Annotated in this window: 59 protein-coding genes, 1 tRNA gene and 1 pseudogene (1 of these 61 cut by a window edge); 18 read left to right on the forward strand and 43 right to left on the reverse strand. The window is 37.9% G+C overall.

All coding sequences use genetic code 11. The annotated features are described in order from the left end of the window. Window positions 1-249: 249 nt before the first annotated feature. From ABDZ97_RS11580 to ABDZ97_RS11610, 7 genes are all read right to left on the reverse strand, one after another. Complete coding sequence (locus tag ABDZ97_RS11580; protein WP_343787768.1) at window positions 250-1158, reverse strand: hypothetical protein; 909 nt, start codon at window positions 1156-1158, stop codon at window positions 250-252. 405 nt (window positions 1159-1563) lie between these two features. Beyond that, window positions 1564-1755, reverse strand: a complete 192-nt coding sequence (locus ABDZ97_RS11585; RefSeq protein WP_343787770.1) for a hypothetical protein — start codon at window positions 1753-1755, stop codon at window positions 1564-1566. Between the two features lie 388 nt (window positions 1756-2143). Beyond that, window positions 2144-3052: a hypothetical protein gene (locus ABDZ97_RS11590; RefSeq protein ID WP_343787772.1), complete on the reverse strand. Its 909-nt coding sequence runs from the start codon at window positions 3050-3052 to the stop codon at window positions 2144-2146. 563 nt (window positions 3053-3615) lie between these two features. Next, the gene (locus ABDZ97_RS11595; protein ID WP_343787774.1) at window positions 3616-3804 is read right to left on the reverse strand and encodes a hypothetical protein; all 189 of its coding nucleotides are present in this window, start codon (window positions 3802-3804) and stop codon (window positions 3616-3618) included. A gap of 137 nt (window positions 3805-3941) precedes the next feature. Next, complete coding sequence (locus ABDZ97_RS11600; RefSeq protein WP_343787776.1) at window positions 3942-5366, reverse strand: hypothetical protein; 1425 nt, start codon at window positions 5364-5366, stop codon at window positions 3942-3944. Window positions 5367-5487: 121 nt separating this feature from the next. After that, window positions 5488-5718, reverse strand: coding sequence for a hypothetical protein (locus ABDZ97_RS11605; RefSeq protein ID WP_343787778.1), 231 nt, complete (start codon window positions 5716-5718; stop codon window positions 5488-5490). Continuing rightward, window positions 5708-6142: a hypothetical protein gene (locus ABDZ97_RS11610; RefSeq protein WP_343787780.1), complete on the reverse strand. Its 435-nt coding sequence runs from the start codon at window positions 6140-6142 to the stop codon at window positions 5708-5710. Before ABDZ97_RS11610 ends, ABDZ97_RS11605 begins: the two co-directional genes overlap by 11 nt. A gap of 428 nt (window positions 6143-6570) precedes the next feature. Between ABDZ97_RS11610 and ABDZ97_RS11615 the strand changes: the two genes are divergently transcribed. Genes ABDZ97_RS11615 through ABDZ97_RS11645 form a run of 7 tightly spaced genes read left to right on the forward strand, consistent with a single transcriptional unit; the run spans window position 6571 to window position 12864 of the window. Further along, window positions 6571-7815 carry a hypothetical protein gene (locus ABDZ97_RS11615; RefSeq protein WP_343787783.1) on the forward strand — a complete coding sequence of 415 codons (1245 nt, stop codon included), beginning with the start codon at window positions 6571-6573 and terminating at the stop codon, window positions 7813-7815. Window positions 7816-7826: 11 nt separating this feature from the next. After that, window positions 7827-10286 carry a T9SS type B sorting domain-containing protein gene (locus ABDZ97_RS11620; RefSeq protein WP_343787785.1) on the forward strand — a complete coding sequence of 820 codons (2460 nt, stop codon included), beginning with the start codon at window positions 7827-7829 and terminating at the stop codon, window positions 10284-10286. Window positions 10287-10291: 5 nt separating this feature from the next. Next, complete coding sequence (locus tag ABDZ97_RS11625) at window positions 10292-10786, forward strand: hypothetical protein (protein WP_343787788.1); 495 nt, start codon at window positions 10292-10294, stop codon at window positions 10784-10786. Between the two features lie 29 nt (window positions 10787-10815). Next, window positions 10816-11298: a hypothetical protein gene (locus ABDZ97_RS11630; RefSeq protein WP_343787790.1), complete on the forward strand. Its 483-nt coding sequence runs from the start codon at window positions 10816-10818 to the stop codon at window positions 11296-11298. A 5-nt stretch (window positions 11299-11303) separates the two neighbouring features. Beyond that, window positions 11304-11822: a hypothetical protein gene (locus ABDZ97_RS11635; RefSeq protein ID WP_343787793.1), complete on the forward strand. Its 519-nt coding sequence runs from the start codon at window positions 11304-11306 to the stop codon at window positions 11820-11822. A gap of 5 nt (window positions 11823-11827) precedes the next feature. Further along, complete coding sequence (locus ABDZ97_RS11640) at window positions 11828-12346, forward strand: hypothetical protein (protein ID WP_343787795.1); 519 nt, start codon at window positions 11828-11830, stop codon at window positions 12344-12346. A gap of 5 nt (window positions 12347-12351) precedes the next feature. Then, entirely contained in the window at window positions 12352-12864 is a 513-nt protein-coding gene (locus ABDZ97_RS11645) for a hypothetical protein (RefSeq protein ID WP_343787797.1), read from the forward strand. Between the two features lie 155 nt (window positions 12865-13019). On the opposite strand, the gene ABDZ97_RS11650 is transcribed toward ABDZ97_RS11645, so the two are convergent. The 12 genes from ABDZ97_RS11650 to ABDZ97_RS11705 form a co-directional block, all read right to left on the reverse strand. Next, window positions 13020-13709 carry a LytR/AlgR family response regulator transcription factor gene (locus ABDZ97_RS11650; protein WP_343787799.1) on the reverse strand — a complete coding sequence of 230 codons (690 nt, stop codon included), beginning with the start codon at window positions 13707-13709 and terminating at the stop codon, window positions 13020-13022. Then, window positions 13702-14739: a sensor histidine kinase gene (locus tag ABDZ97_RS11655; RefSeq protein WP_343787801.1), complete on the reverse strand. Its 1038-nt coding sequence runs from the start codon at window positions 14737-14739 to the stop codon at window positions 13702-13704. Before ABDZ97_RS11655 ends, ABDZ97_RS11650 begins: the two co-directional genes overlap by 8 nt. 211 nt (window positions 14740-14950) lie before the next feature. After that, a complete protein-coding gene (locus ABDZ97_RS11660) occupies window positions 14951-15319 on the reverse strand; it encodes a VOC family protein (RefSeq protein WP_343787803.1) in 369 nt (122 codons plus the stop codon). A gap of 208 nt (window positions 15320-15527) precedes the next feature. Beyond that, window positions 15528-16343 carry an AraC family transcriptional regulator gene (locus tag ABDZ97_RS11665; RefSeq protein WP_343787805.1) on the reverse strand — a complete coding sequence of 272 codons (816 nt, stop codon included), beginning with the start codon at window positions 16341-16343 and terminating at the stop codon, window positions 15528-15530. Between the two features lie 163 nt (window positions 16344-16506). Next, window positions 16507-17655: a ligand-binding sensor domain-containing protein gene (locus tag ABDZ97_RS11670; RefSeq protein WP_343787807.1), complete on the reverse strand. Its 1149-nt coding sequence runs from the start codon at window positions 17653-17655 to the stop codon at window positions 16507-16509. Then, a complete protein-coding gene (locus ABDZ97_RS11675; RefSeq protein WP_343787809.1) occupies window positions 17639-18151 on the reverse strand; it encodes a hypothetical protein in 513 nt (170 codons plus the stop codon). Before ABDZ97_RS11675 ends, ABDZ97_RS11670 begins: the two co-directional genes overlap by 17 nt. A 16-nt stretch (window positions 18152-18167) precedes the next feature. Beyond that, on the reverse strand, window positions 18168-18554 hold the full coding sequence (locus ABDZ97_RS11680; RefSeq protein WP_343787811.1) for a hypothetical protein: 387 nt from the start codon (window positions 18552-18554) through the stop codon (window positions 18168-18170). A 300-nt stretch (window positions 18555-18854) separates the two neighbouring features. Continuing rightward, entirely contained in the window at window positions 18855-19352 is a 498-nt protein-coding gene (locus tag ABDZ97_RS11685; RefSeq protein WP_343787815.1) for a hypothetical protein, read from the reverse strand. A gap of 228 nt (window positions 19353-19580) precedes the next feature. After that, on the reverse strand, window positions 19581-20756 hold the full coding sequence (locus ABDZ97_RS11690; protein WP_343787817.1) for an FAD-dependent oxidoreductase: 1176 nt from the start codon (window positions 20754-20756) through the stop codon (window positions 19581-19583). 28 nt (window positions 20757-20784) lie between these two features. Then, the gene (locus tag ABDZ97_RS11695; RefSeq protein ID WP_343787819.1) at window positions 20785-21543 is read right to left on the reverse strand and encodes a DUF6597 domain-containing transcriptional factor; all 759 of its coding nucleotides are present in this window, start codon (window positions 21541-21543) and stop codon (window positions 20785-20787) included. Window positions 21544-21639: 96 nt separating this feature from the next. Then, on the reverse strand, window positions 21640-22134 hold the full coding sequence (locus ABDZ97_RS11700) for a hypothetical protein (RefSeq protein WP_343787821.1): 495 nt from the start codon (window positions 22132-22134) through the stop codon (window positions 21640-21642). Between the two features lie 315 nt (window positions 22135-22449). Further along, window positions 22450-23013 (reverse strand): hypothetical protein, encoded by a 564-nt coding sequence (locus ABDZ97_RS11705; protein ID WP_343787822.1) that lies wholly within the window; start codon window positions 23011-23013, stop codon window positions 22450-22452. 404 nt (window positions 23014-23417) lie between these two features. Between ABDZ97_RS11705 and ABDZ97_RS11710 the strand changes: the two genes are divergently transcribed. Further along, window positions 23418-23567 carry a hypothetical protein gene (locus ABDZ97_RS11710; protein ID WP_343787823.1) on the forward strand — a complete coding sequence of 50 codons (150 nt, stop codon included), beginning with the start codon at window positions 23418-23420 and terminating at the stop codon, window positions 23565-23567. Window positions 23568-23675: 108 nt separating this feature from the next. Here the strand turns inward: ABDZ97_RS11710 and ABDZ97_RS11715 are convergent, their stop codons facing one another. The 9 genes from ABDZ97_RS11715 to ABDZ97_RS11755 all read right to left on the reverse strand — a co-directional run bounded on the left by ABDZ97_RS11715 (window position 23676) and on the right by ABDZ97_RS11755 (window position 31770). Next, entirely contained in the window at window positions 23676-25049 is a 1374-nt protein-coding gene (locus ABDZ97_RS11715; protein WP_343787825.1) for a carboxylesterase family protein, read from the reverse strand. A 360-nt stretch (window positions 25050-25409) separates the two neighbouring features. Then, on the reverse strand, window positions 25410-25841 hold the full coding sequence (locus ABDZ97_RS11720; protein WP_343787827.1) for a hypothetical protein: 432 nt from the start codon (window positions 25839-25841) through the stop codon (window positions 25410-25412). Window positions 25842-25851: 10 nt separating this feature from the next. After that, window positions 25852-26370, reverse strand: a complete 519-nt coding sequence (locus ABDZ97_RS11725) for a plastocyanin/azurin family copper-binding protein (RefSeq protein WP_343787829.1) — start codon at window positions 26368-26370, stop codon at window positions 25852-25854. A gap of 77 nt (window positions 26371-26447) precedes the next feature. Next, the gene (locus ABDZ97_RS11730; protein WP_343787831.1) at window positions 26448-27353 is read right to left on the reverse strand and encodes a helix-turn-helix domain-containing protein; all 906 of its coding nucleotides are present in this window, start codon (window positions 27351-27353) and stop codon (window positions 26448-26450) included. 231 nt (window positions 27354-27584) lie between these two features. Next, a tRNA-Arg gene (locus ABDZ97_RS11735) sits at window positions 27585-27658 on the reverse strand. Window positions 27659-27738: 80 nt separating this feature from the next. Next, the gene (locus ABDZ97_RS11740) at window positions 27739-28011 is read right to left on the reverse strand and encodes an ATP-dependent Clp protease adaptor ClpS (protein WP_343787833.1); all 273 of its coding nucleotides are present in this window, start codon (window positions 28009-28011) and stop codon (window positions 27739-27741) included. A gap of 47 nt (window positions 28012-28058) precedes the next feature. Continuing rightward, window positions 28059-28526 carry a DUF2452 domain-containing protein gene (locus tag ABDZ97_RS11745; protein ID WP_343787835.1) on the reverse strand — a complete coding sequence of 156 codons (468 nt, stop codon included), beginning with the start codon at window positions 28524-28526 and terminating at the stop codon, window positions 28059-28061. Window positions 28527-28674: 148 nt separating this feature from the next. Continuing rightward, window positions 28675-30288: a phosphoenolpyruvate carboxykinase (ATP) gene (gene pckA / locus ABDZ97_RS11750; protein WP_343787837.1), complete on the reverse strand. Its 1614-nt coding sequence runs from the start codon at window positions 30286-30288 to the stop codon at window positions 28675-28677. 138 nt (window positions 30289-30426) lie between these two features. After that, window positions 30427-31770 carry a methyltransferase RsmF C-terminal domain-like protein gene (locus ABDZ97_RS11755; protein WP_343787839.1) on the reverse strand — a complete coding sequence of 448 codons (1344 nt, stop codon included), beginning with the start codon at window positions 31768-31770 and terminating at the stop codon, window positions 30427-30429. 105 nt (window positions 31771-31875) lie between these two features. Between ABDZ97_RS11755 and ABDZ97_RS11760 the strand changes: the two genes are divergently transcribed. Continuing rightward, window positions 31876-32475, forward strand: a complete 600-nt coding sequence (locus tag ABDZ97_RS11760) for a murein L,D-transpeptidase catalytic domain-containing protein (protein ID WP_343787841.1) — start codon at window positions 31876-31878, stop codon at window positions 32473-32475. A 5-nt stretch (window positions 32476-32480) separates the two neighbouring features. Here the strand turns inward: ABDZ97_RS11760 and ABDZ97_RS11765 are convergent, their stop codons facing one another. Together ABDZ97_RS11765 and ABDZ97_RS11770 are read right to left on the reverse strand one after the other, a co-directional pair. Further along, window positions 32481-32933 (reverse strand): DUF6272 family protein, encoded by a 453-nt coding sequence (locus tag ABDZ97_RS11765; protein ID WP_343787843.1) that lies wholly within the window; start codon window positions 32931-32933, stop codon window positions 32481-32483. A gap of 138 nt (window positions 32934-33071) precedes the next feature. Next, window positions 33072-33557: a YkgJ family cysteine cluster protein gene (locus ABDZ97_RS11770; RefSeq protein WP_343787845.1), complete on the reverse strand. Its 486-nt coding sequence runs from the start codon at window positions 33555-33557 to the stop codon at window positions 33072-33074. 93 nt (window positions 33558-33650) lie between these two features. On the opposite strand from ABDZ97_RS11770, the gene ABDZ97_RS11775 reads away from it, so the two are divergent. From ABDZ97_RS11775 to ABDZ97_RS11785, 3 genes are all read left to right on the forward strand, one after another. Beyond that, the gene (locus tag ABDZ97_RS11775; RefSeq protein WP_343787847.1) at window positions 33651-35150 is read left to right on the forward strand and encodes a dihydrolipoyl dehydrogenase family protein; all 1500 of its coding nucleotides are present in this window, start codon (window positions 33651-33653) and stop codon (window positions 35148-35150) included. Between the two features lie 94 nt (window positions 35151-35244). Then, window positions 35245-36729, forward strand: coding sequence for a M16 family metallopeptidase (locus ABDZ97_RS11780; protein WP_343787849.1), 1485 nt, complete (start codon window positions 35245-35247; stop codon window positions 36727-36729). 32 nt (window positions 36730-36761) lie between these two features. Further along, entirely contained in the window at window positions 36762-38858 is a 2097-nt protein-coding gene (locus tag ABDZ97_RS11785; protein ID WP_343787851.1) for a M16 family metallopeptidase, read from the forward strand. Window positions 38859-38908: 50 nt separating this feature from the next. Here the strand turns inward: ABDZ97_RS11785 and ABDZ97_RS11790 are convergent, their stop codons facing one another. Together ABDZ97_RS11790 and ABDZ97_RS11795 are read right to left on the reverse strand one after the other, a co-directional pair. After that, window positions 38909-39868, reverse strand: coding sequence for a cytochrome-c peroxidase (locus ABDZ97_RS11790; RefSeq protein ID WP_343787853.1), 960 nt, complete (start codon window positions 39866-39868; stop codon window positions 38909-38911). A gap of 2 nt (window positions 39869-39870) precedes the next feature. Then, window positions 39871-40647, reverse strand: coding sequence for a class I SAM-dependent methyltransferase (locus ABDZ97_RS11795; RefSeq protein WP_343787855.1), 777 nt, complete (start codon window positions 40645-40647; stop codon window positions 39871-39873). 124 nt (window positions 40648-40771) lie between these two features. On the opposite strand from ABDZ97_RS11795, the gene ABDZ97_RS11800 reads away from it, so the two are divergent. Then, the gene (locus ABDZ97_RS11800; protein WP_343787857.1) at window positions 40772-41797 is read left to right on the forward strand and encodes a hypothetical protein; all 1026 of its coding nucleotides are present in this window, start codon (window positions 40772-40774) and stop codon (window positions 41795-41797) included. Window positions 41798-41800: 3 nt separating this feature from the next. On the opposite strand, the gene ABDZ97_RS11805 is transcribed toward ABDZ97_RS11800, so the two are convergent. From ABDZ97_RS11805 to ABDZ97_RS11845, 9 genes and pseudogenes are all read right to left on the reverse strand, one after another. Continuing rightward, window positions 41801-42991 carry an ABC transporter permease gene (locus ABDZ97_RS11805; protein WP_343787859.1) on the reverse strand — a complete coding sequence of 397 codons (1191 nt, stop codon included), beginning with the start codon at window positions 42989-42991 and terminating at the stop codon, window positions 41801-41803. A 4-nt stretch (window positions 42992-42995) separates the two neighbouring features. Further along, the gene (locus ABDZ97_RS11810; RefSeq protein ID WP_343787861.1) at window positions 42996-43955 is read right to left on the reverse strand and encodes an HlyD family secretion protein; all 960 of its coding nucleotides are present in this window, start codon (window positions 43953-43955) and stop codon (window positions 42996-42998) included. Window positions 43956-43965: 10 nt separating this feature from the next. Next, on the reverse strand, window positions 43966-45354 hold the full coding sequence (locus ABDZ97_RS11815) for a TolC family protein (RefSeq protein ID WP_343787863.1): 1389 nt from the start codon (window positions 45352-45354) through the stop codon (window positions 43966-43968). 75 nt (window positions 45355-45429) lie between these two features. Further along, window positions 45430-45999 (reverse strand): Crp/Fnr family transcriptional regulator, encoded by a 570-nt coding sequence (locus ABDZ97_RS11820; RefSeq protein WP_343787865.1) that lies wholly within the window; start codon window positions 45997-45999, stop codon window positions 45430-45432. Window positions 46000-46048: 49 nt separating this feature from the next. Further along, window positions 46049-47116 (reverse strand): methyltransferase, encoded by a 1068-nt coding sequence (locus ABDZ97_RS11825; RefSeq protein ID WP_343787867.1) that lies wholly within the window; start codon window positions 47114-47116, stop codon window positions 46049-46051. A gap of 2 nt (window positions 47117-47118) precedes the next feature. Further along, window positions 47119-48186 carry a methyltransferase gene (locus ABDZ97_RS11830; protein WP_343787869.1) on the reverse strand — a complete coding sequence of 356 codons (1068 nt, stop codon included), beginning with the start codon at window positions 48184-48186 and terminating at the stop codon, window positions 47119-47121. 104 nt (window positions 48187-48290) lie between these two features. Further along, entirely contained in the window at window positions 48291-49832 is a 1542-nt protein-coding gene (locus tag ABDZ97_RS11835; protein ID WP_343787871.1) for a hypothetical protein, read from the reverse strand. Window position 49833: 1 nt separating this feature from the next. Further along, a complete protein-coding gene (locus tag ABDZ97_RS11840; RefSeq protein WP_343787873.1) occupies window positions 49834-50301 on the reverse strand; it encodes an MFS transporter in 468 nt (155 codons plus the stop codon). A 76-nt stretch (window positions 50302-50377) separates the two neighbouring features. Next, window positions 50378-51211 (reverse strand): annotated as a pseudogene (locus tag ABDZ97_RS11845) (MFS transporter); the annotation flags it as partial. Window positions 51212-51305: 94 nt separating this feature from the next. On the opposite strand from ABDZ97_RS11845, the gene ABDZ97_RS11850 reads away from it, so the two are divergent. The 4 genes from ABDZ97_RS11850 (at window position 51306) to ABDZ97_RS11865 (ending at window position 55226) form a co-directional block, all read left to right on the forward strand. Beyond that, window positions 51306-51563: a hypothetical protein gene (locus tag ABDZ97_RS11850; RefSeq protein ID WP_343787876.1), complete on the forward strand. Its 258-nt coding sequence runs from the start codon at window positions 51306-51308 to the stop codon at window positions 51561-51563. Between the two features lie 12 nt (window positions 51564-51575). Next, a complete protein-coding gene (locus ABDZ97_RS11855; RefSeq protein ID WP_343787878.1) occupies window positions 51576-52148 on the forward strand; it encodes a serine protease in 573 nt (190 codons plus the stop codon). Window positions 52149-52152: 4 nt separating this feature from the next. Next, the gene (locus ABDZ97_RS11860; RefSeq protein WP_343787880.1) at window positions 52153-53721 is read left to right on the forward strand and encodes a flotillin family protein; all 1569 of its coding nucleotides are present in this window, start codon (window positions 52153-52155) and stop codon (window positions 53719-53721) included. Between the two features lie 125 nt (window positions 53722-53846). After that, a complete protein-coding gene (locus ABDZ97_RS11865) occupies window positions 53847-55226 on the forward strand; it encodes an exonuclease domain-containing protein (protein WP_343787882.1) in 1380 nt (459 codons plus the stop codon). Here the strand turns inward: ABDZ97_RS11865 and ABDZ97_RS11870 are convergent. Continuing rightward, window positions 55223-56098 carry an OmpA family protein gene (locus ABDZ97_RS11870; protein ID WP_343787884.1) on the reverse strand — a complete coding sequence of 292 codons (876 nt, stop codon included), beginning with the start codon at window positions 56096-56098 and terminating at the stop codon, window positions 55223-55225. The genes ABDZ97_RS11865 and ABDZ97_RS11870 overlap by 4 nt on opposite strands. 43 nt (window positions 56099-56141) lie before the next feature. Further along, complete coding sequence (locus ABDZ97_RS11875; RefSeq protein ID WP_343787886.1) at window positions 56142-56846, reverse strand: hypothetical protein; 705 nt, start codon at window positions 56844-56846, stop codon at window positions 56142-56144. 208 nt (window positions 56847-57054) lie between these two features. On the opposite strand from ABDZ97_RS11875, the gene ABDZ97_RS11880 reads away from it, so the two are divergent. Next, window positions 57055-57671 carry the beginning of a cytochrome c biogenesis protein CcsA gene (locus ABDZ97_RS11880; protein ID WP_343787888.1) on the forward strand. The gene runs 2647 nt beyond the window's last position, so 617 of the gene's 3264 nt are visible here — the first part of the coding sequence; the start codon lies at window positions 57055-57057; its stop codon lies beyond the right edge, outside the window.

Genomic DNA, 57671 nt, shown 5'->3' on the forward strand with positions numbered 1-57671 from the left:
CCCTGTTTTTATGTCATCATACCCTGCATAATCCGTTCCACTATCTGTAACTCAACCGATTTGATCGCTCGCCTCCTATTAAGTAATAGTTGTACACAAATCTATCCATGTCCAACTCCGTCCCGATTCCGTTTCTATTTAAAGATAGTAAATTTCCGTTTCAGTCGTTTTTCAGTTTTTATTTCAATGAACATTATAACGAAGTCATTTATTCGCTTTTATTTCGGGATTTGCCTCACTACTTGTCAACTAATAATTTACACTAAAAGTCTGTTTTACAAAAAAATAACTATCCAACTCATCATTATCTGTATCTAACCAGCCAAAAACATTCAAACTTTCGTCTTGTATTGAAAACTGGTGAAAAAATTGCGGGGCTACATTGAATGTTTTCAGAACTTTCCCATCGTTGGTACTTAATGTATACTTTCCTGAAGTGTATGATAAATATTTGTTATTCTCAAAAAAATAAACAGGAACACTACCATCTTTTTTCAAATTAATGGAAAACTTTTTGAGTTCTTTTCCGTTTTTTGAATACTTAATTACTTCAAGCTTGTTATCTCTTCCAACCAGAAATTCATTAAAATTAAATTCGTGATAATAAGGACCGCTATTTACTACTAAAAAATTATCCTTAAAACGTTTTAATGTATCATTGTTATTGAAATCATACAAAAAGTGATAATTTATTATTTGTTCTGCTAAAGATAAAAATTTATCACTTGAGTAGTCCCCCAAACATAATGCATGATTTGAAAACTTATTTATAGATAAAACATTTAGTGATTTAATAGATTTAATTATATTAATGCTTGAGTCTAAAATAAAAACTTCTTCTAATAAATATTCTGTTCCTATTCCAGCTAAGATTAAATTTTCTGACGTATGAAAAAGACGCTCTACATAGTATTCACTATCTATTTCTCCCATTAATTTAAATCCTGTATCTGTATAACTTAATAGTGAGTTATTCTCACCTATGACACTGATTTTATTATTATTAACACTAAATGTTGTGTAAAAAGGAAATTGAAATAATGTATCAATAGACTCAACTATATCACTAGATGAATCAATATCCATTTCACTTTTTTCAAAATTTAAGGAGCATGAAATAAACAACATTCCTATTCCTAAACAATGTTTTACTTTCATTATATTATTGTTTTTCAATAAATTAAAAACAAATCTTGTCGTCAGGTGCAAGTTTGATACATTATCTATGGGGATCAATAACCAAAGTATCTACTATTCTGTTATAAGAATAAAAAAAAGCTGAATACTCGATTTCAATACAATCCATTTTTCTTAAATGGTCTAATTCAATAGAATTTTTAAGCTGTTTTTTGGGTAAAGATCCTATATACTGTTTTCCATTCACAATGTATGAAAAGTCAAGATATTCAATGTATCGACTGGTACTTATTTTCAATAATTTACCACAGGTTTTATTAGTTTTAATAAAAACCAATTTATTAAAGATCGAAGATAGTATTAGAATCAAAAAAAAACCACTAATTATATATGCCATTTGCTTCTTAAATTGTGTTTGTTTCATATTCATTCTCCAATTTGATCATTTACTATTTTATTTCCGATTATAGTTAGAACAACAGATATACCAGCTCCAACTGCTTCAAATATAACAGGATTTTTGCCAGATGACAATCCTTCGGAATGTACGTCAACCAGTTTCATTGCTCCTTGAATAAAGGGAGTATATAAAAAGGATATCTCGAAATTCTGTGGCATAGTTACTAGGTACTAATTCTACTTCAATGTCATCAAGATCAATTTGCTTGATTTATTTAAGTTCTTTTTTCAATCCTAATGACCAAATAACTCCTTTTAGCAGTAATTCATATCCCTTAATAGTAGCTTTATCTTGGGCAAAGTAATTGTTTGAATATATTACAGCACAACTAAATAATAATTTAGTTTTAACTATCATAGCCATCCTTGGATGTTGGCTTTTAGTATATGAATTATCTCCCTTTTTTGTTATACTCCCTTTAGAAGATTTTGAGAACCTTATTAAAACAAACAACTACTAATCAATACATAATAAAATAAAAAGGTCATAGTTACCATCCGTAGCGTTCCATATTTTGCAGTCGTTTTATCACCTCAAGAATCTTTCCTACCACATACAGTTATCTAGTTCTTTGAAATAAATAAATTTCACACCCAAATTCAACAATACCTCCCTTTCAAAAATCACACTTTTAGAGAATTTAAGTTTTCTAGGCAAATCTTCTGAATCAATGATATCATAATTCTCATAACTTTTATGATTCTTGATTCTATTTTTTACTTTAAGGGAACTATATTTATTATCAAATGAGCCTTTTCTTGGTAAAAAGAAATATGAATTAGGTGTGTTTGGCAAAAAATTTAAAAGGTACCTAATTCCTTCCATATAATGAAAATCATTAAAAACAACAATTATCTTTTTCGTTGGGTATATGGATTTAGTAACTTCCAAAACCCTATCAAGACTTAACTTAAAAAAATTATGCACCAACATCAAGGAATCCATTTCCGGCAAATTATACTGGTCAACAAACTCTTGGATTAAAAAAAGCCGATCAATAGAATCTGCCTTGTTAATAGATTGCGTAGTACTTAAATCTACCTTATCCACAAATTTCGACCTAATTTGTTTGAACTTTTTCTCATCAACTCTTTTAAAATAATCAAGGTAAATCAAATCTTTCTCCTTAAAAAAGAACACTTGATTTTCTGAAAGAGTTTCTTGTAACATCTTTTTTATTACCCCACATGCTGTATCATAGTGTTTATCAATATCTAGTACTCCATTACTATACCCTTTTTTAGAAAAATGTTCTGGTCCGGAAACAATTACAACATTTCCCTTTTCTACACTTTCCGCAATGAATTCTACTTCTCTCAACTCCTCTAAACCATACCCATATACATAAGATACTTCCCCCTGTATGTTATTTCTTTCAAAAAAACTTCTTTCTTGTGACATAGCTTGAACCGGCAAGCTAAGTACAATAACAAGACATACCATCCATTTATTCATCTTAATTCTTTATTCTAAGTCAATAATTGTTTTCCATTGTCAAGAAAAGGTGGTAGGCAGACAGTCAATACACCAGGTCTCATCTCTTATTTTATAGTATTAATAAATAGACGATTGTGATGACAGGCAAATACATACTTGCAAGATAAAAGGTTATTTTATGATATTTCGAGTCATTCCGTTTACCTATGTAATAAATCGCCAATCCAAGCATAATAAATGGAGCAATAAAAAATATAAAAATAGCTCCGAGACTTGCTATTGCGGACCATTTCCAAAATAGAGAGGTCAAAACAATTAACAAAAATCCTCCGCAGATAAAAAATTCCAGAAACAATGCAACAATAGGTGGGTTCTGGATATTACTATTTTTCATTTTATGTAAAAGAATAAAGTAAAAAACAATTCCTAGTATGGGAATTACAAAATGTATCAATACAGCAGTAATTAATTCGGATGTATTCAGTTCTTCCATATTACCAACAACGGTTAAAAATCAGCAATGGCACCTTTTCAGATATAGCTTTTTTCGGTACTTTCATGTATTTGATATTCTCTGTTTTCTATCCCACGTGAATAGTATCACCAGGCTTACTTTCTTTTATTTTTTTGATTATCTCCTCGCCATGTTCAATTGATCTGCATGGAACAATAATTTTATTTGGTGGATTTTTAATATCGTTTATTACAGCCCAATTTCCAGCCATCATTTTTTCAATTTTCAATGTTCCGATTATTTTAGGTCTTCTCATTTAAAATCTGGTGTTTTATTCTAATTCAAATCACTACTCACGATATTATAATAAACTAAAGGATCATTAATTTATAGGCCTACATAAAAATGACTCTAAAAGTCGTAATAGTATATGTACTTTTCTCTATCTACCCATTATGGTTTACCAAATTTACGCGTTGCTTTAACAAAATGATAAATAAAATAAGAATTAAAAATTCTCATCAGAAACTCAATAAATAATTCTGAACCAGTATTAATATAGTCTGGCGTTTTATGTAAGGGGTTTAATAATATCCAAAACTGACCAAATTCAAAGTTTCCAGAAAAAGAATTACTCCAAAGGCAATTCATAATGAACAAAAAGAATATTGAGTGAAAAAGAAATAGCCAAATTAAAGGAAGTATCCAATTCTGCCCAAAGTCTGAAGACCATCGATTCAAAAACACCAAAACTCTATCATTCCACGGTATATCTTCCTCAATACGGACTAGTTTCCAATATAACTTCATTTCATTCCGATAAAAAGACAAACGATCAATCTGATTATTAGCTTTTATTGAAGCAGTTTTCAATTGTCGATAAGTCTCTATATGGTATTTTAAAGTAGAAATATTTACTTTATCGTACTTTTTTTCCGTAGGTAAAAAAGATTTTCGCAGCTTATAAAGGAAAGGTATTGTCTCATTCAAAAAAGAATTCTCCAAACTCTTTGACTTATCTGCCCATCTAATATTTATCATCTTCAAATTACTTAGATCGGAATTTTGAATATCCGGATATCTCGTAAATTGAACCTGATTTAGAATAAAATTATCAATATAGCAGCTATCAATAGTTATTGACTCTATCTCTGTTTCTATAAATTTAAGTATTCCACTATTTGAGTATACATTACTTAGGTTTAAGTTATCAATTTTTGTATTCTGTACTACAATATTTCCCGAGAATTTTAATTCTGAGACATCAAAATTTTTGACCTTATAGACATGGTCTAGAGAACTAGACCACTCAATTCCCTTAAATGTTTCAGCATTAAAATATAAGTTATTAATATCTGCTTCAATCCAGATTGAATTGAAACTATAAAGCGATATGCTTTCAAAATATGTATCATTATTCGATCTAAAGTATAAATCATCTATCTCTCTCGAATTTATACTAATAGAGCCCTGGAGGTTATTAGTACTAGTCTCGATTATAGCTTGGGCAACTTTAACATCTTGAACCTCTAAAGACTTGGTTATTTCACATCCTATAATTATTAATCGATAAGAGCTACATTCATTAATATATATTGATTTAAACTTACAATCTTGAAATTCAATCGTTGTTATATCCTTTAAATCTTCAACATTAAAAACTTCATTAAACTGACAATTAATGAACGCAAATGAAATTAGTTTATTAACATTAGTAAATAGAACCTTATCATTAAAAATACAGTTCTCAAAAACTATACTCTTATACCTCTTATTCTCGAAATCAATAAAACCAGCGTATTCGAAAGTTACATCCTTTATAGATTCCTGTTTTTCAAGACACTCAAATATATAACTTTGATCCTTCTCTTTTATCATTCTATTTTGAATTACTACTTTTTTAATGCAAAAGTATTTAGAACTCCCTAAATGGTCTTTTCAGAATGTTTGATTATTTGTTCTATGTCGGAAATAGTTCTTTGTACTTTACCCGATTATACTATTTGCTTGAGACATTATTGTTTTTATTTCCAAAATAGTATCCAATAATAACTCCAATAATTCCAGTAAATAGAGAAGCTGTTTTATCTAAATATTTTATCATAACATTATCGTTATCAGTCAAACCTATGAGTTCATTTTTGTAGGGATAAATTATAAGAAATCCTATTATTCCTATAAATGAAACTACTAAAATTAAAGCTAGTATATGTCTTATTTTATCCTCCATTATTGCAGTTTCTTAAGATTTGAATTAAGTTAATTATTCCATTATCATGTTTATCCGTTTTTTTTATCTTATTTAATCTCTTCTCTAAGCAACTAAAATATTTTACAGAACATGCTATTTTTGTAGGATTGTCAAAATTCACTAAAAAAATCTCCATTAGATAGAATCGCCCTGCTCCAGTAGAATTAATTACTTCTTTAAAATCATAGAACCATATTTCGTTGGTAGAATACCAGTGAACCCTATAATATGGAAATTTATCTCTTATTAATTGTTCATAAATACAAGTCTTTGATTCGTTAATTAGAATTTCCGACTCATCAAAGGGTTTTATTTTTCTTATATATTCTTCAGGTATAGATGAAATTGATGCACATCCTGATAAAAATAAAACACAAATAATTATGGTTTTTGGATGTATCATAATGTTGTTTTTAGTAGAGGAAAGATTTTCACTAAATCAAATATAGACAAAAAACATGCATTCATCTACACTTATATGCTGTTAACCTAATAATTAGCACAAATTTCAATTCCCTCTCCCACTCCGAAAAAACAGTCGTTATACTTTATCTGATTATCAACCCACTACAAAAAAATAATTCCTCCCCCTGTAACTTTTTGCGCTTTCAATTGTTTTACATATACGAGAACAGGTTTCCGATTCCGGAAAGGAGTCTTGTTTGGCTAAACGGTATTCATTCGCCTGTTTTTAGTAAAAACAGGGTTACTAACAGATTATTTCATGTAGTTTTTTTCTTTTTTCAACTCAAAAGAAGAAAAAGTAAAAAATTACATCTAAACAAATTGTAAATCATTTTTTATAGTATTGTAAATTAAAAATCAATAATTATGAAAACGACTACTACTTTAATACGCGGAATCGCACTGATTTTTTCCGTGCACAGTTTCGCACAAAACAACCCCGACTGCCAGCAAATATCGCTAAACAACCAGATTGCCATCAGCAACGACAGCACCACCATTACCGCTGTAGAAACTTCAGGGAATTACCAGTGGGTACGTGCCGACCAGAACAACGCAGCCATCGGCGGAGCAACGCTTTCGTCTTTCAGCCCGCAGCGAACGGGCGTGTATGCCGTGCGGATTACGTCTGCCGAATGCCCGACGGTATCCGTTGTATCGCAAAGCGTCTCGATGAACAAAGACGATATGGAAATAGCGGGCAATCTCAATGTGGCAGGCGATGCCAAGTTCGTACAGGACGTTGGCGTTGGCAAAAAACTGATACTCGATGAAATCACAACGATAGATTCAATCGGCGAGGCAAGCGGACTCCATTTTCTGGTGCGCGATGGCAATACCAACGGAGAGGTAAAAGGTGCACCCGGGATCGCATTCTCCGACATCATCTACCGACCCCGGGATTGTTTTGCCGGCTCCACGCCAACATGGGCCAACGGACCGGACAAGCTCTATGCCCTTTGTGGCAATGTAGGGATAGGCACCAATGCGCCGCAACACAAACTGCACGTACAGGGCGATGGGTTTTTCCACACCTCTTTGCAGGTAAACAGCCGGATGGCGGTGGGAACGGACATTTCCACGTTTGCCCGCCTGAAAGTCAGTAACCCTACAAACGGTGCAGCCGTGCATATCGACCAGTCGGACAACTCCACCCCCTATGCCAAACTCCTGTTTATGGAATATACCGACCCGAGTACGGAAATCCTCAAGGTGCAGCATTCCCAAACCGGGCATACGCCGTTGTATGTAGATGCCTCCGGAAACTTCCGGGTATCAGGCGAGAACCGGACACTTTTTTACATGAATGCCGATGAAGAAACATTTTACACCCGCCGGGTGGTAATCAATATGGACACCTGGCCGGATTATGTGTTCGAAAAGGATTACCAACTGCCCACACTGGCAGAAGTACGCACGCACATCACCGAAAAGGGACACCTGCCGGGCGTTCCCTCACGCAAGGAAGTACTGGAGCAAGGCAGCGACCTTGGCGAAATGAACCGCATCCTGTTGGAAAAAATAGAAGAATTGACACTGTATCTATTGGAGCAGGAAGAAAAAATGCAGCAGCTTGAACAGCGATTGACCGGGTTGGAAACAGGAAACTAAACACAGGAGACATGAAGTATTTACGACTCATTTGGATCCCCATTTTGTTGGGGTTGACTCACAATGTATCGGGTCAGACAGAATACATGATCAACGGTGGTTTTGAGCAATGGGATAATGATGATAATAACGACGGAATTGCCGACGATTACTACGACCATTCCATTGAATATGCTGTCGGGTGGCATAATCTGATTAACACCTGTGATGTAGTACACCCCAATTACGATATGATCTCCGGAACACCTCGTACGGGAGTTGCCTGCGGACGCTTTGGAGCACCTCAGAACGGAATGGCTGAATTTTGCTATGGAACAACACAACCCCTTACCGCAGGAGATACCTACCGGGTTTCTTTCTGGGTACGAAAAGATTACTCGACGGGAGCCGACAAGCAAATCGGGGTAGTGATTGCCCCGACGGTGCCCAATGTCCAGCTATCTCCTTATTCAAGCTCAATTCAGCCACTGATTACCTATGTTCCCACGGGTACGCAGTACGTACAGGTTTCAGCCTGTTTTACAGCCCAGAGCAGCGGAACACATTACCTGACTTTTGGTCCGTTTGGCGGAGTTTCTACACCGGAAAGCAATATTTACCTGATTGACGATGTCAGTGTAACATCCATTGACCCGGCTACCCAACTTCCTGTTGCAGGGCTAACTATCCCTACAACTGCATATTGCGTAGGTGATGCAATCAGTGTAGACGGAAGCTCAACGACGAACGAGGAAGGGTACCGTTGGGAAATTGTACGGACAAGCCCCGGAGGCGATGTTCGCTATAACTCCGGAGATCAGACCGGACAGGCAGGCACACTGGATGTTAGTGCCGTTATCGGAACTGTGTTACCCGGTGAATGCTACCGGGTATCTCTCACGGCTCTGGGGAGCTGTACGGACAGAACGTATGTAGACTTTTGTTTTGTAAACCCAAGGGTAGACATCCTCCACGAAGGAACTGCCGTGTGTGAAAATAACCCTGTAGAACTTACCGCCACGGGAGATAACGGATGGGTATACACATGGAGTAACGGACAAAGCGGAGTAGGATTAAAAACCGTTACAGTGTCTCCTACACTTGGAAACTCTAATTATTCCGTTACAGTTACCACTCCTGAAGGGTGTACGTTTACCCAATCACTTACGTTGGTAGTACATACCGCAGATAACCTTGCCCCGTGGATGGACGGGATTAATGGTACGGGAGAATACACCTATTACGTCTCGGCAGGGGGGCTCGTGAGTTTCACATCAACACTGTACAATGATGATCCGAGTGAGCAAATAGTTTACTTTGAAACGTATGATATACCTTCGTCTTTTACTACAGTTCCACCATCACCAGCGGGTGGAACATTTAGTTTCAACTGGCAAACAAGTCCGGCTACCCCACCAGGAGAATATTATTTTACACTAAGTGCAGATGACCGGAATGCCTGTATTCCTTTAACGGGAACCTTTACTTTCCGGATTATTGTTGTCTGTCGCTACTGCCCGATATGTATCAATTACGAAGACCGCACCCCGTACAACGACCCGCTTCCCGGAGAAACGAAAGTGGGGAACTGTATTTATGCCGGTTTGACGGACCCTGTGGAAACCGGAAATGCGGACGTACTCTTCCAGGCCGGAAATGAGATTGTACTGGGAGACTTTTTTTCAGCAGGTCCCGGATTTATCGGAGAGATCGATCCTTCGGTGTGTGTAGACGATTGCGAGGAGTGTTGTGAGGAGTGGGAAGGCTTTACGCTGGATACGCCCCTTCCCGATATATTTACGCCAAACGATGACGGGTTAAACGATTTCTGGTTTGTACGAGATGAAGACCATCCCTTTTGTGCATTCAATGCCCAGGGGTTCTCTTTGCTTATTTTCAACCGCTGGGGGAATGTCGTGCATAAATTGGAAGATTATGGCGTAGGGTGCTGTTCCTATACGGCTCCTTCTCCCAGTAACCCCATCCCGTATTCATCAATCTATTGGGACGGTAGAGACCACATCACCGGCGAGCTGGTCACCAGCGAAGCGTATTATTTCTACAGTATAACCCTATTCGGTTGCGGATGGGATGAACATTTCAGTGGTTCTATATACGTCAATTACACCCACCAGTACAACGGGCTGGGGCTGTTGGAGCAAAACGACGCCTATTTACTACCCGTACAAGCCGAACTGAGGGAACCCATAACCATGGAGGAAGGAGAAGAAGAAAATGAACGGGTTCGCCAACCCAGCCAAAGCGCCATTACCCTTTCGCCCAATCCGGCTACTGATCGGGTAACCATTCACGGACTGGAGGAACCCGAATACGACATGGTACTTTTAAGTGGCAAAGGCAGTAAGGTACTACAAAAGAAAGTGGCGCCGGGCGATAACCAAATCAATATCTCTCATCTCGCTCCGGGCACTTATTTTGTGTTAATTACCACGGAAGATACCGTTCATTTTGATAAACTTGTTATAAATTAGTGATTATGAGAGTGCTGTTAGGTGTGTTTTTGATGGGTATTTTCTGTTGGATGGCAGTAAGGTGTACAAAAGAAGTACCTACGATTACCCCTCCCGTAGATGAATGGGTACAAAGGAACCAAATATCAGGAGAATATAAGGTGTATGACACATTGGGAAACTATTTGTACATGATGCAAATCACAAGAATAAAAGACCCCACAGGTATGCTTGCTGATTCCTTGCGTTTTGAGAATTTCGATGACGAGTTTTCTTTTACAGTTGCACAATATAAATGGGCAAACCATGTAATGGGAGTTAGTATTGGAGGTCATGATACATTGTATGATACGAATCATAAACGTTGGAAATTATCAGGAGCGTTATTTGACGACTACAATAAATTTGAGAATGATACCATCCGTTTGCGCTTCCAAAAAACCAATATCAATTACTGGATGGAAGATGTCGTACCTTACTATGCTTGTGATTGCAAACAGGTTGCCGTAAAACAGCATTGATCAACATGATGGGTAGCAAATTACTTCAAATGGCAGGTTGGAGAATGCTAACAGTTGTTGGTGTTCTCCTGCTACTTGCCTGTAAGAAAGAGGTTTCTACATCAACACCCGAATTGCTTACCAGGTGGGATAAGATTGAAGGGAACTACAAGGTGTATGATACCCTTGGTGAATTTTTGTACGATCTGAATATTGTGCACGTCCCGCACCCGGAAAATGAAACCATTGATTCACTGCGGTTTGAAAATTTCGATGGAGAGTTTACGTTCACAGCTAAGCAAGAGAATTTTGCAAATATGCCTATGTATGTCAGAATTGGAGTTCATAATATTTTATTTGATACACAAAATAGACGTTGGAAATTAGGAGGAGCTGCTTATGAACATTACAATCAATTTGAAAAAGATACCATCCGTTTGCGCTTCCAAAAAACAAACATTAATTATTACATAGAAGATAGTACACCTTACTTTGAATGTGATTGCAAACAAATTGCCGTAAAACAGCATTGATCAACATGATGGGTAGCAAATCACTTCAAATGGCAGGTAGGAGAATGCTGACAGTTGTTGGTGTTCTCCTGCTTCTTGCCTGTACAAAAGAAGTCCCTACGATTACCCCTCCCGTAGATGAATGGGTACAAAGGAACCAAATATCAGGAGAATATAAGGTGTATGACACATTGGGGAATTATTTGTACATGATGCAAATCACAAGAATAAAGGATTATTCTACTAATTATTCCATTGCTGATTCCTTGCGCTTTGAAAATTTCGATGACGAGTTTTCATTTACAGTTGCTCAGTATAAGTGGGCAAACCATGTAATGGGGGTTAGTATAGGCAGTCATGATACGCTGTTTGATGCAAATCACAAACGTTGGAAATTGTGGGGTGTACTTTTTGATGACTACAATACCTTTAAAAATGATACCATCCGTTTGCGCTTCCAAAAAACCAATATCAATTACTGGATGGAAGATCTGGTACCTTATTACCATTGCATTTGCAAACAGGTTGCCGTAAAACAGCATTGATCAACATGATGGGTAGCAAATTACTTCAAATGGCAGGTAGGAGAATACTAACAGCTGTTAGTGTTCTCCTGCTACTTGCCTGTACAAAAGAAGTCCCTACGATTACCCCTCCCGTAGATGAATGGGTACAAAGAAACCAAATATCGGGAGAATATAAGGTGTATGACACATTGGGAAACTATTTGTACATGATGCAAATCACAAGAATAAAGGATTATTCTACTAATTATTCCATTGCTGATTCCTTGCGCTTTGAAAATTTCGATGACGAGTTTTCATTTACAGTTGCTCAGTATAAGTGGGCAAACTATGTAATGGGAATTAGAATAGGTAGTCATGATACGCTGTATGATGGTAATAATAAACGTTGGAGGTTAGGAAGTGCACTTTATGAAGACTATAATAACTATAGCAATGACACAATCCGTTTGCGCTTCCAAAAAACCAATATCAATTACTGGATAGAAGATGTCGTACCTTACTATGCTTGTGATTGCAAACAAATTGCCGTAAAACAGCATTGATCAACATGATGGGTAGCAAATTACTTCAAATGGTAGGTAGGAGAATGCTAACAGTTGTTGGTGTTCTCTTGCTACTTGCCTGTAAGAAAGAAATTGCTCCTATTACGGCTTCCATCGCAGAACCCTGGATGAAATTTATTGGAGAATACAAAGTATATGACACCATGGGAGTCTATTTATATGATATGGAAATTGTTCACAAGGAGTATAGTTTTCCAAATGGAGGGCATGGAGATTCTATTTACTTACAAAACTTTGATAATAACTTTAATCTATCCTTTACATATACTAATCAAAACCCAAATGATTTTCTTCCTTTTGGTTTTTATGATTCGATTAAAGGAATTACAGATAATAAAACGTGGCAAATATATAATGAAGGAGGTGGAAATAACAACAGGTTAATTAATGACACGTTATACCTCACATTTGAAAAGACCAATATCAGTTACTGGATGCAGGATCTGGTACCTTATTACCATTGCATTTGCAAGCAGATTGCCGTAAAACAGCATTGATCAACATGATGGGAGGTGTTCTACATCAAATGATCGGTAGGATAATGCTAATATTTACAGGCATCCTCTGACACTTCCATGTCGAAATAATTTACCCATTTTTATTTACAAAAACACACTGTGGGCTTTTCCTGATAATTGATTATCATTTTCTTTTACTTGTTAATCTGTGCGAAGAAATGATTTCTATACGTATCTGAAATGGGAATAAGTTGATCCGAAATTTTGATTCGACTTCGTTCGATTTCGTCTATTTTACTAATCGCAACCATATACGATTTATGTACCCGACAAATCATATTAGCAGGAATAAGTTGCTCCAATTCTGAAAAGCTTTGAAGTGTCATAATCCGTTTATTACTCGTATGTATTCTTCTGTAATCTCGCATTCCTTCGATATACAGGATTTCATCCAGATTAATTTTTTCCAGTCGGTTTTCTGTTTTTACGAAAATATATTTGCTCGTCACCCCATTAGACGGAACCGTATTTTTGTCGTAGATTTTGTTTACAGCCTGTAAAAACCGTTCAAATGAAAATGGCTTCAATAAATAATCTGTAACATGGAGTTCATATCCCTTTAAGGCATATTCCGAATAAGCTGTTGTAAGGATTACGTGACAGTCCAAATTTGTATTTTCAAGTAGCTCAATACCTGAAAGCTCATCCATATTGATGTCCAGAAAAAGTAAATCTACTTTATTCGACTTCAAAAACGCCAACCCTTCCAGGGCATTATCAAATGTCCTGAGCAAATTTAAAAAAGGTATTTTCTCAACAAAACCTTTGGTTTTTTCTAAAGCCAAAGGTTCGTCTTCAATAATGATACAAGAATACTTAATCATTCGTCAAAGTTAATTTTACACCGTAACAATTGTCCTGATCTGTAATTACTAAGCTGTGCCTTTCCGGATACAAAAGCGCAATTCTTTTTCGAATCAAATCATTTCCTAAACCATTGTTTTCCAGAAGTAAATCATTGTTTTTACTGTATTTGTTTTCGCACGCAAAAACAATCTTTTCATCTTGTACTATTAACGAAATAGTTATGGCTTCATCCATTTTTTTATTGTGCGTATGTTTAAACGCATTTTCAACAAAGGGAATCAGGATCATGGGTGCAATCATTTGATGTCCTATTTTTCCGCTTACCGTAAAGCGCACAAAATTATCATTGGCGGTTCTTGTTTTTTGCAAGGCGATATACTTTTCCATGTATTCAATTTCCTTTGACAAAGCAATTTGTTCTGTTTTAGTTTCAAAAAGCATAAAGCGAAGAATATCCGACAGTTTATTTAAATACTCAGACGCAACCTGCTGGTCTTTGAGTATTAACGCATCAATATTGTTTATCGTATTGAATAAAAAATGTGGATCTAACTGCGCTTTCACCAATGCGAGTTCTATCTGATGATTTTTTACAATAAGCTCTTCTTTCAATTTGATTTCATCATACCATGTGATGAAGCCTTTAATGATAATACTCATCACTCCCGCAACGAATCCAACAAGCGACATAGTTGCAATTTCTGAAAGAAAAGAATTAACACCTCCTTTAAATAGGATACCTGAACCTAAAAATAAGCTCAACATCAGGCCGCCAACAAAAGCAGCACTAACAGAAAACAATGCTCCGTAGACCAACGAAGGTCCTATTTTTTTTGTTTTTATGTATTTCGGAAAGAGATACCAATAGAACAAATAAAACGTGATCAAAGAAGGTAACAGGACAAATGAAAATCCTACTTTGATAATGTATTCAGGGCTAATGCCTGAAGAAAATCCAGTCGTTGCAGCGGCAACAATAACAAATAACAGTAAAAGGTAGGCAATCCAAAACCCCACATGAATAACAAAAACAACTGACTTTTTCATACTAAACAAATTTAATGAGTATTGACAGAAGCAAAATTCATGGTTTGTCCTTATTACAACAAACGTATTATGCAAAACGGGTAATTTCATCTGCAAAATAGAAAATAGCATCAGATTTCTACTCACTCATCTTTGTTTTATGTCTTCATTTTATCACTAAAATTGCTCTTGTTTTCCTATAATGGTATACGTTCGGTTTTTCTTTTAGATTTTAGTTCGGTGAGTTAAGCCCCATTCTGTTCCCTTCCGAATCAAGGAATATGGCAAAATACCCACTATCATCTGCATGAGCTGTTTTAGGCACTATTATTTGTCCGCCATTTTCCACTACTCTGTCAAGAACAACCTGTAGATCTTCTCCTGCGTTCAGATACATTGTTACGCCTTCTGCTGAAGGTTTATATCCGTCCGACTGGATCAGTATGCCTGTTACCACTTGCTCTTCATACGGCAAAATCCCCATTTGCATACCTTCGACATCCATTTTTTCAATTTTAAGGTCCAATACTCCCTGATAAAAATGGATTGCCCGTGAAATATCCGTTGCCGGAATTTCAAACATTGAAACGTAACTGTTCATTTTTTTTACTTTTGAATTGGTTAAAAGATCCTTTGTCGCTGCCTCAGAATTTATCTTCTCCGGATTGTTACACGCAACAAGACACATCCCAGAAACTATCACAACCTGAATTATTCTTTTGATCAGCATTACTCCTATTTATTTTGATTCAGGTGCAAATGTACAGGTCAGAAACCAGGCAAAATAGTAGAAATGCGACACAGCAAACTTACTTGTAGAAAAGTGCCGATAATGCCATCTGCTCATTTCCCAAAAATTCCTTTGGCGTGATTCCGACAAAGTCTTTAAAATCTTTGATAAAGTGATTTTGATCGAAATAATCACTCTCATAAGCAATACTTGTGAGTGTTTCTGATTTTTTGTTGAGTAACAAACTTAATGTTGCTTGCAGTCGGATAGCTTTGCTTAATTGTTTGGGACTGATACCTATTTGTTTTTTAAAATGTCTTTCCAGCTGTCTTCTCTTCGAAACATCACCTTTCAAAATCGCATGTATGGGAGTTGTTCCATTAGTTTTGAGCAACGTATCAACGGTTGATTCTACGATCGTACTAATTGTATTTTTTTCATTGAGTTTTTTCAGAAGAAAGGACTCGATAATATCAATTCTTTCCTGACTGTCATTTGCCTGAATCATTTGCCGCTCTAATTCATCGGTTTCTTCGGATTCGAAAAGTTCTGAAATAGGTGTTTCCCTGTCAACCAGGTTTTCAAGAGCTGTTTTTATGAAGTTTGCGAACCCGACAGGATAGAAACAGATTGCGAAGGTGTCAACATCACCAACGGGTAAGATGTCAAATGATTTTGTTCTTTGTCCCATTAGCATTGCATCAGGATGAAGGACAAAATCAGTTTCCGAAGTAAATCTTTTAATCTTATCTCCAAAATTAAACGTCATTTCGATACAACCATCGGGCACTATTTTTTGCTTTTGATTGTTCGGGTCAAAAGGCACTTCCAATGTCCAATAGAATTTGACGATGGATGCTAAATCTTTATGTGGTTTATATGTCTTGTAGTTCATCTATCCAAGATATTTCATCGGGGCACGTATAATGAAACTAAGAGATCCTACTTGTTTCTATACTCTCCTCATCTGACAGCGACCGGCTTTGGAAAACCCTGTAGATTCCCCAGGCACAGACTGACCAGACCCTATTTATACATGCTATTAACAACAGTTATTTTTAGTTCACCCAGGGTTCTTTGTCTTTCGCATTCACGAATTTTTCTCCATCAAAAATACACATACCCTGCCAGGTTCCGAACCAGAGTTGTCCTTTGTTATCTTCAAAAATACTCTGAACAACATTTGAAGTTAATCCGTTTTCGGTTGTGAACTGGTTGAAATTTATGCCATCATATCGGTAAACACCATAACCTTCAGCCGTAAACCAAATGTTCCCCTGACTGTCTTCGTAAAAATTATACGCTTCTACACCTGCAATAGTGCCATCTTGAGTGAAGTTGGTGTACGTTTCACCATCAAATTTGCTCACACCGCCATAAAAAGTTCCAATCCAAATATTTCCTTGTTTGTCTTCTAAAATATCCGCAACATGATTATCAGTAAGTTTATTGTCAGCTGTCAAATGAATGAATTCTTCCTTTTGGAATTTAAAAATTCCATTTCCATCAGTAACAAACCACATATTTTCATTCCTGTCTTCTAAGATTTTAAAAACCAGTTTGTCAGATAGCATAGGATTTGCATTTTCAACTCTTGAAATCGGTAACGAAAAAGATCTAAATTCCTCCCCGTTAAAATAACGAACCCCTCCTGTCGACCCAACCCAAACAAGTCCTTTTTTGTCAATTGTTACTCCCCAAATCTCTTCCTTCTGCACTCCTTCTTCTTTTGAAAAATTTGTAAACTCTTTACCATCGTATTTTAGGAGTCCCTCAGATGTTCCAAACCACAAATTACCTGCTTTATCTTCTACAATCTCCAAAACCCTAAAATGAGGGCTGATTCCTGCAATTGCGATTTTTTCAAGTAGTTGTCCATCATAGCGTATAATTCCATCTCCATTTGTTCCAAACCAATAGTTTCCTTTTTTGTCCTGGTACATCGTTCTTACAAACTCTCTTACCATTCCATTTAGGTTGGTGTGAATTTGAGGAAATGTCGTGTTTTGGTGTAAAACGATTGGCTGGAGAGTTACTTCATTTTCTTTTATATCAGAAATAGTTTTTTCTTTCACTTGTCCCGTACACAAAGTGATTTGAATAGTCATCAGAACGAAGGTTACATACTTTGCTTTTAGCATCATCTTATCACTTATTTTTATCCTAATAACGGTTTCGGGGCGATCATTATTACTTATTTGTATCACCCGTATTTTTTACTGCTGATTTAGCTTTTTGACTTCTCATTTGTACTATTTCCCTTCTCAGAAAATAGTAGTTGTTTTTTAGCTCATTTTCTCCATCATAAATAGTAAAAGGAATTTCATTTCCTATTGCAATAGGCTCAATAAGATATAGACAATAGTTAGTATACGAATTTCGATTATAACTCGGCACAAAATGAGAGTATTCTACTATGTTAAAAACATTGGTCAATTTCGTTGTATAACACACATTTTTACCTCGGATAATTATCAAATCTTTTTCTTGATTATATTGAATTATCCACTTTCTTTTTGAAAGAAAATAAACAGTAAAAGTTAGTCCTGAAAAAACAATAGACAAAACTATCAATACTAAATTCAACCTGAACAATAATAAAATCAAACAACTTACCCCTACTACTCCCGGAATGACAGCTATTAATTTATCATTTCTAATTGTATCTGATATGGATTTTGTCATTGCTATATACCTAGCCATTTTTCAGTAAACATATTTACTTTAATTTATAATATCTTTTTGGGTAAGTAGTCCCCATTTCTTTTATATTCAATATTAGTATCTCTTTAGATATCAATTCATATTTAATACTATCACGCTCCTTTAGAATAGGATGTTCAGGTCCAATTATAAAATTATCATGAATGTGATAAGTTCTTTCATATGGCTCATTATCTTTTATATAAAAAGTAAAAGTTTTTTCAGTAAAAACCACTTTAGGAGTAGATCCTTCAACGCCAGGATTTAACTGTTGCCATTCTCCAATTAATTTATTGGCTTCATGTTGCTCAACTTTTAGAAGTTCATTATCCTTTTTAGAACTATAGCTACTACACCCAAGAAATAAAATGGTAATTAAAATTAGATTAGTTGATTTCTTCATCTGTTTCCAAACTAGTTCATATATAAAGCGTATATTATACGCACTTGTTTTTATTTATACCTAATGTTCTATTCGACTAATCAAACGATGAACTACTAATGGACAAAAGTGATATTTACGTGATCACATAATTTTCCCAGTCTCCTGCCACTCGCCTATAGCCCAAATCCCACCATTTTCCGTAAGTTCACTTTCGTTGTAACCAGCACAGAACGGTCGAAAATACTACTTTCTTCCATTATTAACAATTTATACGCTTACACAAATAATTTCACCGGAGCTGTTCAGCTCAGTAGTTTTTTACAGATCCCGAACATCCTTTGTAGTATAGTTTTTTATTGCTGATAAATCAAAATCGTTTTCCGTTATAAAAGTAGCGTCTATTTGTTTGATTGCTCCTGTCGGTCTAAGCGACAACAAGTCACTATCGTCTTGTAATTCTTTTTTAAAAGCATCCCTATTTTCTGCACAACCAAGAATTATCCAGGGAAAACCATATTCGGTCTGCTGGTAAAAAACAGATAACCTGAATTGTCCCTTATCCGATAACAGTTCATCACCTATTGGTATCTCTTGTAACTCACCAAGAAATTCAATTTGTATAGCTCTTACATGATTATTGATATATAAATCTAGTATTAATCGTCTTTTTTCTGCTTCGATTTGATTTGCTATCTCCTCCTGTCCTTGATCTGCATTGGAATAACCTGGTTTTTCTGTTCGTAATAGTAGATAATCAATGCTATCATCAGGTAAAATCAGCTTATAAAGACTAAATATTTCTAATAAAATTGCCATATATTATAATTGCCACGAACCAGTATGTCGACCTTTATGATCTCATAACTATCTCGCAGCAATCGAAAATACTATTTTCTTGTATTAGTTGCCTGCTTTTTGTTTGCTTCCGGTTGGAACGACCTTGAATTTGTTTAAAAAACTTTTAAGGAAAGCATAAAAACAGCCCAACCAATCTCCCAATTGAGCTTTTCTTAAGATTTTGGCAGGATCATGAAATGATTCTTTCTACCGTAACTCCCGATTTGTATTGAAGGAAAAGGATTGAAAGCTGTTAAATAGATCTACGATGTATTGCAAGGCACTTGGTTTATGCATTTCAACTGTGTTCTGCAATGTTACGGAAGCTACTTCTTTTACTCGCTCAAACATTTGTGATTCATACTGTTCAAAAGCTGTCTGTACATTATCTGAATGGAGCAGGGCTTCACTCAACTCCAGCGCATCGAGCATCGCCATATTTACGCCTTCACCTGCATAGGGTGGCATACGGTGCGCGGCATCACCAATGATGGTTACATTATTTTGGGTCTGCCAATGCTGGTCTAGTGGAAAATGATACTGGGGTCTTGGAACAATAACCAATTTCTCTGTGGCAAATAATTCGTGATAAATACCATCCCAGTTTGAGAAATTTGTTTCGAACCATTTTTTGACTTCTGCTGAATTTTCAAAATTGACTCCAGAATCTTTGACCCAATTTTCAGCTACTTTTTCTCCTGTATAAAACGCTATACTACCATCACCTTTTGTACTTAAAATGATCGATTGCTCATTTCCAAAAGCAAATATTTTTCCACCTTTCAACAGGGAATTGATATTAGGAGCATTCTTCTCTACCTCATAAATAGTACCTTCAATTATGGTAACACCGGAATAAATGGGTTTTGCATCGCTGAGATAGGGTCTGATTTTAGAGTTGGCACCGTCTGAACCAATTACGATATCAGCATAATATTGTTTTCCATTTTTGAAAAGTAGTTTCCACCCATCCCGTTCCTTTTCCATTGATACAAATTGGCTATCCCAAACAACAGTGTCTGCTTGTAGAGACTCTAGTAACATTTTTCGTAAGGGACCCCTGTCTATTTCCGGCCGGTGCTCTGTATTGTGTTCTTCAGTATGGTCGTCCAAATAGATGTTGCCGCGATGATCCATCAATCGCAACTTACCGGCATCAGGAAGATAATTCGCATAAAATGCTTCCATCAGATTTGCTTTCTCAAGTGCCCTTATACCTGATTCTTCATGTAAGTCAAGGTTCGCTCCTTGTACCCGGTAATCTTTGTTAATGTCTCGCTCGTACACGGTCACGTTACACCCCACTTGTTGTAAAAGTCGTGCTAATGTTAAGCCACCGGGTCCACCGCCTACTATGGCTATTTTTTTATTTTTGATATTCATTACCGTACCATTTTATTACGGCACAAAATTACTCGCCGGGCAACGTCGAAAATTGTATAAATCGGTCGTTTTGATTAATCACTAGTTGTTTAGGGTTGACTCCCGCCAGTTTTTTGACCTCTTTTATAAAATGAGCCTGGTCTGCAAAGTTTTGTTCAGGAAAGAGTTTTCCTTTTTTGATGTGTTGAAAGGAAGCTCTGAATCTCAAAATATTACAATAGGATTTTAACGAAATACCATATTGTTGATTGAAATAACGATTTATTTGACGGCTACTCCATGCCACTTTTTCAGAAAGTTCTGCTACCGACATCGCACCGTTGGTAGCATAGATTAACGCAAAGAGGTTTTGCTTTCTTGCGTCTATTTCCTTCGGTACTAAAGATTTAATGGTTTGCGTTGCTTTTTGGCAAAAAAGTTCAAAATCGAGAAGGTCTGATGAGTTAAAGTTCCAAAAGTTAGCGGGTAAATTTTTAGCCTTGTTTACTAAATCAGCCATGCAATCTTTCAATAAATATTCGGAGGCTAGCGGTTTGAAACTAACGGCAAATGTTTTTCTATCCGCTTTGACGGCAGCATTTACCGGGAGAGTACCTATACCCAAAAGGGTGATATGAAAAGGCTCTGAAATGGATTGTGTAAAAAACAGATCAATACGTCCATCAGGCAGAATAGTAACCTGTTTGTCGCAATCATTTGGGTTGTGTAGCATCCAAAAACTCTCTACAAAAACGGATAAAGATGGATCAGAATTTCTGGTTTTATATACTATGTCAATAGGATCCATTTACTGTTTTTCTATCGTTTGTACATTTGTTGCTTGCCACTAGCAGTTGCAGCTATGTTATCGTTTTAAAGTGGCTTAGGTGTTGTCTAAAGTAGTTTATCTCAATACTCGCCATGGCTTTGGAATAAATACCCAATTACCTTTGATATTTACAAAATAGTTATAGCTCACCCCTGCTTCAGCATCTTTTTCACGCAAATAGGTGACCCGATAAAAAGTAACGTTTGGCTGAATTTGATCAACAATTTCCTTCATTCCGCCAGCATAATTCCCCTTGTTATCTTTAATGTCATACGTCGTAAATGTTTCTATTCTACAGTCAGCGAACACTTCATTTTCATTAGACTCATCATCAGGCAAACTACTTTTCATTTCTTCAACAAATCCATAAAAAGTATAGGCACTTTTGTCTTGAAAAATTAATTTACAGTCTTCTAGAGATGGAAGTGATTTTACAATCATTTCTGTTTGAGATTTTGAATCTAAATATTGACCAAAGTGAGCTTTTGCTTCCTCAGAATAATCCTGTGAATAGCATTCTAAGGATAAAACTGAGCTGATAAATACTAGTATGAGCAGTACATGTTTCATATCTTTTGTTTTAACTATTAATACTAACGGTCTTGTATAACGGCATTAGCAACCAATTGGTTTTTATTCCCTTGTATTTTGTCAGCGTGAGTATTCATAATTTTCCTTACCTGGTTTTGGTCAATTGCCTATAACGGTCTCGTGTATATGTAGTACAGGATTTGAAACTATAGCTCTCAAATCGGTACAAACGATAGCAAGCCGTTATTATATTGTTATTTACTGTTCATAAATATACTAACTGCGAGCGAAATAGATCTACTAACGTTTCAATTTAACACTTCAGCCCGCATTTGCTATAGCCGATGTTTTACCTTATTTTTTAATTTTCTTTTTCTTAATCACTCCTTTGTCAAAATCGGTCGAGTAAGTTATTTCTATTTCTCTGTCGTTAGAATTAATCTTCACTGTTTCAAAGTCAATTGAACCTTCTCCTCCTAATTCCCATATTCCATAATTCTTCTCAAATATCAGTAGTTGTCGTTCTTTTATTTCGTAGGAACAGCAACGAGCCATAAATCCCTGAAATGGTGTCGAAATGACAATTCCGTTTTCTTCAAATTCTTTATCATCAGGTATTATTGGAAATAGAAGTACGAATAAAATTAAACCAAAAAGAATTCCGCGAAATATTAGTCCAATTATCAGAAAGAATGCAATGGTCGCATAAATTGAGAAGTAGAAATTGATCTTCTTAAATGGCTTCAAGTAGAAAAAGAAAAGCGTCAGTCCGCTGATTGCTGTCAAAATCTCAATTCCAAATTCGATGTTTCCTTCGAGACTGTAGATTGTATAATTCTTGAAAAGGGAATTTAAAATCGCTATTGTCAAAGCGACAAAATGAATTCTTATTAATATTTTCCGAAGTCTCGTTTCCATATGGTAGCTAACAATTTGGCTATTCGTGGTGCGAGATTGGAATACACTTCACTGTCTGCCTGGCTATATGTTTGTTAATATTCATTTAAGCACTAAAACCCGTATTGTTTATACGTTTTGTTCTGCGTTCGTTATTTTATTTTTTCTATTGACCATTTGTTTATCACCCTATATCCTGTACTATCAACCGAAGCTCCAATCTGTCCCAAAATTGCATTAAATTCCGCAATATCACCAGTTTCGAAATGCATATTTCTAATTATTAAAGCGTTATATGTTATGTACTGTACCATCAAGTCGTATGAGCCCGAAGGAATTGTGAATTCAAATTTTCCATTTTAGTCAGTCGTTTCACTTAATTGCGTACAACTTGTTGTAAACCAAATATATCAAAAACAAAGTCATTGAATAAAGCTGCAAATGATGCAATTCTCCTTTATCAAAGTGCAATGGCAAACTATCTGGAGGTTATTACAGCTCAGAATAATTTGCTTCAAAATGAATTGGAAGCAATTACGATAAAGAGAGACAAACTTATTGCATTGACAACTTGATACCGGGCATTAGGAGGAGGAACAGAGTAATAATTAACTTGTTAAGAAAAGATCTGGAACAATTAAAAAAAAACCGGAAATTATACGATTGGCTGTTGCTTACGAAATTCAAAGTTTCTTATAATTTAAAACCCCTTCTATTTTCCCCTTTTGTTCCAGACTACCTGTTCTAGCAAATTCAGCCCACAGCGCACAAACTTTCATTTGGCTGTCGGCAAGTTCTTTTGCACTTATCCCCTCTACCAGTTTAGCGTTTTCCCAAAGCGAACTATCTCCAAAAAGCAGAGGCAAATCTATCGTATGCGTGGCTCCAAAGCCGTTGGTTTTGGAGCCCCAAATGATTTCGTAGATATAAACACGATTACTATCAGTAGCACAGTTCTTTGCGAATTTTTTCGTTCCTTTCTTATATACTTTTTTAGTAGTTGAATTAACGATTAATCTCTTCAAGAGTCCCCCTACAATGGGAGTATCGGCCATTTTTTTTAATTTGGGTATATGAGGAACAAAAAAAGAAGTTTCATCTTTCGTATAGCCAATTAAGACATTTACTTCTTTGGCTCTTTCGTTCCAGATTCTTACAACATCTTCTTCGTCAGGAAATGGATACTTTCCATACTGGTTTCCAAAAGGCATTGCCGCTTTTAAGCCATATTCTGACGCCGCTGCTATTACTTCATTTTGCCGGGTAAGAATTGTATCTATGTCAGCCTGACGTGGTATTTCTTTGGCTACTTCAATCATATCTTGAATCATTTGTTTTCTATCAAATATCAAGCCCAGAGGAGCACTTTGTATAATGACATTTTTAAACAAACCTTTTGATTCCTCAATGAGCATCATTTGAGCAACGGCTTCACCTCCAGCCGATTGTCCAAACAAGGTAATATTATCAGGATTCCCTCCGAAATACGAGATATTCCTGTTCACCCACCTAATAGCCTCCAGAATATCAAGGTACCCCAGGTTTGGAGGAATGTCATTATATCCCCCCAGAAAACCTAATAAACCTAAACGATAAGAGACGTTAACTACAATTATGTTCTGATTATGAACTAATACTGCCGGATCAAAAATTGGGGCGTCTCCAGCTCCAGAAACAAAACTCCCACCATGAATCCATATCATAACAGGGAGACTGTCCCTGTTATTATCCGGTCTGGTGACCGAAAGATTCAAACATGCTTCAGACTGTTCTAATAGATCTAATAACTCAACACCGAACATTTCTGAAAACGATGGTCTTTTCTCCTGAGGGCAAGCAGGCGAAAGTTTCTGAGAGTCTGAAAGGATTGTTGATCCTTCTACCGTGGATGGTAACTCATATCTTTTTGCCTTTGCATAGGGAATATTAGTCGCTTTACGTACGCTATTTTCAACAATGAATCTGACTTCACCCAATGGCGTATTTATGAGTTTATTTTGAGACAGAGAATGAATGGACATAAAAAGTGCTATTATTACTAAGTTACTACTCTTCATTTACTGGTTCTTTGGTTCGGATATTGATGAAGCCCCTATTTTCAGCACCAAGTAACAGAAAACCTTTAATCTCAGCTAAAGATACTTCTTTATTTTTTCATTAAGAATAACTAGAAATAATCCCCCCTAACCGCCCCCCTATGCTCCATACAAGACTTGAAATAATTCAAAAACTCTCTATCCAGAGAGTTCTAACTTCTATAAATTGCTGAATTCCTTGAATACATGGGAATATAAGTAATAAAAAAACCAACCCTAAACAGGCTGGCTTTTCTCTTAAATTGATTGATCTTGGTTAACCAGTAATTTCATTAGTCATCGCACTATTTCACTCCGTACTATGCTTATCACTGTTCTTTTTTAGCTCCACAAAAACCAAGGTATCAAATAAGTAATAATTCCAAAACCTAAACCATAATGAATAAGTAACCTTTTATACTTTGTACTATCGCCTAACGTATTTTTCTTAGACAATTTATATCCTCTGGTTATCATAAATACAGCCAGAATCATTCCTAATGGATGTTCAAGTAGGTAGAACCGAGAGATTTTATGTCCCATCGAATCACTGGAAAAATTGTCCAGCCCTAGAGGCGATATAAAATAAAGTACAAAACCTATTAATAATTGAAGGTGAACAACAACCAGTCCTACTAATGCAGCTATTTTTTCAGGTTTTCCCCATGTTCTTTTCACTAAAAACATGGAAAATAAGAATATAATTACTGTTAGGAATAGGAAAAGTAATACTAACCCTATTCCATTATGGGATTCTTTTAAAAAGTTATACATAATTCTCAATTTACTCTACAACAAATTTCCCTTTCATTATCGAGTAGTGTCCCGGAAAAGAACAAATAAAGTCATAAACTCCTTTTTCTGGTGCCTGAAAAGTTATCGTAGAAGTTTCTCCTCCTCCAATCAAATCTGTATAGGCGATTATATTATTTTTCTGATTAGATGGAATGTATTGGTTTTTATCCGCCTCGAATGCGTCATTTGCAAATTTTGAAATTGAAGTCCCTTTGGCTAAAAGTACAAAGTTGTGCCCCATCGCTGTAACAGGCATTGTTCCTGTATGATTGAGTGTTAATACAATAGTACTATGCTCCCTAACTACAATTCTTGCTTTATCAAAACGCATTTTATCATTAGAATTGAGTATAACTTTTATTGTATCATTTTCAAAGCCGTTTTTTCTTGTTTCACTTATCTCAACAGGTTTTTCTTTAGAAACATCTTGTTTATTATTTTCACTATTACAAGAGACAAGAATAGTAACTCCAATAAAGAGTACTGAAGTAAAAAGAGTGATCTTCATTTTGATTATTTTTTAATTATTTCTCTGCAAAAATAATTTGAGAAGAAGCAAAAAGGCTTGAAGATAACACTCCACTATTAGGACAAATCAATCATATTTCGATATTCTAAAGGCGAATGATTCGTTTTACTTTTAAAAAATCTACTAAAATAGGAGGCATCATTAAACCCCAATTCCATACTAATTTCACTTACTGTTCTTTTTGACTGAAGTAAAAGCACCTTAGCTTCAAGAATGGTTAATTCATTAATTATTTCAATAGCTGTCTTGCCTGTTTCATTTTTAATTTTTTTATTCAGGTGATTTGGCGAAACATGAAGTAATGCAGCATAATCTTTAATACTTAAACGTTCGTTAAGATACTTACTAACTAAACTTTTGAATGATAAATAGGTACTATTTCCTTTTTGATTATTTATTGGTGTTTTTTTAAAAATCAAAAACAGTTCCGCCATAAGTGTCGAAATATAAAAAGAAATTACTTTCTCTTTGTTAGGACTTTCATTATTGCTTTTATATAATTCAACAACTCTATTCAACAGAAATAATATAGTATTTGAATTTTCAGAAACAGATATCGTATTATTATCATAATCATTGGATTGCCACATTTCAACAAAAGGATTGGCCATGATAAAATCGTCTGAAAAATGGCAATAATATCCCTCAAGATCAATTGAAGCATACTCTGTAGAGCTGATAAGATTTTTCGGGGTAAACAAAAAATCATTTTTCTCTAAATGAAAAGACTCTATACCTATAGTCATAATCATACTTCCATTAGTAATAAATACAAAATCATTTACCGTTTTTTTGTGAGGAGGAAGTGGTAAACTAAGGTTAACAGGATCTTCTTTAAAAGAATGAATAAAAAAATGATTAATAGTAGGATTGTTCAATAGTTTATCCGAATTGTTCCTTATATAATTATCTCTGAAAACAACTGGATTTAAGGTTGGAATTTTAGTTTCAATTTTGTCCATACCCGCTTGCTTTAAAATAAAATATTATTTGGTTAAAGATACCTCTTTATTTTTTCATTAAAAGTCGTTAGAAATAAGATCCCTAACCGGATCCAATGCTCTATGAATTGGAATAATTCAAAAAACTCTCTATCCAGAGAGTTCTAACTTCTGTAAATTGTCTGAATGCCTTGAATACACGGGAATATAAGCAATAAAAAAGCCAACCCTAAATGGGTTGGCTTTTCTCTGTGACCTCGCCAGGATTCAAACCTGGAACCTTCTGAGCCGTAATCAGATGCGCTATTCAGTTGCGCCACGAGGCCTTTTTGCTTCCCTTTAGCTATTGCTTACAGGGTTATTGCGGGTGCAAAGGTAATCATCTTTTTTACATCCGCAAGTTTTTTTAATGAATTTCTGCAGTAATTCCCCGATCCAGTAACGCAGTGCACATTGGTTCAAGGGCTTCCCAGTCTCCTTTTTTTACAGAACACTTTCCATTGTAGTGAATAATCATCGTGCATTGCTCTGCTTGTATAGGCTCATGCTTACAAACTTTTACCAGCGCCTCTATGACAAAATCAAACGTATTTACATCATCATTAAAAACAATAAGATTACGTTGATCCACCAGTAATTCCACCAACTGCTCGTCAAACTCTTCCTTGGTCTTTGTCATATCCCAATAATTTTAAACTACAAAATTACAAAAAAGTAGCACAAGGTCTACCAATCTATCTCTTCATTTCTTGCAAGAATATCCCAGGTGTGATCGGGAAGTAATTTCACCGTAGCGATAAATTCGAATGATTTCCCACTTCTTCCCCATTGTTCAGGGGCGATGAGAGAGAGTAAAAAGCCTCCATCCTCTTTCTGGTAGAAATGATAAACATGAGATATAATCGGAGTGAAACGGATTTCAGCCTGATAAATGCGTTCCGAAATTTCTTTGCGCGCCTGAATCTTCTTTGCCTGTTCTGCCAACAACTGCATCTGTTCATAAATCTGTCCCAGCTGTTGATCTGTTTGCTGTTCCATAGCTGCTACGGAAAGCCCTTTTATTTTCCCCTTATCTTCCGGTTTAATTACCGCACTCCCTACGTGATGTCCGTATTCAAGACTATGCGGATTTTCAGTGATCTTATCCGGATCAATAGGATTCACAAACTCTTTGTTTTTTTCCTCTTTACTCATTTACTTCATCCTCTGCTACTCAACTTATAAAGATACGCAAAGCTTTTCAAAAAGCCGAAAATTCCCGATTCAGTTTGCAGACTATTTACAACAAAAAATCCCTGCTATCATCTGACAACAGGGATTTTTTATATCTAAACGAACGGAATTAATTCACCGCTACTTTTGGCGCTGCTGCCAGAATCTCTTCATTCGCATTGTCTTCAAACTGCTTGAAATTCTTCACAAATTGCTCTGCAAGATGTAATGCTTTCGCATCATAAGCCGACTTATCAGCCCAGGTATTTCTTGGTGTAAGGATTTCATCTGGAACTTCAGGACAAGTCACCGGCATTTCCAATCCGAATACTTCATGTTTCGCGTACTCAACATTATCCAGCTGTCCTGTAAGAGCGGCTGTAATCATTGCACGGGTGTATTTCAGGCTGATACGGCTTCCTACTCCGTACTCTCCACCTGACCATCCTGTGTTGATCAACCACACGCGAACATTTGTTTCTTTCATTTTCTCTCCCAGCATCTCTGCATACTTTGTCGGGTGAAGCGGTAAGAACGCTTTTCCGAAACATGCCGAGAACGATGGTTGTGGCTCTGTTACCCCTACCTCAGTTCCTGCTACTTTAGCAGTATATCCTGAAATGAAATGATACATTGCCTGTCCGGGAGTTAAACGCGAGATCGGAGGTAACACACCAAAAGCATCTGCCGTAAGGAAGAAAATATTCTTTGGATCAGTTCCTACCGAAGGTTCTACTATATTATCAATATGGTAAATCGGATAAGATACTCTTGTGTTTTCTGTTATTGTTGAATCCGAATAATCAGGAGCGGAAGTTCCTTTATGGAAACCAATATTCTCAAGAATGGAACCAAATTTAATGGCATTATAAATCTGAGGTTCTTTCTCTTTTGAAAGGTCAATGGTTTTTGCATAACAACCTCCTTCAAAATTAAATACAGAACCATTTGCCCATCCGTGCTCATCATCACCGATCAATCGACGGTTAGGATCTGAAGAAAGCGTTGTCTTTCCGGTTCCGGAAAGTCCGAAGAAAATTGCCGTATCTCCCTCTTTCCCGATGTTTGCCGAACAGTGCATAGAAAGAACATTTCGCTCGTGCGGAAGGATATAGTTCAAAACAGAGAAAATACCTTTCTTAATTTCTCCTGTATATCCTGTTCCTCCGATAATGATCATCTTTTTGGTGAAGTTAATCACCGCAAAATTGTGTTGACGTGTACCGTCAATTTCAGGATCAGCATAGAATCCGGGCGCATTTACAATGTGCCACTCCGGCTCAAAGTTTTCCAATTCTTCTTCTGTTGGACGCAGGAACATGTTATAAGCAAACATATTCGACCAGGGATACTCAGCTACAACACGGATGTTCAACTTATATTCAGGATCAGCACAGGCATACGAATCACGTACATACACCTCCCGATTCGCCATATACGCCTTCATTCTGTTGTAAAGTGCATCGAATTTTTCAGGAGTAAATTTGATATTGATATCACCCCACCAAACTGAGTTTTCCGTATTTTCATCACATACGATAAAACGATCCTTAGGTGACCTCCCCGTAAATTCACCGGTTTCAATAGCCAAAGCTCCAGTCTCCGACAGAACACCCTGCCCATTGATTATAGTTTCCTCTACCAACTCTGCAGGGGTCAGGTTCCAGTATACATTCCCCAAATTGTAGAGTCCGATTGAATCTTTCAAATTGGCATTCTTACCTCTCTTTCCAAATTCGTTCATAAAATTTCTTTTCTAGCAACCGCTGTTATTAATTAATACAAAATTAAAGTTAATTGATAAACGAAAACATATTTCGCATTATTGTTTTTCACATTTTCCGTATAAGACCTGTTGAAATAAATCTAAAATAATTGCATCTTATTCAATTTTCATTCTGATTCGGTACTCTTTCGGGTAATAATTGTTCATCCGGTTTCCCAGATTTTTTCCAAACCCCAGTACTTTCTCTTTGAAACTCACTAAAACCCATCCTTTTGGTCCGTCTATCTGTATGGCTTCTCCTTTTAGATAGCGAAGTGCTGTTTTCTCGTCCAGATTAATTTTTGGAAAATCAGCAGGAACATGAACTGCCATTCCCCATTCGTGGTCGGGAATAAATTTCTTTCCTTCACCGCCTCCCAACCGAACACCCCATTTCAGGCATCTCAACTTATCAAGAATCAGCTTCCCTGTCTCTAATACGACCGTCGGAAATGCATAAAACTGTTCCCTGTAGTAATGTATAGAGTACTCCGAATGCACAATTCCTTTAATAAGCTCCGGATGATCCCTCTTTTCCTCTCGCATTTTCTTTTTTCCAGTCTTTTTCCCCGATAAACCAACTTCCGGACTTTCCGTTTTTTTCAGTACAACAAAGTAAAAGCCTTCTGTTTTCATTTTGTGCGGATAGCAATACCAACCTAACTCTCCTGTCCCTGTGGTCAGATTCCACTCATCGGGAAATTGTAATTGAACCAGTTCTGCTCTGCCTTCCTCAATCCACTCCCGGATTTGTTCCTCGTTCTCTTCTTTATTATAGGTGCAGGTTGAATACAAGACATAGCCTCCCGATCGAACCGAAGGCCAAATATCTTCCAGAATCTCTCGTTGCCGCACTACACAATGCTCCGCATTCTCTTCCGACCATTCACCTCTCGACTGTTCATCTTTCCGGAACATTCCTTCACCTGAACAGGGAGCATCTAAGAGTACAAAATCAAATACAGAACCCAACTGTGAAAAATCTGCCGCTTCATTATTGGTGACAATACAATTTCCTGCCCCCCACTTAATAAGATTTTCCCTTAACACCAATGCCCTGTTCCTGATAATTTCGTTTGCTACCAAAAGACCTTTCCCCGATAAATGACTTAGTAAAACGGTACTTTTTCCACCGGGAGCAGCACACAAATCCAGGCAAACCGGAGAATCAGGCAGTTCAATCGTTCTCAAAACTTCGTCAACAAACATAGATCCTGCTTCCTGAGGATAATACACTCCCGCGTGAAATAACGGGTCAAGTGTAAAAACAGGGCGTTTCTGGAGGTATCTTCCCATTGGACACCAAGCAATCCGATCTTCAGAATCAAAAACAGAGTCGGGTTTAAGAGGATTCAAACGAATAGAAACAGGAGAAGGTTGGTTCAGAGAGGACAGCAGTGCACTCGCATCCGGAATTTGTTCTCGAATGCGATTTACAAAACGCTCTGGTAATTGAACCATGGAACAAAATTACAATTTCCTGTTTTTTCAACAATAATGAGACTAAAAAAATGTTACTTTTCACGAATTATGTATTTTATTTCTACAAAACCAAACTGTTATCGTATGATCTGGTATACACTAGTTATGATTATTGCAATGGGATGCAACGACACCTCTGAACGAGAAAACATATTGCTCGAAAACGGTCGGAAACAACACCATGAAGAAGCCTTAAGCTTTTGCCAAAAAAATGCGATGAATACGGAATATTACTACCTGCTTGATATGCGGATTCACTCCGGAAAAAAACGATTTTTTGTTTATGATTTCACTAAAAACAAGTATTCGGATACGGCTATCGTTACCCACGGAGCCTGTGATGTGTTTGCCGCAAATCCGGACAAATATGAAAAAGCAAAATTCAGCAATAAAAATAACAGCCATTGCTCATCGGAAGGAAAATATAAAATCGGCGTAAGAGATTACAGCTCATGGGGTATTCATGTCAAATACTGGTTACATGGGTTAGAGGAATCCAATGCGAGTGCGCAGGATCGAATCGTGGTACTTCACTCGTGGAGCGCTGTAACTGATGCAGAAATATATCCGAACTATTCTCCTTTAAGTTGGGGATGTCCTGCGGTTTCAGATAATTTCATGAAAAAGTTAGATCAACAATTGAAACAAACCGGAAAACCTGTCCTACTCTGGATAATTGGTTAATCAGTTTAGTACTCGTCAACAGATACCCGCATCGAAAACAGGTAAAACACTCCTTCTTCCAGCGGGGTAAAAACAGCTTTCACTTTCCCTGATGATTTCAAAGCCAGAGTCAAAATCCCCAGACCTCCGCCTCCTTTCTCTGTCAACTCCCCCCTATCTAACTGCCGAATCAACATCTCTTTCAATTCATCCTTCCCAAGTCCTTCAATACGTTGTAAGTGATATTCAAGCAATCGTTTTGTTCGATCATCTATCAAATTACCAAAAACAAGTACAAACTGCTGTTCCCGCTTATAAAACAACACAAACGAAACACCAGAAAACTCAGGATGATCCAGGCCGTGACGTTCAATATTCTGTAATCCTTCAACAGCAAGTGTAAAGAGTCGTTTGGCATTCTTTTTCGGCAGATCCAGTCGGTCAATCATGTATTCCAGTTCAACCAGTATCGCATCCACCTCTTCCGTCAGCAGTTGACCGGAACAAGAATATAATAAATCTACAGTCTGATCTCCTTCAAGGTGACTTATTACATGATCAATATGTGCATTTTCTCCGTTCAGAATGAATAAGTTTTCTAAACGTAGAACGAAAAATTATTGATTTCGTTGGCTAATTTCGAAAAAAATTTTTGCTACTGCCGGACAGACTTCCGTATTCTTTAATGAAAGGTTCAGAATTTGCAGCATATTCTTACGGTCCGTATGCGGATACTCCCGACAGGCTTTCGGACGCCATTCATACACCGAACAATAATTATCTTCTCCTAAAAAGGGACAGGGAGCTGTCTGTAATACCCAATCGCGATCCGCGTCCATCGTGAGGTACTTTTTCTGAAACTCGGCGACAGGCATTCGTAGTGCTTTCGCCAGTCGCTCCACATCCACATCCCTGAATATAGGACTTGTCGTTTTACAGCAATTAGCACACGCCAGGCAATCCACTTCCTCAAACACTTCGTCGTGTAACGTATGAAACAGGTTATCAACTTCTCTGGTATTCTTTTTCTTCAGTTTTCTTACCAGCGATTTGTAGTTTTTCTTCTGTCCTAATGCGGTATCAATATCATTTTGGTACTTCATCTGCTAAAAATCGGTCACAAAGTTAGGAAAAATGGTAGGTCATTTAATCAGTCCTTATTATATTTAGCCCTTCTAAAATCTCAGAGTCGTTCAATGGAGAAATACGATCTTATTGTTATTGGAGGAGGTCCCGCGGGTTATGCAGCTGCTATGCGTGCGATCGACTTCAAAAAATCCGTTTGTTTAATTGAAAAAGACCGTGTTGGTGGTGCCGGACTGTACAACGGTGCACTTTCTTCTAAAACCCTCTGGGAAATGTCCCAAAAGGTCTATGAAGTAAATGAGGCAACACAACACCTAAGGAAAGAACAGTTTGAGTTTTCCTGGGAAGAAGTCAAGAAAACACTGGAAGAAGCTCTCTTTGAACGCAAGTTTCACTATTCATGCCACATCAAACTCCTACAATCGGCAACTGAGAAACAATATTTTACCTACGAAAGAGGTTTTGGAAAACTATTGAATGAGAACGAAGTAGAGATTACCCGTTCCAACGGAGAAGGAAGCAAAACTATTTATGGGGAAAATATTATTCTGGCTACAGGAAGTACTCCCAGAAAACTACCTCACATTGATGTAGATGAAAAGACGATCCTCACTTCGGACGGAATAGAATCGATAAAAGACTATCCGAAAAGTCTTGTTATTATCGGAGCCGGGGTAATTGGTTGTGAGTACGCTACCATATTTTCCAATTTCGGAAAAACAAAAGTATACATTATTGACCGGCAGGACCGAATTCTTCCTTTTGAAGATGAAGATGTTTCAGCTATGGTAGCTGATAACCTGATCCGAAAAGGAGTTACGATTCACAACAATGCACAACTGGAGCGTATTGAGAAAATCGGTAATGAGGTAGAATATGAACTTTCCTATCCGGACGGACGAAGCGAGGTTATCCGCGTCGAAAAAGCATTGCTTTCCATTGGCCGGACGCCCAACCTGGAAAACCTGGGACTGGAAAATGCCGGTGTAATGCTCTCGACCCGAGGTGTACACGTAGAAGATAATGACACGGTAACCAATATTCCGAATATTTTTGCCGTAGGTGATTTGATCGGAAGAATTGCATTGGTTAATATGGGTGAAATTGAAGCCCGTTATACCGTTGAGCGTATTTTCAGTGAAACCCCAGTAAAAAAACTGAATTACGATAATGTTTGTACGATTATGTTTCTCCGCCCAGAAGTAGCACTTGTAGGGATGAATGAGCAACAATGTATTAAACAAAATATACCTGTTAAAGTAGTAAAACTAGATTACTCGTTAATCTCACGGGCAATTGCCATGAGACGTACACAGGGATTCATTAAAATCATCGTTACCAATGACGATGAAATGCGGATTTTGGGTATGCGTGTAATCGGAGAACATGCTTCTACAGCAATACAGGCAATAGGACTGCTGATAAAAATGCATGAACCGATTGAAACATTATCCGAACTGATTCACCCCCACCCTTCTATTGTGGAAGGTATTCAGGAATGTGTTCGGATGCTGTTAAACCGTTCCCTCTTCAAAGCTTCCGTATTTGGTGATAAAATGGCCTGTTACAGTCTTGTGGACGGAAAAAGAACACCTTTGGAACGACTTTAGACAACCATTTATCATGGTAATTCTCCGAACATACAGAAAGCCGGTTTCGGAATCCGATAAAGTATTAATTTAGCTAAAAATAACACAAGAATAAATGAGAAAAACAGCCGCTATGTTGCTTTTTTCCGGTGTAAGTACCTTATCCCTTGCACAGGAAAAAGAAATAAAATTTACGGAATATGACCTCGATAACGGCATGCACGTTATTCTGCATCAGGATAACAGTAATCCTATTGTAGCCGTATCTATTATGTACCACGTTGGTTCCAAAAATGAAAATCCGGAAAGAACAGGTTTTGCTCACTTTTTTGAGCACCTTATGTTCGAAGGAAGTCAGAACATAGACCGTGGTGAATTTTCCCGATTGGTAGAAATGAACGGAGGTGTACTGAATGCCAACACTTCTCAGGATAGAACGTATTACTATGAAATTCTTCCATCTAACCAATTGGAATTAGGCTTGTGGTTAGAATCAGAAAGATTACTTCACGCAAAAGTAGACAGCGTGGGGATTGAAACACAGCGTGAAGTAGTGAAAGAAGAAAAGCGTCAGCGAATTGACAACCAACCTTATGGTTCCTTCATGGCAAAAGCTTTCTCCATGATGTTTCAGGAACATCCGTACCAATGGACTCCAATCGGAAGTATGGAACATTTAGATGCTGCTCAGGAAGAAGATTATATCAACTTCTACAAAACATTCTATGTTCCTAATAATGCGACATTGTCTATTGCAGGAGATATTAGTATTGAAGAAACCAAAGCACTTATCGAAAAGTACTTTGCGTCTATTCCCTCGGGTGAAAAGCTGAACGCTTACCGTGACCTGGTCAATCTTCCTGCAAATAAAGTAGCAGAAAAGTACAAGCTGAAAGAAAAGAAAATCAAAAAAGCTTTGGCGAAAACACCTGCTGAGGTAGCGTACAAGAAGTTATTTAAAAATGTTTCTGAAACACAGATTCCGATTCCTCAACCGACACAGGTAGAAGCTCCTTTAAGCGGTGTGCTTACTGACACTGTATATGATAACATTCAGTTACCAGCTCTTTTTGCCTGCTACCGCATGCCGGCGCAAAACTCTCCTGATTTTTACTCCGTACAAATGATGAACGAAATTCTGTCCGGAGGAAGCAGTTCCCGTTTAAATAAATCGGTAGTAGAAAAAGATCAGTTAGCGATGACTATGTTCTCTTTCCCATTTCCTCTTGAGCATCCGGGAATGGCTCTTATTCTGGGGATTGCTAACAGCGGAGTCAGTCTTGACAAGCTTCAGCAAGGAATGGATAAAGAAGTAGCTCGCCTGCAAACAGAGTTAATTTCTGATGCAGAATACGAAAAAATTCAAAATTCATTTGAAAGTAACTTCTATTCGTCCAATTCGACCATGGCCGGAATAGCAGAAGCCCTGGCTAATAACTACGTTTACTTCGGTAACACCAACCTTATCAATAATGAGTTGGAAAAATACAAGAAAGTAACCAAAGAAGATATCCGACAGGCAGCCATCAAATACTTCACACCGGAAAGAAGAATTCTTCTATACTACCTTCCGAAGGAAAATAACGAAGAAGAAAAATAGAACAGTACTTCATCGAAAGAAAAAATAAGACCATGAAAAATATTCTTTTATATACATTCATAATGGCGGCTTTCGGGCTTCAGGCCCAGATTGACCGCTCAGTACGCCCACAAGCAAGCAAAGCTCCGGCTGTTAATATTCCGGACTCGGAAATTTTCGATCTTGATAACGGAATGACTGTAATTCTATCGAAAAATGACAAAATTCCCCGCGTTTCGTTCAATCTGGTTATGGGAACTGACCCTATGCTGGAAGGAGAAAAAAGTGGTTTGGCAGACTTTGCCGGGAGTATGATCCTGTCAGGGACAAAGAATCTCAGTAAGGATGAATTGGATTTTAAGATCGATTACATGGGTGCCAACATATCTGCCAGCTCCTCTTCGATCTATGTTTCAGGACTGTCCAAATACGACTTGGATCTGATTGCTATTCTTGCAGAAATTGTGAAAAATGCCAATTTCCCTGAATCTGAGTTTGACCGGATAAAAAAACAAAGTGCTTCTGCTTTGACGATGACCAAGTCAGATGCCAACACCATGGCTTCTAACATCACTAATTCTGTCGTTTTCGGAAAAAAGCACCCGCGAGGAGAAAGCATGACGGAAGAAACACTGGAGGCAATTACACTTGCAGATGTAAAGAATTACTTCCACAGTAAATTTACTCCCCGAAACAGTTATCTGGTTGTGGTAGGAGATATCGATGCAGCCCGTCTTCAGGAGCTCATCAAAAACACACTTGGAGATTGGACCGGAAAGGTTACCGAAAGTGGTAAATATGTTGTAAAACCAAATCAAAAAGGTAGTCGTGTTATTTTCGGGAAAAAAGCCGGAGCTGTTCAGTCAGTTATCCAGGTAGCAATTCCTCTTAACATTACACCGGGACACCCGGATGAAATCAAGGTCAAATTGATGAACCAAATCCTTGGTGGAGGAACATTTGAAGCTCGCCTGATGCAAAACCTGCGTGAGGACAAAGCGTACACATACGGATGTTACTCAGGCGTATCCATCGCCAGAACAGGAAGTTATTTCTACACTTCGGGAAGTTTCCGTAACGAAGTAACGGATAGTGCGGTTACTCAAATTCTTTCTGAAATAAGAACGATCACTGAGAATCCTGTAACCGAAGAAGAACTTCAACTAGCCAAGGCTTCGATGTCCGGATCGTTTGTTCGCGCTCTTGAACGTCCTCAGACGATCGCTGATTTTGCTTTGTCTATCTTCCGTAACAAACTGGATAAGGATTACTACAAAAACTATCTGAAAATGATTGAAGAGACAACGATAAGTGACATTAATAAAATGGCTGAATCGTATCTTGATTATGAAAATGCCTATATCGTTGTTGTAGGAAATGAGAAGATTGCCGAAAACCTGCTTCCTTTTGATCAGAATGGAAAAATTGAGTATTACGATGCTTTCGGGAACCCGGAAACAGGATTCAAGAAAGCTGACATTTCTGCTGAAAAAGTAATTGAGAATTATATTCTGGCGGTTACACAATCGAAAACAAGAAAAGAAGCAGAGCAAAAAATAGGAAAGATCAAATCAATGACACAGGTAATGACAGCTACTCCTTCCGGAGCTCCTGTAAGTTTTGATATGTACACCTATCTAAAGACTCCTAGTTCTGAAGCGATGGAAGTTCTTTTCAATGGTCAGGTAATGCAGCGTACGTTCTTTAATGGAAAAGCAGGTGGAATGGAATCTTCTCCGATGGCCGGAGGACAATCAATCGAGTATTCTGACGAAGAAGTCGCTGAAAAGAAAAAGACAATTGGTCTTATTCCCGAAGTAAACTACAGTAAACATGAAGTTGAATTCAAACTTTTAGGAATCAAAAAGGAAATGGGGAAAGATTATTATGTGATTGAAACAAGCACTTCAAACTCGGTAACACAGGATTACTATTCTGTTTCCACTTTCCAGAAAGAACGTTCCAGCTCTGTAACGACTATGGAAGGAGAGACTTCATCATCCAGTGTGGAATATCGTAAGTTTAATGAGGTTAACGGGATTCTGTTCCCTCACGAACTTAGCCAGATGGCCGGTTCTATGTCATTACTGGTTGAAGTAAAATCTATCGAGATTAACAAATCTATCGACGATAAGAAGTTTGTAAAATAGTAGTAGAATTTATTTATAGAAAAGAGGAATGGTAGTACTGTTCCTCTTTTTTAATTTGTTTCTAAAGATCTGAAGAAGGCATGTAAAGCTTCCCTCTCTTCATCTGAAAGAGTAAAACTTTTGATCTCTTCCGACTGATTCAGGTTTCCACTTCCACCTTTTGCATAATAATCCAGTACCTCATCAATGGTTTGTACTGATCCGTCATGCATATACGGATATGTTTTTGTCACATTGCGTAACGATGGAATCTTGAACTTTCCGAAATCTGTCGAATCTGCAGTTATCCTGTATCTTCCTCCGTCTCTTCCATTCCCGCTACCGTTAGACTTGATCTCAAACGAAGTAAAAAACGGGGCCGGGTGACAGTCCGTACAATGTAACTGTTCATCAAAGATTCTGTATCCCTTCAGTGCCTGCTTATCAAGTTCTTTTCCCAGAAAATAATAATCATCAAACGGGCTGTTCCAGACAATCAATGTACGCTCATAAGCAGCTAAAGCACGTGTTAGCACCCACACATCAAACTCCCTGTCAAAAACTTGCTTTGCCAGCTCATTGTACTCATCAATAGAGTGAAGTTTTTGGACTAATTCACCTATCTTTTCATACCCCATTTCATTCAGATCAGTTATCGGAACAACCGCCTGCATTTCAAGCGTTTTAATTTCTCCTTCAAACATAAAATGAGGTTGATAGGCTACATTGATTAAAGATGGAGCATTTCGTAAGGACTTCCGACCATAAACTCCATTAGAAAGTGGTAGATTATCGGTAAATGCTCTTTCGGGAACATGACAGGTTGCACAAGAAACCGTATTATCAATACTCAGTCTCGGGTCAAAAAACAGTTTTTCTCCCAATTCTGCTTTTTCAATGCTAAAGGGATTATCCTCAGGATGAATAGGCTCCGGATAAGGTGACGAACAGGAAAACAAGGTCACTAAACCAACCTGCAGCAAAAGAAATCTTGTTGCGGAAGAAGTGACTATACTCTCCCCTTTTCTCATTTTTATTCCGGCTTTCTGAAAATGTACAAAATTTCCCCGGGACTCAGGCGATACCGTTCGATCAGTTTTTCATCCAACTCTGTTTTCGGATTGTATTCCTCTACATCAAAACCAACAGCTTTTAACTTTTCAGGATAATCCAATCCATATAAACGAACATGGTCTTTTTGCCAAAAATGTTTCTCGCGCTCTTCAGGAGAAGTAATACTTTTATCCTCATACGTTTCTGAGCGCGTAAGATCCATAGGAACCTGAAATATCCCCCATCCACCGGGCTTCATCACACGAAATAACTCCCCCATACATTGTTTGTCATCTTCTACATGTTCCAGAACATGGTTACAAAAAACAACATCAAACCGATTGTCTTCAAGTGGAATATCATGCAAATCAAAGTGTATATCTGCTATCGGAGAAACCAGGTCTCCCGTAAGGTACTTCAGGTTATTCTGTTTTTTGAAATGCGGTAAAAAGCACTGTTCAGGTGCAATATGCAACATTTCAATCTGCTCAGCCGTGAAAAAATCAGATTTATTGAGCAAATACAACCAAATCAGACGATGTCTTTCCAAAGTCAGATCATAAGGACATAATACATTCTCCCGGTGCGCTACTGCTGATCCGTACGAAAGAAACTTGCGGAAAGACCGTTGACAAACGGGACACTCTACCTTATCTCCTTTGTACAACATCGGAGCTACTTGTTTAAAAACATAACTCATGCGTATCAAAACAGGACGCGGTAACGTATTCAACAGAAATTTGTACAGTTTCTTCATCTCGACATAGTTCCTACTACTGATCCCCGGTCAACCCCCATTAACAAAGGACTGTTCAGTAAATTTCCGTAAAGTTACTTTTCCTGCTCTAAAAATCGATATTTTCGTTCAGTAAATGTTACGTGTGCCCACCGGAAGAATTCTTCAAATATGCTTTTTTCTTCTGCTTTTGTTTCCTCCGGAACTAAAAGCACAGGAGAGTAAGCTCTTTGATTTTAAAGACTCCAGTATACATTACAACCTCTACAAACGTCGTTGGATTATTGATATAGGAACAGGTTTCAATAGTACTCACCTTTCCTATAATCTCAAATATGATGGTCATGGTAAAGTAAATATGATTCCCAACACACCGTTTGTATTTCAGGCCGGGGTTCATTATCTGGGGGTACGTTTGGGGCTGACATTTAAATTACCTGTCAATACACTTAACCCAAAGTTGTATGGTAAGTCCAATTACCTGAATCTCGACCTGGGATTTGCTATCAAACGAATAAATTTTGCTGTAGACATCAATTATTTCAAAGGATTTGCCTACTTAAATCAACAGGCAGCTGATACAGTCGATTTAACAGAGAAACACGGGATTCATCCGGATTATACAACAGCTACCGTAGGACTACATGTTCGCTATTTTTTCAGAAAAGGTTTTCATTACAAGGCTTTTCAGGGAAAAGTAGCTGATTATAAAAGATCTTCACTAAGTCCGTACATTTATGGTTATCTGGGTGGAATTGGGATCAGTAACGAAAAAAACTACCTTCTTTCCGACTTTCAACGCACAGTATCCGAGGATAACTCCAATATGAATCGTTTGGGATCCTTTGAACTGGGAGCTATTCCCGGACTGGCGTATGTCTATAAAAAAGACTGGTTCCAGGGAGGTATTCTTGCCGGATTTGGTCCTTTATTACAGGTTAAATCCTATAAAACCCCTGATAACTCCAGAGGTTTCCTAGGCTTAAGCACACGTACGGATTTGATGTTGGTACTTGGTGTTCAAAAAACCAAATGGTTTCTGAATCTTTCAGGCGAATTCCAGTTCAGACGGATAAATATCAAAAATATTAATTTCCAACAGTATTATTTTGATGTCCGTCTGTCCGGAGGGTATCGCTTTAAGGAAAAAGCAAGGAAGAAAAAGAAATAACCATTATTTTTCCTCTACCGCAGCAACCTGTAACTTCATCTTTTTCTCTTCTTTTTTTATACGCCACTTTACCAGAATGACACTCAGTAAAAAATAAGCGACGATTTGAATAGCCAGTTGTTGTATACTAGGCAACACTTGCTGCAATGTTGCTCCTTCCATCAACAGATGTTTAAACGCATTCAGGAAAGGAGTTAACGGCAAAGCATTGGCCAGCCATTGAATTGGAGTTGCCATTGCAAAAATAGGCCATGTATATCCGCTGATAATAAACCCGGGAGCTGATAACAGCATCAAAACCTGAGTAGCCTTCAAAGCATTCGGTAGCATTGCACTTATCATGACCCCTAAAAAAGTTGCCGAAACGACAAACAAAGCAGACAAAACAATAAAATTAAATGGTCCGGACGGCAAAGGTGCATCGTACAATACATGAAACCCATAGAATATGCCCACCATTGGGATGGATAACACCCACACCGGAGCAACCTTAATCAATACGGTTGCCAACGCAGATTTTGTTTTACTTACGATTCCTTTTCCAAAGGAATTATTCTCTACCTCAAATGCAATACTAACCGCCATTGCCAATAATATCACCTGCTGAAGAACAACAGTAAGCATAGCCGGCCACATAAAAGAGAAATAATTCCCGGTTTCATTAAATACCTTAACATAGTTTTGTTTGAAAGGTTCGTACTTCATCTTAGCTTCCGCACCGGACATTCCTCTTCTCTGTAAAGCCTTGATTTCAGCACCTGCTGCAAAAGTCCCTAACGAAGTCTGAATACTTTTACTCACAAAATTTGCTGTCAATAAGTTGACCGTATTACAATACACCATTACTTCCGGATAACGCGCCTGTAAAATATCAGCCTCAAAACGATCTGGAATAATAACCATCGCCGAAGCATCTAATTTCACCATATCCGCTTGCACATCATTGGATTCCGCAAGTACTTTTTTAATCTCAATCCCTTCATTATCCTCCAGCATTTCCAATATCTGTAAGCTCATCGGGGAATTATCCCGATCCACTACTACCACCGGAAGCTCCGTTGCTTTTCCCGATTTATAAACGGAAGCCAGCATCACTGCATAAATAATCGGGGCGGCAACGAAGACTAATAACAAAGTCGTATTGCTGAAAAACATTTTAAACTCCCGACGTACTAAATACATTAGATTTTTCACCGTATTACTTTTTAAGGATTACAGATGCATTCACCAATAAATCCGTCAAATCTTCTCCCGCATCCGAAGGGACTAATTTCACTTCATAAAAAGCCTCATCTATTTCAAGGTTGGGATAAGGACTGGTCACATCGGCATACCGGGCCAATTGTTTAACATTCTGAACTTTTACACGAACGTCTCTGTTTATATAAGGGATCAACAAAGTAATCTCTTTTCCTTTCGTGTAACCGGCGATTTCTTTTTCCCCGATAGTCATCCGGAAATATGTTGAATTCGGAATATATCCATTGAACAATGCATAACCGGCAGTAGCCAACTCTCCCTCATGCAGAGAGATTGTTTCAATTTGCATGCTGTTAGTTGCAATAATGTATTTCTCTGAGTACGCAATTTCCACTTCCTTTAATACTCCCAATGCCTGTTGTTGCTGACCGTATGCTGCATTACGGGTTTCAAAACGAGTTCCTTTCTCGACTTCGGCCCATTCTGCATTTACCGCATCTAACTGAGCTTTCGCAGCAGTGTATTTGGACTGAACTTCATCAAACTGCTGGGGAGCCATCAATCCTTCGTCAAACATTGCTTTCGAACGGTTAAATGATTTTTCTGCATATACATATTGCTCCCTTACAGCTTCCCGTTTAGCCTTCAATTGTTTTCTCTGATTTTCAGTAGCTCCGTTATTTGCCAACGTACTTTGTGCACTGGCTGCCTGAACAACTCCGGAAGCCTGCTCCAATTTAGCGTCAACTTCAGGAACATCTAACATTGCTAATGTATCACCCGGTTGTACCACATCTCCTTCCTGGACATAGATTTCAAGTATTCTACCAGTTACTTTAGGTGTAAAAGAAATTACCTCTTTTTTTATCTTACCCTGAATCGGTTTTTCCAGTGGAGCTGAACAAGCTGTTACTAAAACGGCTCCGATACTTATTGTAATTACATTTTTTATCTTCATGATTGTTTTATTATTTTAAAGTGGTTACATCTAAAACTCCGGCAGCTTCAAGGTATTGAACAGCAGCTCTTCTCTGCTGGAAAATAGCTTGTGCATACTCCTGTTGTGCCAGTTGTAAATCATTTTCAGCCTCCAGTAACTGAAGTGACTTAATTAATCCGACTTTGAATTCTTTCATAGCTTGTTCCATGGAATTTTCGGCTATTTGCAAAGCTGTTTTCTTCACCTCCAGACGATCTCCGGCTATTTCCAACTCTACTTTTTGTTTTTCGAGTTGAAGCGTTATTTTTTCTGAAACATCATCCCGTTTATTTTGAGCAATTTGTAAATCAATTTGCGCCCGTTTTGTTTCATTGATCCCTTCTCTCCCGTCAAAAAGATCCCACTTAAGTCCAACTCCGGCAATAAATACAGGTGTAGCAGATACAGAAGAAAATGTATGATTCAGTGGTTGTTGCGTTGTCAATGATGGATCTGTAGTTCGCAACCTTCCATTATGGAGCCCAAAATATCCTACAGAGGCAGAAGCACCAATCTTTGGTACCCACCATTTTTTGGCTGCTTTCACTTTATACTCATTAGCCAGTACTGCTGCATTCAGGGCTGTTATTTCCGGTCTGTTTACCGGCTCGTCAACATAAGAAACCGGCATAATAATCAAATCTTCCTCTATTTTTTCCAGCCTGTCGTACTCAATTTTCGTAATTGTATGCAGACTCAATACGACCAAACGTCTTTTTCCTTCATATTCTTTATACTTGGCTGCGAGCTGACTCACCGCAAGTGTTACTTTATTGTATTCATACTGCGTAATCAATCCAAGACTCAATGCTTTTTCTGCTACTTTCAGATTTTCATCCAATCGTTTGCTACTTTGATCCAATGTTGCCTTAACTGATTTCAACATAGCCAACTGATCATACAAAGCAGTCACATTTTGGATGATTGCATTGCGGTCGGTTTCCAACAAAGCGGTTTCTGCTTCAAGTCGTGCTTCGTTTGCTTTCTTTAGATTACTAACCTTTCCCCCTGAAAAAAGCAAAAAGGAGGCTTTCAGATCTGCCTGTGTAATAAAGTTATCCAGCTTATATCGGTTTTCATGTTCGGGAAATGCCATTTGTAACTGTGGTATGGCAAAAGCAGGTGTCGTTAGATTGGAGGCCGCATAGGCATATGATTCCTTTGCATTTAATTCAATACGCGGCATATAAGCATCCTTGATTCGCTCCTGATCCAGTTCAATTCGTCTTAACTCCAGTTGTTTATTCTCGAAAGCATAATCCTGCACCAGGGCACTGTCAATTACCTCCTGTAATGTTGGAGGAGTTTGTGCTGTCACCCGAACCTGCAACGTGCCGACAAGCAATAAACTGACGAGGGTAAATTTGTTATTCTTCATTTTGTTTCATTTTCACAAAACAAAATTACGGAGGGCTATCCCCCTGAAAATTCACCTATGTTAAGAAATAACGGATTAACTATTTTTCACAATTTTCGCACGAACGCGACTTAGACTTTGCGGTTTTACTCCCAAATAAGAAGCTATATGTTGTAAAGGTGCAGAGTGAAACAAAGCTTCCTGGTTGCTGATCAGGTTTAAATAACGTTGTTCAAGAGAATCTGATTGAAATTCTTTTACCCGTTCAACAAGCCGGACATAAGCAAACTCCGCCATTTTTCTGGCTATACGCTCTATTCTAGGATGTTCTTCAAATAAAGCTTCTACTTTGGAAAAACGAAAGGTAATTACTTCTGTCGGCGCGAGTACTTCGAAATAACTCTGACTTGGCACTTTCTTTAACAAAGACTCATAATCCACACAAATATCCCCAACCAGAAAAAAATTATAGGTAAAATCATTTCCATCAATAATCCGGTAAGAACGAATCATCCCCTGCTTGATAAAATGAAAATGATCAATATGTCTGCCGATGAAAGAAACATCTTCTCCCTGACGAAACCGTTCTTCTTTCCCCAGTTTTTGCATGAGGTATATTTCCTCATCACTTAAACCGAATGTGTGCAAAAATTCGTCAAGTTCCATACCCTAATTTACACCTCTGCAGTCAGGATTGCTAATGATTGTAAGAAATTTATTTTTTCTGTATCCGAAGAATCGTCTGACACATCCCTATCCCGTCTACTACCTCTTCTACTTTAAAGCCGGCTTTGTCCACCAGTTTAAGGAACACACGGGAATCATACATCTGACTATTACCATTTGCCACTGCTGTAAAATAGAGTGACGTCTGCTGCAAAGCAAAGGCGGAGGCACCAAATTCCTGCCGATCCCAAAACGGCTCCATAATGTACACATACCCGTCATCAGTTAATGCATCATGACAACGTTTCAGAATGGATACGATTTCATCATCTGAGAAGCAGTCTAAAAACTGACTCATCCAGATTGTATCGTGTCCTTTTGGTAATTGGTTAGAAGGATCCAGCAGGTTTGTTGGGTAATATTCTACCCGATCCTGTAATCCATGGCGTTCAATATTCTTCTTTGCCATTTCAATCTGATTTGGCAAATCCACCATTGTAATTTTTACATCCGGATGGTACTGGGCAAACTTTATGGTAATTTTCCCGGTATTACATCCGATATCCATAATTCGTTTTGGTTCGTACTTGAAAACATGTCGGTAAGCAGCCGGAAAAGCGTCATCCGAATACAAATGATCGAAATTAAACCAGCTTTCCTTCACTTTTTCAGGAAGATGTGCTAATCCTTCATAAACCGTTGCCCATTCTCCAAATACTTTCAAACCTTCCGGTTTTCCATTTCGTACGGAATCTTCCAGATAGTACGCTCCCAGATAGTTTACATCGTGAGTAAAATCCATGTTAACTCTGGTCAACTCATGATTCTGAAGAAGAAACGATACTTTAGAGGCTGTATATTTCCCCTCTTTTTCGTGAACAAGTCCCATTCCAATACCTGCTTCAACCAAAACACGTACACCATATTCTTTTAACCCGGTTTCACGGGCAATATCTTCAAGTGAAATTCCTTTACGTCCGCTTTTTATAATCGCATCCAGAATTCCCAGATTACGCATGGCACGAGCCGCCTGAAAAATAATCGGACCAAAAGAGATCCACTGAGCATATTCAAAAACCTCTGCCGCTGTTTGTTTATCCTTACTGAATGTATTCATGTTTATTTCTTCTTTAGACGCAATACGGTTTGACACATACCGATCTTATCAATTACGTCTACAATTTCAAATCCTGCTTTCTCAACCAGTTTAAAGAATACTTTAGAATCGTACATCTGGCTGTTACCGTTTGCGATAACTGTAAAATAAAGAGAAGTCTGCTGTAAAGCAAAAGCAGAGGCTTCCAATTGCTGACGATCCCAGAAAGGTTCCATAATGTATACATATCCATCCTCTGCAATTGCCTCATGACAACGTTCTAAAATAGATACAATTTCGTCATCCGAAAAACAATCCAGAAACTGACTCATCCAGATAGCATCACGACCTTCCGGTAATTTATTCGCAGGATCTAACAAGTTAGTTGCATGAAATTGTATTCTGTCTGATAATCCATTTTCAGCAATATTCTTTTTCGCCATTTCGATCTGTCCCGGTAAATCCACCATCGTGATTTGAATATCCGGATTATATTTGGCAAACTTCATGGAGATTTTACCTGTATTTCCTCCTATATCCAAAATGCTTTTGGGTTGGTACTTAAAAACATGATCAAATGCTTCCGGAAAAGCATCATCCGAATAAAGGTGATCAAAATTCAACCAGCTCTGCTTCGCTTTATCCGGCATCTGCGACAATCCTTCATATACGGTAGCCCAATCCCCAAAAACTTTCAACCCGGCTGGTTTACCTGTGCGAATGGCGTCTTCCAGATAGTATGTTCCTTCGTAGTTTACATCATGTGTAAAATCCATATTAACGTTTGTCATCGGATCATTTTCGATCAGATATGCCGTCTTTGTAGCAGAATAAAGTCCTTCATTCTCTAACACCAATCCCATTCCCAAACCGGCTTCCAGTAATACACGAACACCATACTCTGAAACTCCTGTTTCTTTAGCAATATCATCCAATGTCTTCCCCTTGCGTCCTCCTTTGATCAGCGCATCAATAATTCCCAAATTTCGCATTGATCTCGCTACCTGAAAAACCACCGGACCAAATGCTATCCACTGTGCATATTCAATTGCTTCTCTCGCTGAACGTTGGTCTTTATTGAATGAATTCATAATTGTATTGCTTTTTTTGAACGACCAAATATAATTATTCTCCTATAAACAAAACCGTTTAGAAATACGGATTTACGTTTCTCCGGACAAATCCGGCAAAATACCTAGTCTTTGATCGGAGTCAACAGGAAAATTGTATATCCGTTGGAAATCTCCACCCTTTCCTTTTGCACTCTTTTTTGTAACTCAACCGGTAATTCTCCGCTATTTCTCGAAACGAAAATGACCGTATGATACGAAGAAAGAATATCCCAATCCATTTTTTCTTTATGTATCTCTTCCATTCCAGAGTTAACGATCCAATCTCCATTCTGTTCCGATAAACAAATGGATGGCCCTCTCATATAATGACTTAATAACCAGTAATCCTGAATAATTACAAGTCGATTATTTTCCGTTTGACCGGAGTAAATTCTACGAACAGTCTCCGCATCCTCCTGTTTCATTTTGATCTCTCCAACCATTTCATGCGTATGTTCCACTTTGTATCTGTAGATTGGAAATAAGGCAAAATCAGCCAGATTCAATACAATCAATACGGATAGAAACAACTTCTTCCAGCGAACCGAGATACACCATTCAAGCATGAAAGGTGTTAAAAGAAAAGCAAATGGAGCAAAGTGGCGCATATCGTACGAAACCGCCCGGTCACTGAGAAACAAGAATGTCATTGCAGCAAAAAACAAACCTGAAAACAAAATAACCTGTTTCCGATCTTCCGAGCCGGAAGTAAAAAACCGTACCAATAGCCATCCCGAAGCAATACATCCCAAAATGGCTAAAAAATTCAAATTCACTCCTACATTTGCAATCACTTTCTGAATCGCCGGAAAAAAACGGGTCATTATACCTACAGGACTTCCTAGTGCATAAAAAAGATCTCCGAATATATCATGCGTCAGATGATTATAGGCTCCAGAACGTATCGTACTACCGGGTGTCTCTCCCTTCGCAAGAAAAAAGATGTAAATTACGACCGTTGCTGTTAGCAGAGGAATGAGATAAAGTGTCCATTTTCTATTTCTTTTATCTCCCTGTAATAACCAAATCAGTATAAAGCTGCCCACTCCAGCCCAACTAATTACCAAAAAAGATGATTTCAGGAAAAAACCAATTAGTATATAAACGAAAAGGAGACACAAATTAAGTAATGAAACAGATTTTCTCAATTTCAAAAGAAAGAGAACAAAATAAGGAAAGAGGGCAAGCAACAATAAATCGCCCCCATAGTACATAATCGTATGCCAATAGAACAATTGGTTCGTAACAATGGTGATGAGACTCCCCCAGACAAGCACTGACGAAAAGTCTAAAATCCGGAATAAGCGATAATATCCAAAGATAGATACTGATAAGGCAACTGTAGTAATAAGCTGCAAAGCTGTATTCATCCCAACCCCTATCTTAATCAGAAGAAAAGGGAAAACCCATTGACCGGGTGTCCACCAGGATAAAAAGTACTGATAATCTCCTCCAACCACAGGATAACTGACACTATTCCAGTTTCCCCCTGCCATGTATTGTTCCATCGCCTCAAATCCCCGGGAAGCATCAGCAAAAACAACCGGACTAAAAAACCAATACTGAACTATTGTTATTACAAATAACAGAAAAAAAAGTGGCTTCAGTAGTCGGTCAAATGTCATATCAATTTTTGGTAACTTTCCACTCTTTGCGAGGGATAAAGAACATCAATAACATTCCTAAAATAAAGAAAAAAGCTACGGATAGAACCGAATAACGAATAGATCCGGTTGCGTACTCCATAAAACCGAAGAAAAAAGTTCCCAATACAATTCCTACTTTTTCCGTTACATCAAAAAACGAAAAGTAAGAAGCGTGATCCTTTGTTTCAGGAAGCATTTTTGAATAGGTCGACCGGGATAAAGCCTGTACCCCTCCCATAACCAGACCTACCGACGCTGCCAGAAAGTAAAATTGGATCTCCGTTGTAATTACAAAAGCCGCTGCGCAAACTCCTATCCAGATAATAATACTTATCATCAGCGTTCGTATATTTCCTATTCGACCGGACAACCAGGACATCAGGTAAGCTCCTATAGCTCCGAGAATCTGAATCAAAAGAATAGCCACGATCAACCCCGAATCCGGCATGTCGTGAATCTCTTTCTTCGCAAATTAAAGTCGCCATCAACATTACCGTTTGTACCCCTGTATTAAAGGCGAAGAAAGAGAGCAGGAATCTTTTCAGACTCTTGGTTTTTCTAAACTCATTAAATACCGCCTTCAACTCTTTGAAACCCTTCCAAATATATCCTTTTTCTTTTGGACGTTTGTACACATTATCCGGTAATACACGGAAAGTAAACTGGCTGAAACCAATCCACCAAAGACCAACAAAAACAAAAGACCACTTGGCCGGAACACCAAAGCCTTTTATGGATACCAAAGCGAGCAACAACAATATCATCGCTCCGAAATACCCCATTGAAAACCCTCTGGCTGAAATCCGATCCTGGTCTTTTGGCTCTGCAATTTCCGGTAAAAAAGCATTATAAAACACAAGACTGTTCCAGAAACCGATAGAAGCAAAAAACACTGAAATAAAGGACCAGTATATATAGTCCGGGTTAAAAAAGAACAGCGTCATACTGGAGATGGATCCCAGGTATGCAAAAAACTTCAAAAACTTCTTCTTTGATCCGGTGTAGTCTGCAATACCACTCAACATGGGGGAAGCAAAAGCAACTACCAGAAAAGACAATGAAAGTACATAAGAGTAGATAGTACTGTTTGAAATATACGACCCGAAAAAATGTACATAGGTATTGTCTGTCCCATTTTCACAGATAGACCCCAGACAATCCCGGGTAACGTTATCGTAAAAAATAGGGAATATTGCTGATGAGATAACAAGATTATAAACAGAGTTTGCCCAATCGTAAAAAACCCATCCTCTTATTATTCGTTTATCTCCTTTTAACATGAAATGATTTTGAACAAAAGTGAAAAAAATATTTGAAACTGATTTAAACTTTAAGCCTTCTGCGCTCATTTTCATCATGAACCGCTGGATTGATTCGACAAATTATTTATGTACGTCGGTAAAGCCTTTCTTTTTTCGGGAAATCGAATATCTTTGTACAAAACAATTCAGTATGGCAAGTAAGAGAGATTTAAAAAAACATTTGAATTACCTGATAATCGATGTTGTGGAAGAAGCATACAATGTACAGCTTTCCAATCCTAAAAAAATAGAAGAGTCAGATAACTTCATTGATTCAGTACTTGAGTTTCACGATACAGTAATCACGCGAATTAACGAAGCAAAAAATAAGGCTGATTTCCGACCTATCCGTGAAGAAATCGAGCAAAAAGCAATGGATTTTTTCCAGGACGTTCAAAACATGTACTAAAAACGAAGGTACATGATGGACTTTTTTAATCAATTCGAACCGTTACTACGCACGTTTTGGTTCATAGCTATTCCTGCATCACTTATCTTTTTGGTACAGACTGTTCTTACCTTTATAGGAAGTGATGCAAGTGACGGGCTGAATGCCGACTTTGACGGTGATATGAGTGCCGACTCAGATGGTCCTTTCCAGCTATTTTCTCTTCGTAACCTTATCAATTTTTTACTCGGGTTTGGTTGGGGAGGAATCTCCTTTTGGAATTCAATCGAAAACAAAACCATTCTTATTCTGGTTGCAGCGGTAATTGGTCTGGTATTCCTGTTTCTCTTTTTCTTTATCATTCGTCAGATACAGAAACTGCAGGAAGACAACTCTTTCCATATTTCCAAGACATTGCACAAAACGGGAACGGTTTATCTCAGAATACCGGAAAATAAAACCGGAGTTGGAAAAGTTCAGGTCAGTGTGAATGGTTCGGTTCACGAATTAAATGCAGTTACCTCTGGGGTAACACTTGAATCCGGATCGGTAATTCGCGTTCTGGAAGTTGTAGATGACAATTTATTATTAGTAGAAAAACTCTAACACTATGGATTCAATTTTCATGTCTCCCATCGCAATAATAGTAGTTTCAGTCATTGTACTGTTCGTTACTATTTCTGCTTTGATATCCCGCTACAAGCGGTGTCCTTCGGATAAAATTCTTGTTGTTTACGGTAGAACCGGAGGAAGTTCAGCCAGATGTATCCACGGAGGTGGTGCTTTTATCTGGCCGGTTATTCAGGATTATGCTTACCTGGATCTGAAACCAATTTCAATCGAAGCTAATCTGACCAATGCATTATCCCGTCAGAATATCCGAGTTGATGTACCTTGTCGTTTTACAATTGCTATTTCGACAGAGCCTGATACAATGGGAAATGCAGCAGAACGTTTGTTAGGACTCACTCCTGACCAAATTCAGGAATTATCAAAAGACATCCTTTTTGGTCAGTTGCGTTTGGTTATCGCTACCATGACGATTGAGGAAATCAACACAGACAGAGATAAGTTTCTGGAGAATATTTCTAAAAACATAGATACCGAATTAAAGAAAATCGGTCTTAAACTAATCAACGTTAACGTAACCGATATCAAAGATGAATCCGGTTATATTGAAGCACTTGGAAAAGAAGCTGCAGCGAAAGCTATTAACGAAGCTAAGATTAGTGTTGCCGAGCAGGAAAAAATCGGGGAAACAGGAAAAGCACTTGCTGACCGTGAAAAAGACGTTCAGATTGCCGAAACCAATCGTGACCGCGATGTTAAGATTGCTATCACACAAAAAGACAGAGAAGTTAGTATTGCTTCTGCAATTAAAGATGAATCGATCGGTAAAGCAGAGGCAGAGCGTGATACGCGTATTAAAACATCTGAAGCAAACGCTTTAGCTGTTCGTGGAGAGAATGAAGCGAAGATTGACATTGCTGCTTCTGATGCAACACGTAGAGAAAGAGAAGCTGAAGCCCTTCGTCAGGCAACAGCTGCTGAAAAAGTGCAACAAGCAAAAGCACTGGAAGAAGCTTATATCGCTGAACAAAAAGCTGAAAATGCCCGTTCGGAACGAGAAAGAGCGACACAGGTTGCCAACGTTATCGTACCGGCTGAAATCTCCAAACAACGGGCTATTATTGATGCCCAGGCAGAAGCAGAACGTATCCGTGAAAACGCAAAAGGGGAAGCAGACGCTATCTTTGCCAAAATGAACGCAGAAGCACAAGGTTTACACGAAATCCTTACTAAACAGGCGGACGGATACAAAGAAGTTGTTGCTGCTGCAGGTGGAGATCCAACCAAAGCATTCCAGTTATTGCTTATCGAAAAACTTCCTGAACTTGTCAAAACACAGGTTGAGGCGGTTAAAAACATCAAAATTGATAAGATTACCGTTTGGGATTCCGGTAATGGACAAAATGACAGTGGGAACTCATCAACGGCAAACTTTGTTTCCGGGATGATGAAAACGGTTCCACCGTTAAATGACTTGTTTAATATGGCGGGGTTAAACCTTCCTACTTATCTGAAAGGTGAAGACAAGGGGCAGAAGAAAGCTACGAATGATGATTCGAAGCCTGAGACTCCGGGAGAATTACCTCCTGCCCCTTCGGAAGAAGAATAGTATACCCTATATTAGTATAGTGAGACAGGGTCCGGGATCGGATCCTGTTTTGTTTTTTTACAGTTAAAACTTCTGTTACCGACTTCCGATTATAATTTTTATCGCCTACATTTGTCACCTGAACGATGAAAAAATTTGCAATAATTGACGTTGAAACCACAGGAGGAAGTCCCGGCTCTTCCAAAATTACGGAAATTGCAATTTTTATCCACGATGGCACCCGTATTATTGATGAATTTGTTTCGCTTGTCAACCCGGAAACTGAAATCCCCAAATTTGTTGTTCACCTGACAGGGATTACGGATCAAATGGTAGCAACAGCCCCCCGTTTTTTCGAGATTGCAAAAAAGATTGTTGAAATTACCGAGGACTGCATATTTGTAGCACATAATGTCGGTTTTGACTACGGAATGATTCGCAGTGAATTCAAGTCACTCGGGTATGACTACAGACGACCTCAACTTTGCACCGTTCGTACATCACGACAACTTCTTCCCGGTCATGAATCCTATAGTTTAGGAAAGCTCGCTCGTTCACTTAATGTTGTTGTTGACGGAAGACACCGTGCAGGAGGCGATGCTATGGCAACGGCTGAAATTTTCACCATGCTCTTCGAAAAATCAGGAAGAAACCTTCAACACTTTATTCAGGATGAAATTAATCCTAGTATTTTGCACCCTAATCTTGATATAGGAGCACTGGATCAGTTACCGGAAAAGACAGGCGTCTATTTTCTCTACGATGAAACCAATTGTCTCATCTACATCGGTAAGAGTAAAAACATCAAAAAACGGGTAGAACAACATTTGCGAAATACATCCGGAAAGAAGGCTGTTGAGATGCGAAATGAAATCTGTCGTATCGAATACGAATTGACAGGAAGCGAACTGATCGCATTACTAAAAGAGTCTAAGCTTATAAAAAAACATACTCCCCGCTTCAACAGGAGACTCCGAACAAGTCGCTTTACACATGGTTTATTTGCTTATGAAGATCAACGAGGTTATATTAATCTGACAATTGACCAGCTAAAAAACAGGATAGAAACTCCGATTACAACCTTTGCAGGTATCACAGAAGCAAAAAATGCTCTACATAAAATCACGAATGATTATGAGCTTTGTCAAAAATTAAACGGTTTGTATCAGTCCTCCGGAAGTTGTTTCAGATACCAGACAAAAGAATGTATGGGAGCTTGTATAGGAGAAGAAGCTGCTGAAGAGTATAACAGACGTGTTGACGCAGCTTTGGATCACCTGTCCTTTACCTCTCCCAGTTTTTTCATTCTCGATAAGGGCAGACAAAGAACGGAAAAATCAATTATTCTAATTGAAAATAACACCTATATCGGCTACGCTTATCTCCACTTTTCAGAATTAAAAAGAACGATTAATTACTGGAAATCGAAAATTGATATTCAGACGGAAGATCGTGACGACCGCTCAATTATTCAGCAATTCTTACGAAAGAATACTGAAAAAATAAAAACCCGAACGTTCGATTAGTTTTTAAAGAATCGTACATCTACTCTTCGGTTGGCTTTCCTGTCATTTTCCGTTTGCTCCGGAAAAATTAGCGGTTCCGTATTACTCATTCCTATCCAGCTCATCCGTTTTGTTTGAATTCCACTGTCTTTGAGCAATAAGTAAACGCGTTTTGCTCTCTTTTTAGAGATCCGTTTATTAGGACCGCAACAAACATGCCCTCTGATAACGATATGTAACGCTTCATTTCTTTTCAGAAAGTCAGACAACGATTTTACTTCACTGTACGAATTTCCATAGAGGACATCTGAATTTTGCACAAATCGAATATCCAAAGCAATTGTTTCCCCTACTCTTTCCTTGGTCAGAGTATCAAAAATAAACACCTCTTTTTTTGATTGGTAATCTGTCTGAAACACCTCTATCGGAGTTTCTACAAATGAACTATCCCCGTCTTTTCTATTTTGCTCTGAACTGTTTATCTGCAACAGTTCAGGCTCGTCGTACTGATAAAAAATTTCCAGTCTTCGCCACATTTGGAGATTTCCCAAAGGATATTTGATAGAATCGTAATTTTTACCATAAATCCCGATTTCTGTATACGACTTGTCAGCCATCTCCCCTAGTTGTCTCCGAATCGCAGTTGCTCTTCTTTCCGATAATTGCCGGTTATAGTCAGCCGGACCTACCGTATCTGAAAAAACACGCAGTTTAATCAGGTAAAAAGGGGTTTCTTTCGCTGTTTGAATAAACCCATCCAATTTTTGTTGCGAATATTCGGTAAGCGTGGTATCATTTGTATTAAAAAAGAACTCCGTTGTTTTTATCTGACCAAAAACAAACGAAAAAGAAAACATCATAAAACCAAGAAGTTGAATAGTCAAAGGTTTCATACTAGCCTTTGTACGTCATATTTACCAAAAAGGTTATGAAATATCAGATTCGGTTGGCATTTCCTTTCGGCTTCTTCCGAATCCATTTGTAACGTTGCTTGCTTTTCTTTTGACGTTTCGATGGGTATAACCGATACAAGAAACTGGCTGAATGTTGCAGATAACTTGCCTGGTGAGCCGGATAAGAAGCTCCCAACGCAAACTTTGCTGAAGTTTCTATCTGTACCCCTATCCGATCCGTAAACCAAAAATTACTCCCCAGATGAATATTTGTCGTTATATGATCAGACGAAGCTGATGAAAACCGCATAGTATACCCCAATCCCAACGCTACATACGGATCAAACCAGGATACTTTTTTATACTTCATGTTGAAGCGGTACTTTACATACCCGTCAAAACTTACAACATGTACGAGAGACGGATTAGTCACTTCATTAACAAATTTACCCTGTTTTAGTTGATTGTACTGCAAAAGTCCCCCAACCCCAATTCCATAGTTGAAGTTTCGTTCTGCACTTAATCGTGTCGGATAAGGAAGCAAATGCCACGTTCTTCCTCCCTTGAACAAATCTCCGAACGGGACGTTGTAATCATCAATTGCCTGAAATCCCAATCCAAAAATCCAAGTGTGTTGAGGTTTTGATCGCCATCGATACTGTTGAGAGAAAGCACTCCAGGAAAACAACAGTAAAAGACTACTGATTACCAAACCCTTATATACTCTTCGTTTTCTTTCTCTCATCATCTACCATCCGGTTAACATCCTCATTTAAAAAAAATTGCGGCTGCGAATTTACAAATAAAATTCTATACTACCGGAAAAAGCCAACAGCTAATTACCTTACAATCAATACGTGGTCCAAAATTCCAAAAAGTCCAATCTTTTCTACCTTTTTAGGTCTGAAAACAATCGTTTATGGTTAAATTTGTCGGGAATCTTAGAATGATGAATTATGGAAAAATTTCTCCGTAAGCTTTTCTCCATGGAATTGATGACAGTTGGACTCATACTATTCCTTGTAGCTATCGCCAGAGCCACCTTTATTGAATCTGCTCACGGCACTCAGGCAGCCAAAGCTGTTATCTACAATGCCAAATGGTTCGAAGTGCTTATGATCTACCTGTCTTTTAGCCTTGTGGCAAACATTTTCCGATACAGGATGTACACAAGGGAGAAAATCGCGATCTTCTTTTTCCATATTTCATTTATCGTTATCATCATAGGAGCCGGACTAACCCGCTATGTCGGATTCGAAGGCATTATGTTAATCCGTGAAGGGGAACGTAGTAACACGATTTATTCCGCAGATGCCTACCTACAGATTATGGCGCATGATAATCAGAAGCAGTATGAGTACAATAAGCCTCTGATTATGGCTGATTTTGCTGATAATTACTTCCTTCATGATTTTGAATTCCCAGGGATTCAGACACCTTTCTCAATCGAATATTTGGATTATATTCCGAATGCTATCAGCTCGATTGAGACTGATCTGGAAAATGGAAAAACAATTCTCGAAATAGTCACTCCGGGTGAAATGGGAATGGACACTAACTATGTTTCGGAAGG

The organism is Wandonia haliotis (assembly GCF_039523435.1).
GTDB classification, from domain to species: domain Bacteria; phylum Bacteroidota; class Bacteroidia; order Flavobacteriales_D; family Crocinitomicaceae; genus Wandonia; species Wandonia haliotis.

Bases quoted from the DNA above. Each gene is read 5' to 3' on its own strand.
- ABDZ97_RS11580 (WP_343787768.1), bottom strand. From the start codon at position 1,158: ATGAAAGTAAAACATTGTTTAGGAATAGGAATGTTGTTTATTTCATGC.
- ABDZ97_RS11585 (WP_343787770.1), bottom strand. From the start codon at position 1,755: ATGCCACAGAATTTCGAGATATCCTTTTTATATACTCCCTTTATTCAA.
- ABDZ97_RS11590 (WP_343787772.1), bottom strand. From the start codon at position 3,052: ATGAATAAATGGATGGTATGTCTTGTTATTGTACTTAGCTTGCCGGTT.
- ABDZ97_RS11595 (WP_343787774.1), bottom strand. From the start codon at position 3,804: ATGAGAAGACCTAAAATAATCGGAACATTGAAAATTGAAAAAATGATG.
- ABDZ97_RS11600 (WP_343787776.1), bottom strand. From the start codon at position 5,366: ATGATAAAAGAGAAGGATCAAAGTTATATATTTGAGTGTCTTGAAAAA.
- ABDZ97_RS11605 (WP_343787778.1), bottom strand. From the start codon at position 5,718: ATGGAGGATAAAATAAGACATATACTAGCTTTAATTTTAGTAGTTTCA.
- ABDZ97_RS11610 (WP_343787780.1), bottom strand. From the start codon at position 6,142: ATGATACATCCAAAAACCATAATTATTTGTGTTTTATTTTTATCAGGA.
- ABDZ97_RS11615 (WP_343787783.1), top strand. From the start codon at position 6,571: ATGAAAACGACTACTACTTTAATACGCGGAATCGCACTGATTTTTTCC.
- ABDZ97_RS11620 (WP_343787785.1), top strand. From the start codon at position 7,827: ATGAAGTATTTACGACTCATTTGGATCCCCATTTTGTTGGGGTTGACT.
- ABDZ97_RS11625 (WP_343787788.1), top strand. From the start codon at position 10,292: ATGAGAGTGCTGTTAGGTGTGTTTTTGATGGGTATTTTCTGTTGGATG.
- ABDZ97_RS11630 (WP_343787790.1), top strand. From the start codon at position 10,816: ATGGCAGGTTGGAGAATGCTAACAGTTGTTGGTGTTCTCCTGCTACTT.
- ABDZ97_RS11635 (WP_343787793.1), top strand. From the start codon at position 11,304: ATGATGGGTAGCAAATCACTTCAAATGGCAGGTAGGAGAATGCTGACA.
- ABDZ97_RS11640 (WP_343787795.1), top strand. From the start codon at position 11,828: ATGATGGGTAGCAAATTACTTCAAATGGCAGGTAGGAGAATACTAACA.
- ABDZ97_RS11645 (WP_343787797.1), top strand. From the start codon at position 12,352: ATGATGGGTAGCAAATTACTTCAAATGGTAGGTAGGAGAATGCTAACA.
- ABDZ97_RS11650 (WP_343787799.1), bottom strand. From the start codon at position 13,709: ATGATTAAGTATTCTTGTATCATTATTGAAGACGAACCTTTGGCTTTA.
- ABDZ97_RS11655 (WP_343787801.1), bottom strand. From the start codon at position 14,739: ATGAAAAAGTCAGTTGTTTTTGTTATTCATGTGGGGTTTTGGATTGCC.
- ABDZ97_RS11660 (WP_343787803.1), bottom strand. From the start codon at position 15,319: ATGAACAGTTACGTTTCAATGTTTGAAATTCCGGCAACGGATATTTCA.
- ABDZ97_RS11665 (WP_343787805.1), bottom strand. From the start codon at position 16,343: ATGAACTACAAGACATATAAACCACATAAAGATTTAGCATCCATCGTC.
- ABDZ97_RS11675 (WP_343787809.1), bottom strand. From the start codon at position 18,151: ATGGCTAGGTATATAGCAATGACAAAATCCATATCAGATACAATTAGA.
- ABDZ97_RS11680 (WP_343787811.1), bottom strand. From the start codon at position 18,554: ATGAAGAAATCAACTAATCTAATTTTAATTACCATTTTATTTCTTGGG.
- ABDZ97_RS11685 (WP_343787815.1), bottom strand. From the start codon at position 19,352: ATGGCAATTTTATTAGAAATATTTAGTCTTTATAAGCTGATTTTACCT.
- ABDZ97_RS11690 (WP_343787817.1), bottom strand. From the start codon at position 20,756: ATGAATATCAAAAATAAAAAAATAGCCATAGTAGGCGGTGGACCCGGT.
- ABDZ97_RS11695 (WP_343787819.1), bottom strand. From the start codon at position 21,543: ATGGATCCTATTGACATAGTATATAAAACCAGAAATTCTGATCCATCT.
- ABDZ97_RS11700 (WP_343787821.1), bottom strand. From the start codon at position 22,134: ATGAAACATGTACTGCTCATACTAGTATTTATCAGCTCAGTTTTATCC.
- ABDZ97_RS11705 (WP_343787822.1), bottom strand. From the start codon at position 23,013: ATGGAAACGAGACTTCGGAAAATATTAATAAGAATTCATTTTGTCGCT.
- ABDZ97_RS11715 (WP_343787825.1), bottom strand. From the start codon at position 25,049: ATGAAGAGTAGTAACTTAGTAATAATAGCACTTTTTATGTCCATTCAT.
- ABDZ97_RS11720 (WP_343787827.1), bottom strand. From the start codon at position 25,841: ATGTATAACTTTTTAAAAGAATCCCATAATGGAATAGGGTTAGTATTA.
- ABDZ97_RS11725 (WP_343787829.1), bottom strand. From the start codon at position 26,370: ATGAAGATCACTCTTTTTACTTCAGTACTCTTTATTGGAGTTACTATT.
- ABDZ97_RS11730 (WP_343787831.1), bottom strand. From the start codon at position 27,353: ATGGACAAAATTGAAACTAAAATTCCAACCTTAAATCCAGTTGTTTTC.
- ABDZ97_RS11740 (WP_343787833.1), bottom strand. From the start codon at position 28,011: ATGACAAAGACCAAGGAAGAGTTTGACGAGCAGTTGGTGGAATTACTG.
- ABDZ97_RS11745 (WP_343787835.1), bottom strand. From the start codon at position 28,526: ATGAGTAAAGAGGAAAAAAACAAAGAGTTTGTGAATCCTATTGATCCG.
- pckA (WP_343787837.1), bottom strand. From the start codon at position 30,288: ATGAACGAATTTGGAAAGAGAGGTAAGAATGCCAATTTGAAAGATTCA.
- ABDZ97_RS11755 (WP_343787839.1), bottom strand. From the start codon at position 31,770: ATGGTTCAATTACCAGAGCGTTTTGTAAATCGCATTCGAGAACAAATT.
- ABDZ97_RS11760 (WP_343787841.1), top strand. From the start codon at position 31,876: ATGATCTGGTATACACTAGTTATGATTATTGCAATGGGATGCAACGAC.
- ABDZ97_RS11770 (WP_343787845.1), bottom strand. From the start codon at position 33,557: ATGAAGTACCAAAATGATATTGATACCGCATTAGGACAGAAGAAAAAC.
- ABDZ97_RS11775 (WP_343787847.1), top strand. From the start codon at position 33,651: ATGGAGAAATACGATCTTATTGTTATTGGAGGAGGTCCCGCGGGTTAT.
- ABDZ97_RS11780 (WP_343787849.1), top strand. From the start codon at position 35,245: ATGAGAAAAACAGCCGCTATGTTGCTTTTTTCCGGTGTAAGTACCTTA.
- ABDZ97_RS11785 (WP_343787851.1), top strand. From the start codon at position 36,762: ATGAAAAATATTCTTTTATATACATTCATAATGGCGGCTTTCGGGCTT.
- ABDZ97_RS11790 (WP_343787853.1), bottom strand. From the start codon at position 39,868: ATGAGAAAAGGGGAGAGTATAGTCACTTCTTCCGCAACAAGATTTCTT.
- ABDZ97_RS11795 (WP_343787855.1), bottom strand. From the start codon at position 40,647: ATGAAGAAACTGTACAAATTTCTGTTGAATACGTTACCGCGTCCTGTT.
- ABDZ97_RS11810 (WP_343787861.1), bottom strand. From the start codon at position 43,955: ATGAAGATAAAAAATGTAATTACAATAAGTATCGGAGCCGTTTTAGTA.
- ABDZ97_RS11815 (WP_343787863.1), bottom strand. From the start codon at position 45,354: ATGAAGAATAACAAATTTACCCTCGTCAGTTTATTGCTTGTCGGCACG.
- ABDZ97_RS11820 (WP_343787865.1), bottom strand. From the start codon at position 45,999: ATGGAACTTGACGAATTTTTGCACACATTCGGTTTAAGTGATGAGGAA.
- ABDZ97_RS11825 (WP_343787867.1), bottom strand. From the start codon at position 47,116: ATGAATACATTCAGTAAGGATAAACAAACAGCGGCAGAGGTTTTTGAA.
- ABDZ97_RS11830 (WP_343787869.1), bottom strand. From the start codon at position 48,186: ATGAATTCATTCAATAAAGACCAACGTTCAGCGAGAGAAGCAATTGAA.
- ABDZ97_RS11835 (WP_343787871.1), bottom strand. From the start codon at position 49,832: ATGACATTTGACCGACTACTGAAGCCACTTTTTTTTCTGTTATTTGTA.
- ABDZ97_RS11840 (WP_343787873.1), bottom strand. From the start codon at position 50,301: ATGCCGGATTCGGGGTTGATCGTGGCTATTCTTTTGATTCAGATTCTC.
- ABDZ97_RS11850 (WP_343787876.1), top strand. From the start codon at position 51,306: ATGGCAAGTAAGAGAGATTTAAAAAAACATTTGAATTACCTGATAATC.
- ABDZ97_RS11855 (WP_343787878.1), top strand. From the start codon at position 51,576: ATGATGGACTTTTTTAATCAATTCGAACCGTTACTACGCACGTTTTGG.
- ABDZ97_RS11860 (WP_343787880.1), top strand. From the start codon at position 52,153: ATGGATTCAATTTTCATGTCTCCCATCGCAATAATAGTAGTTTCAGTC.
- ABDZ97_RS11865 (WP_343787882.1), top strand. From the start codon at position 53,847: ATGAAAAAATTTGCAATAATTGACGTTGAAACCACAGGAGGAAGTCCC.
- ABDZ97_RS11870 (WP_343787884.1), bottom strand. From the start codon at position 56,098: ATGAAACCTTTGACTATTCAACTTCTTGGTTTTATGATGTTTTCTTTT.
- ABDZ97_RS11875 (WP_343787886.1), bottom strand. From the start codon at position 56,846: ATGATGAGAGAAAGAAAACGAAGAGTATATAAGGGTTTGGTAATCAGT.